Here is a 57,671-nt window from a genome sequence, read left to right on the forward strand (position 1 = left end):
GAAAAAACGCGGGCGCCACGGGACGGGGCAATCGGATTCACGCCCATCATGTCCCATCGCGGTCAGCTGCTCGGTGGCCTTCATCAGGACCGATCTGGCGGTGATCGGAAGAACCCGGCGCGCGAAGCGAAAAGCAGGGCGGCACGACCGGGGCCAAGTTCGGCCCCAGCAGACAGCGCCACAGAGGACCCCGAGCGACTCGGCCGAAAACCGGAGCGTTGCAGGGTCTCGTAGCCCTGCATGCCAGCACCATGACGATGATTACCGCCCCGAATACCCATGAGATCAGCAGCGACTGGAAGCCGGAAAGTAGAGTACACGGATGGTCAGGTGGCAGGAGCGGAATGATTGCCGGAGTAGCAGGCAGGGCAGGACAAAAAGCGCGGCAGCGAAGCCGAGTCGCCTGCAGCGCGTCTGTTGACGCGGTGTCCACGGAGGGTGACTCCCGAGAGCCACCGAAGCCGACTGTTATGCCTAGGGAGGTGAATACGCGTCTTGCGCCAGCAGTTCGCGATCGAAGAGGCTCCTGCCGGATGTGGAAGGGAACCGTGCCCGTCCCGCCTGCAGCCGAAAACGAATGGTGAAACAAAGGGGTGTTGCGAAGCGCGGATTTTCGTCGGGCGTACCCAGGGCGACCACGTTCCGTCCGACATGAAGACAAATAGATGTAATCGAAGATCTGCAGGGATTCCTGAATGTCGTGGGTGACCATGATCGAAGTCGCGACCAGCGCATCGTTGAGCTTGCGACTCGGTGTCCGAATGACTCACGAGCGAGATCGGATCCGAGACCGGCCAAAGGGTTCAGGACATGATCGGCAGCGCGATCAAGGGCAATCGCCAGTGACAGAGACAACCCGCCTGGCCATGACGCCAGAAGAGTTCAGGCGCGTGCAGCGCACCCGCGTGGCGCAGCGGGGGGCCCCCACACGCCGACCGGAATGAGCTTGAGCAGCACCACTGTCGCGACTCAGATCTTCGGGAGGTCGGGTGCTCGCGCATCTGATAGGCGAGTTGTCGAACACCGAGAATCGTGAATAGGGCACCGAACTGAAAACAGCATCCCATGAGCCCGTGCGCGGGCGTAGAGTTTACGGCGTCGCATAACTCGGGTACCGACCGACCGTCGATAAGGCCGTCGCCGCGCTGGGCTTGAGCGGCCGCCGATCAGCCGGGAGCAGGGTCGTCTTGCCGCCCAACCGAAAACCACCATGATCGGCGACGACCCTTCCCGCGCCGGGATATCATGCGCATGATGATGCCCTTGAGGACGTCGATCGTCCGTAGCGAATCACAAGATCATTGATCTCGACAAGTTATCGTCAGACCACTCTGCATCATGAGACGAAAAAAAGGCCGATTATAACGAGATAGCCAGAGGCGAGCAGAGTGAATTGCTGGCGCGGTGCCAATGGTGGTAACAAGACGTGTTAGGCTATCCCGAACACGACCGCCGCTCTCAATTCCCATGACGGAAATCTTACTGCCCGAAAAAACTCCCTAAAGTTGATCGTTGATCGAGAACCGTGATCTGCGACACCTTGAGTTTTCGCTGAGTTCGCTCTTCGCAGTGGTCACCAGCCATTCTCGTCCGATTGCCTGCAGCTGCTTAGCCAGTGCGCAGACAGCGGAGCTGGCCCTTGGTCGACTCGGACTGCGAAGGTGCCGCATCGTCCGAGAGGGTTATTTTTTTGGCTGCACGCCTCGATACTCAGCGCCAATTTGACTCACACCCCTCTTTTTTCTTGATCCTCCTATTTGTCACGCACCCCCCGCATACGCACTAGTCGTTCTATCGGGCCCCCCCCACAAGCTTTGAGCGACACGGTTTACATTTTCTACCCATTGTCGCACAGTCGCCTTATATTTTGCAAGATTCTACCACCCACCCTCACTTGGACACCCCGCCTTTTTCCTGCTGACACTTCTTGTAGCTGGCAACCCCCCCCCCAGCCGTGCAAAACACCCCGAGCGACCTGCAGAATTTGGTTATCAAAGCGGCACGATTCCTGGACACGAATGTTCCTTTTGACGACCTAGACGACAAAAGAGCCAGGGCGAGGGAGCTCCCAGTGATCGGGCACAGATAGGAAATCACGAGAGCTGCGCGTGCAGCTGCGCCAGTATGCCGACCTGCCTTTCGCGGTGCTGATCGAAGGCGAGTCGGGCAGCGGCAAGGAGATAATCGCCTCTGCCTGTCTGCACTACGATACTCGCCGCCGCGAGAAACCGTTTCTGGCGCTGAATTGCGCTGCCATCTCGCCAAACCTGGTTGAAGCGACGCTCTTTGGCTACGCTCGCGGCGCGTTTACCGGCGCAGTCGCCACCAAGGCGGGCTACTTTGAAGACGCGACCGACGGCACGCTGTTCCTTGACGAGATCGGCGAACTGGCCCTCGAACTCCAGGCCAAGCTGCTGCGGGTACTCGAAAACGGCGAGTATCAGCGGGTCGGCGAAACCCAGCAGCGCTTCAGCCAGGCACGTATCATTGCCGCCACCAACCGCGACCTGCGCAAGGAGGTGCGCGCCGGCAATTTTCGGGCCGATCTTTATCACCGCCTGTCGGTGTGCGCGATCGTTGCTCCGCCCTTACGCGAGATGGGCGACGACAAGCTGCTCCTGCTCGAGCACTTCCGGCAACTGTACGCGGCACAGACGCGGCAGCTGCCATTCACGCTCTCTGCCGAGGCAAGACTTCTTTGGCTCGACTACGCTTTTCCAGGCAACGTCCGCGAATGCGCAATATCGTCATTCGTTTGGTCAGCAAGCAGTCGGGGCAGATCGTCGACGTCGCCGCGCTGGAAGCCGAGCTTGACGTCCCCGACGAGCCGCTGGCCGCTTCGGCCAACATCGCTCCGGGCAGCGATGAGGCCGCTGGCGAGGCCATCGTCGCGGCGGCAACACAGCGTTTGCGGCAACGCGAACCGTTCAGCCTCGATGGGCTGCTCAACGCCACCGAGCGCGGCTATATCGAGGCCGCGCTGAAGCTCGCGCATGGCAATGTCAGCCAGGCCGCGCGCCTGCTCGGCATCCATCGCACGACACTCTACAACCGCATGGAATCGTCGGCGCGGGAACTCTGATGTATCTTGAGCATTTCGGTCTGCATCAACCCCCCTTTCGCATCACGCCACATACCGAGTTCTTTTTCTCTGGCGGCAAGCGCGGCGCGACGCTCGAGGCGCTGATCTACGCGATTACGCACGATGAGGGGATCGTCAAGGTCAGCGGCGAGGTCGGTAGCGGCAAGACCATGCTCTGTCGGATGTTGCTCGAGAAGCTGCCGGACAACGTCGAGACGATCTATCTGGCCAATCCGATGCTCTCGCGCGAAGAAATCCTCTTCGCCATCGCCGACGAGCTTGGCATCCCGCCAGCGGAAGGGCGCAGCCATCTGCTCCTTCGCTCACTGCAGGAACGTCTCCTGGAAATCTATGGCAGCGGGCGCCAGGTGGTGGCCCTGATCGACGAGGCCCATGCCATGCCTCCAGAGGCTCTGGAAGAAATCCGCCTGCTTTCCAACCTCGAGTCCAATCGTCACAAACTCCTGCAAATTGCCCTCTTTGGTCAACCCGAGCTCGATTTCCGCCTGCAGCAGGCAGACATGCGCCAGCTCAATGACCGCATCACGCAAAAACTTCAGGCTGGAACCGCTGCGCCAAAGTGATGTATCCGTCTACCTGCTCTTCCGCCTGCGCGCTGCCGGTTATCGGGGTCCGGATCCGTTCACCAAAGGGGGCCATAGAGCTGATCAGCAAGGCCTCCGAAGGGCTCAGTCGACGCATCAACATTCTTGCCGACAAGGCGCTGCTCGCGGCCTTTTCCGAAGGCGTGCATCAGGTCGATCGACGACAGGTGCGCAGCGCGATTGGCGATGCCGGATTCAGGCGCCTCGGTCGCCGTTTCAACGTCGGCTGGGCCTGGGCAGGGGCCGCAGCAGGCGTCTGTGCCATCGCCTTCCTGGCCTACTCTGCCGGAAAGCAGAGCCTTGGCAGCATTCCTCTCGCGCCAGCGATCGTTACCACTCCGCCGCTCGCCGTGCCGGCGGAGCAGGCCGTAGAGCCGACAGCTGTCGCGCCGACTTCGCCACCGGAGGCGCCTTCCGGCGCAGCGCTCGCGGCGGCGCCTGTCGGAGTTGCCGAGGCGCCGCACGCGCAACCGCCACTGACGCTGGCCGAGCGAAGCGCGGCAAGCAAGGCCTGGCTGGCAAAGACTCCGGATAGCCATTTCTTCATTCAGTTGCTCGTTGTCGATGCCAGCAGCGAGAAAGAAGTACTTGATTTCATTGACAAGCATGCAACGATGCTGGATCTTCGACAGCTTCGGATCTATCGCTCGAATCTGAGCGGCAAAGACCGGCTCGGCGTCATTTACGGCGACTACCCGTCGCGCGAGCTGGCCAACGCGGCGCTGGCCAAGCTTGCCGAGGTCAGCCCGGCGAGCAAGCCCTACGTTCGATCGGTCAGCAGACTACGCTGACCAGCCCCTCGGACGAAGCGACAAACATAGTCACAACACAATAAAAATCATGCACTTGCATCGAAGTTCTGTCGTGGTATCATCAACTCCACTGTTAACCGGAGCAAGCTCGAGCGTGCCTCTGCCAATTCTCGGCGCCATCCTTCTGGCCCTTCTCCTCGGCGCGTGTACGCCAACGACGCTGAGCAGCGGGCCGGCAGCCGCTCACCTGCAGAAAGACAGCGCGCCCAGCACGCCGGGCGCCATTCCCGCCCCGGTGCAACAGAGCCTCTCGCTACCGAGGCCACGGCCGGCTGCCAAGACCGAAACCTACAGCGTGGTGGTGCAACAACGTGCAGGTTCATGACCTGCTCTTTGCCCTGGCCCGCGATGCCAAACTCAACGTCGACATCCATCCCGGCATTGTCGGAGAAGTGACCCTCAACGCCATCGATCAGACCCTTCCGCAGTTGCTCACGCGCATTTCCAAGCAGGTCGATATGCGCTTCGAACTCGATGGCCCGAACCTGGCGGTGATGCCCGACACTCCCTATCTCAAGAACTACAAGGTCGACTACGTCAACATCTCTCGCGATGTGACCGGCACCGTGTCGACCAATACGCAGATCTCGACCAGCGCGCTGGCCACCGGCAGTGGCGGCGCTGCGGGAACGGGCAACACCTCGCGAATTCAGATCGAGAACAAATCGAACAACCGTTTCTGGTCTTCTCTCGAGAAGAACCTGAAAGACCTGCTACATGAGACCGACAAGATTTTCCCGGAAGGAACGACCGAGACGGTGACCGAGCAAAGTGCATCGCAAAGCACAACCGGCACCGGCGGAACAGCGACGGCAACGGGTACTACGGCTCGCCTGACGCAACTCGCACAGAACCTGGCCGGCAGCCCGAACCCGGCGACCTTGCAGAATGCCGGCGCCACGGTCGTCAAGCGCATGACTTTCCGCGAGGCGGCGTCGGTGATCGCCAATCCGGAAACCGGGGTGATCAACGTCAGAGCGACGTCTCGACAACACGAAAGGGTCCAGGAGTTCCTCGATCGGGTGATGGGCAGCGCCCGGCGCCAGGTGCTGATCGAGGCGACGATCATCGAGGTTGGCCTCAGCGATGGCTACCAGCAAGGTATCGAGTGGAGTCGTTTTACCAGTGGTAGCGACTACAGCGTGACCAAACCCGCCTTGACGACCAACGTCGGTAGTGTGGTCACCCCCTACGTCCTCAAGTACCGCAACCTCGACCCCTTGAATCTCCTGTCGACCGTGGAGCTGCTGCGCGCCTTCGGCACCGTCAAGGTACTCTCCAGCCCGAAACTGACCGTGCTCAACAACCAGACCGCAACGCTCAAGGTATCGGAGGATTTCGTCTACTTCAATGTCAAGCAGGACGTCGTTCCGGGCAACACCAACACTAACGCCACGGTGACCACGACGACCACGCCACAGTCGGTGTCGATCGGTTTCTTCATGAGCCTGACGCCACAAATCAGCGACAACGGCACGGTCACCTTGAACGTTCGCCCGTCGATTTCCAGCATTGCCGAGCTGAAGCAGGATCCCAACCCGAGCCTGGCTGCCAACAACATCAAGAACCTCGTGCCGCAGATTCGCATGCGCGAAATCGAGTCGATCATGCGTGTCGAAAGCGGCGACATTGCTGTCCTTGGCGGGCTGATGGAAGACCGCCTGGATAACCGCGCCGGGCGCCTGCCAGGCCTCGGCGACATTCCGTTTATCGGGGAAGTGTTCAATACTCGCAACAACTCGTCTGCCAAGACGGAACTGGTCGTCCTGATCCGCCCGACGGTGATCAAGGATGCCTCGATCGATGGCGACTTCAGCAGCTTCAGAGACGTCCTGCCGGGCAAGGATTTCTTCAAGACCGACCAGGTCTATCGGCCGTTCTCGCTCCCCGAACGCCCTCCGGAGCCACTGCAGTGAGTCTGCTGATGGACGCGCTGCGGCGCGCCGAGGAAGCCAAACGCAAGGCCAGCGCCAACGCTCGGCCAACGGCCACGGTGGCGGGGGAACTGCGCCTCGACCCCCTGCCGCTGGAAACGCCAGCGCCATCCGACGAACAGACGTTCTCGTCGCTTGCCGATGACCTCGATGCAGTCGAAGCCGATCTGGCTTCGCGACGCCCGTCGGCAGCAGCGACAGGACGTGCACCCACGGCGGCACGCTCGGCAGCCGCCTTCGACAGTCAGCAGGCGGACGAGCGGACAGCCGCGAGAAACCTGTTTGCCGTCAAGCAGACACCCAGGTCACGCACCTCGTTATGGCTCTTTCTCGGCCTGCTCGGCGTGGCGACGATCGCCATCGGCGGCTATTTCTGGTGGCAATTGCAGTCCATTTCCGGCGCAGCGCTAGTCGCACCTACGTCCGCCGCGCGACCGCCGGCGTATCCACCAACCCCGGCAATGCAGCAGCAAGCAACACCGCTCGCGCACTCACCGGCCAGCACACTGCAGACGGCTGCAGAAGGGCACGGCGAACAGCCGCCCGCGGCAACGCCCGCCGGCGAAGCGCCCGAGCGATCAACGCCGGCGCAGCGAAAACCGGACGCCTCCTCATCCTCGTCCACAGGGCGCGCACCGAGAGACGGCGGCATGGCTCCGCGCGCAGCGGCGGCGGAGGTTTTCCAACGCAGTTCCGGCCGCAAACAAGCGACGCAGACCCTTGAAAAAGCCTACGACGCCTGGCTTGCGGACCGTCTGGACGACGCGCGCCGGGGCTACGAACAGGTCCTGCGTGGCGACCCCAGAAATGCCGATGCCCTGCTCGGCCTGGCAGCTATTGCCAACCGGCAGGGCCAGCTTGAGCGGGCGCAGGGACTGTTTCTGCAAGTTCTCGAATCCGATCCCGGCAACATGACTGCGCAGGCGGCGCTGATCAACATGCGCGGGCAGAGTGGCGCCAGTCAATCCGAGAGTCGTCTGAAGACCTTGATCGCCCGCCAGCCCGACTCGTCGGCCTTGTTCTTCGCCCTCGGCAACCTCTACGCCGGGCAGAGCCGCTGGAGCGATGCCCAACAGGCCTATTTCCAGGCTTATTCGCTGGAGCCGGGCAATGCCGACCATCTCTTCAACGTCGCCGTCAGTCTCGACCACCTGCGCCAGAAGAAGCTCGCAGCGCAGTACTATCAGATGGCCTTGAGCGCTGCCGAAACCTCACCCAGCGCCTTTGACAAGAATGCCGCAGAGCAGCGCATCCTTGAACTGCAACGATGAACGTGATCGTCTGCGACCATCGCTGCTGCTGAAGTGCCGGTCCAAGCCCTCATGAACGCTGCAGCCACTCCCGTCCATTCCCGGCCGCTAGGCCAGATCCTGCTCGGCAAGGGCATTCTCAGCGAGGACCAGCTGCGTATCGCCCTGCTCGAGCAGATGAAGTCCAACCGGCCGATCGGCAAGCTCCTGGTATCACTCGGCTTCGTCTCCGAGGCGACGCTACGCGACGCGCTTTCGGAAAGTCTGGGCAAGCAGAGCGTCGATCTCTCGAATGCGATCATCGACCCATCGGCGCTGAAATTCGTTCCGCGCGATCTTGCCAAACGCCACCACCTGCTGCCGCTCGACTACGACGCTGAAAACCTGCGGTTGACGGTCGCCATTGCCGACAGCAACGACATCGTCGCGCTGGACAGAATACGTGCGCTGGCCAGCGACGACATCGAAATCGAAACCCTGCTCGCCGGCGAAACCGAAATCGACCGCGCCATCGACCAGTACTACGGTCACGAGTTGTCGATCGACGGCATCCTGCACGAGATCGAGACCGGCGAGATCGACTTCCGTGGACTGCAATCATCGGCCGATGAGTACAGCCAGCCGGTTGTTCGGCTGATCGACTCGATCCTCACCGACGCCGTCAAGCGCGAGTCCTCGGATATCCACTTCGAGCCGGAAGCCAGCTTCCTGCGCATTCGTTACCGCATCGACGGCATGCTGCGGCAGATCCGCTCGCTGCACAAAACCTACTGGCCGGCGATGGCCGTGCGCATCAAGGTCCTCTCGGGCATGAACATCGCCGAAACCCGCGCCCCCCAGGACGGCCGCATTTCGCTCAACCTGCGCGGTCGGCAGATCGACTTTCGCGTTTCCGCACAACCGACGATTCACGGCGAGAACATCGTCCTGCGCATCCTTGACCGGCAAAAAGGCATCGTGCCGCTGGAGGGCCTGGGCCTCGCCGACAAACAGCTCGACCAGCTGAAGCTGATGATCGCCCGGCCCGAAGGAATCGTCTTCGTCACCGGCCCCACCGGCAGCGGCAAGACGACCACGCTCTATTCGGTGCTCAACCACATCAACTCCGAGGGCGTGAACATCATGACCCTGGAAGATCCGGTCGAGTATCCGATGACCATGGTTCGGCAGACTTCGGCCGCCGATTCGGTGAAACTCGATTTCGCCAACGGCATCCGCTCGATGATGCGTCAGGATCCGGACATCATTCTGGTCGGTGAAGTGCGTGACGCAGAAACCGCCGAGATGGCCTTGCGCGCGGCGATGACCGGGCACCAGGTGTATTCGACCCTGCATACCAATTCGGCGATTGGCGCCATCCCCCGCCTGCTCGATATCGGTATCGTCCCGGACATCATGGCCGGGAATATCATCGGCATCATCGCGCAGCGGCTGGTGCGGCGGCTGTGCGTGCACTGCAAGCTCCCCTACCAGGCTGAAGCGCACGAGGCCCGCCTGCTCGGCACCCTGGCCGACGGGCCGCGGCCGGTGGTCTATCGACCGGGCGGTTGCGAGCGCTGCGAATTTCAGGGCTATCGTGGGCGCCTGGCGATCATGGAGCTGCTGCGCATCAACGCCGACATGGACGAGCTGATCGCCAGGCGCAGCACCTTCCGGGAAATGCGCACGCTGGCCAGCCGCCAGGGCTTTGCCACGCTAGCCGACGACGGGCTGCGCCGCGTTCTCGACGGATCGACGGCGCTCGAGGAAGTCGGCCGGGTGGTCGACCTGACTGACCGGATGTAGGATCGGTGCCGCTCTACACCTACAAGGCGGTCAATCCCGATGGGCGGATGCTGCTCGGCCGGATCGACGCCCTCAACCTGGTTGACCTCGAAATGCGTTTGCGGCGCATGGAGCTGGATCTGGTCAGCGGCGAACCGCTCAGCCAGCGCACCTTGTTCGCCAGCGGCGGCGTGCCGCGCCGGGAAATGATTCACTTCTGCTTCCATCTGCAGCAACTGGTGCGTGCTGGCGTGCCGGTCATCGAGGGACTGACCGATCTGCGCGACAGCCTTGAACACGCACGCTTTCGGGAGGTGGTGGCCAGCCTGATCGAGGCCATCGAGGGGGGGCAGACGCTGTCGCAGGCGATGGACGGGCATCGCAGCGTTTTCAACGCCGTCTTCGTCAGCCTGATCCGCGCCGGCGAAACGACCGGTCGCCTGCCGGAAGTCCTGCACAGTCTGAACGAGTCACTGAAATGGGAGGATGAACTCGCCTCGCAAACCAAGAAGATGATCGCCTACCCCGCCTTCGTTGGCGTCATCGTCCTGGCCGCCAGCTTTTTCCTGATGGTGTACATGGTTCCGCAGCTGAAGATGTTTGTGACGAACATGGGACAGGTCCTGCCCACGCAGACCGTCGTCCTTTTCTTCGTCTCCGATCTGATGGTCGACTACTGGTATCTCCTGCTCATACTGCCGGCGATCCTGGCGCTTGGCCTGCGCGCCCTGTTGCACAGCAATCCGCTGGCCCGCTTTCGCTTCGATGGCGTCAAGCTCGCCTTGCCGTTTCTGGGCAACATCCTGCGCAAGATCGCCCTCTCCCGCTTCGCCAACACCTTCGCGCTGCTGTATGCCTCCGGCATCCCGATTCTCGAGTCCATCCGTACGACGCAGGACGTCGTCGGCAACCTGGTCATTCGCCGCGGCCTGGAACGTGTCGAACAGCTGATCGGCGAGGGGCAGAACGTGACCGCTGCTTTTCACGCCACCGGTTTCTTCCCGCCGCTGGTCATCCGCATGCTGCGCGTCGGCGAGAACACCGGCGCGCTCGACGACGCCCTGATGAACGTCAGCTACTTCTATAATCGCGACGTCAAGGAATCGGTGGCGCGCATGCAGCAGCTGATCGAACCACTGCTTACCGTCGTCATGGGTGCGCTGCTCGGCTGGATCATGCTCTCCGTTCTCGGGCCGGTCTACGACGTGATCAGCAAGATTCAGGTATAGCACGATGGCTGCCAGTCGCCTCCTCTACCTCAGCACCCATCACTTGTCGGCCTTCGCCTGGCAATCGGGAGAGTTGACCGACGAGCGCTCGTTCGACGCCAGCGAAAGCGGGCAGGCGGCGTTCGCCGACTACCTGGCGGCCAACTCGAGCAGTGTCTTCGCGCTCCTGGCCAACGTCTCGGAAGAGGGTTTTCATATCGAGACCATTCCCTTTCTGCGCGGCAATGATCGCCAGGCGATCATCGCGCGCAAGCTCGGGCAGCTGTTCTTCAATGCCAAGCTGCAGACGGCGCTTTCGCTCGGGCACCAGAAGTCGCGCCGCAAGGACGAACGCATCATGCTTGCCGCCCTGACCAGGCCAGAGGTTTTTGCCCCCTGGCTCGACGCCCTGGCGAGCGCCGAACTGCCCCTCGCCGGCGTTTATTCGCTGCCACTTCTGGCACCGCTGCTCCTGCGCAAGCTCGGCATCCCAGCGCAACCGTGCCTCTTGCTGACCATCCAGGACCAGAGCCTTCGACAGAGTTACCTGGACAACGGCGAACTGCATTTCAGCCGCCTGACGCCGTTGCACAACAGCAGTATTGGCGGCATTGCGCAGACCTTCTCGAGCGAAGCCCTGAAACTGCAGCAATATCTGGTCGGTCAGCGCCTGATCGGTCGCCGGCAGCCGATCACGGCCTACCTCCTGGCGCACGCCAGCGCGCGCAAGGCCATTGCCAGCAGTTGTGTCGATAGCGAAGCCCTGTCCTTCGTCATCCTCGACATCGAAGACAGCGCACGCAAGTGCAAACTCAAGACGATACCCACCGAAACCCGCTGTGAGCCGCTTTTCCTGCACCTGCTGGCCACAGATCCTCCACGCGCACAGTTTGCCAACGATGATCAGCGACACGACTACCATCTGTGGCTGCTTCGCTCGATCGTGCGCCGAGTCGGCACGTTTGCCTTGCTGAGCTGTCTGCTGCTCGCCGGCAAGCAGCTTTTCGACGCCGCGCAGATCAGGAACGAGGTCGAGGTTCTCACCTCCGAGACCGGGCTCACTCGCCAGCGTTATGCCGACATAGTCAAGACTTTTCCAGCGATTCCAACCAGCAACGAAAACCTGCGTCGGGTCATCAACCGCTACGTCGAGCTGGAAAGGAACAGCGCGTCACCAACGACCATGTTCCGCGAGATCAGCCGCGCGCTGGGCAGCGCGGAGTGGGTCGACCTCGAGGCCATCGACTGGCAAGCCGGGACTGTGCAACGGCCGCCAGCGCCCGGCGGCAATGTCCCGTCCGGCGAGGTGCAGCCCGTCGATCAGGAGACGGCCATTATCCACGGCACCCTGCGTCTTGGTGAAGGCAGCAACCCGCGGCAGGTGCTGGCTGTTTTCAATCGTCTCGTCGCCGCCCTCAGGGGCAACCGGCAACTGCAGGTTGAGGTCTTGCAGCAGCCCTTCGACGTCGAGTCGGGAAAGTCGCTCAAAGGTGGCGACGCGGCACTGGAAGGCAAGGAGTCGCGATCATTCAAGGTGCAGATCCGGCGGACGAGCGGCTCATGAAGATTGTGCGCACTGATTTTCGCAAGCTGCAGGCGAGCGCCTTCGCTGGCATCCTGATGGTCGCCGCCGGCGGGCTCGCCCTCTACGTCTCGTTCGACGCCAGGAAAAGCGCCGAGCAGGCCAGGGCCCACATCGCTGCGCAGTTCGCCGAAGCCGACGGGAAGCTGAAGCAGGTCCGTGACGAAGAAAGCGAGGTCAAGCAGAAATCGATCGTCTTCAACACGCTGCGCGAGCGTGGCATCATTGGCAACGAGCAGCGCCTCGACTGGGTGGAGCTGCTCAAGGATATTCGCGACAAGCATCGTCTGATCGATCTGCGCTACGAGATCGCGCCGCAACGCATGCTTGACGGCCAGGTCGGAAATGATTTCGTGGTCTTTGCCAGCAGCATGAGGCTGGAATTGAAGCTGTTGCATGAAGAAGACCTTACCCGCCTCCTCGACGACTTGCAGCGGCAGGCGAAGGCGCTGATCAGGGTGAAGAGCTGTCGGATCGAGCGGCTGCCGGCGACGGGCGACGAGCGTGGTGGTGGCCGGGCAAATCTGATGGCTGATTGTGAAATCGAGTGGCTGACCTTGCGTGACGTGCGCAGCAAGTGAGCTGGAGACGAGCAGTAATGGACCAGAAAGGCACGGAAACAGCCAATGACCGAGTTCCTCCGATCCGCTAGGCTTGCCGCGCCGGCCGTTTGCGCCGCGCTGCTCCTCGTCGCGACCTGCCCGCAAGCTGGGGCCGACGAGGAAGCGCTCGGTCGCCTGTTCTTTACCCCGGAGCGCCGCCAGCAACTTGATCGCCAGCGCGAAATGAACCTCCTCGACCAACAGCAACTCCCCGCCGACCCGACGCTGACCATCGACGGCGTCGTCACGCGCAGCAGTGGTCGGCGTACGGCGTGGGTAAACGGCCACCCGCAGCATGAAAACGAATGGTTGAACGACCTGACGGTTACGCCGCGGCACGGCGACCCCGGCAAGGTGCTGCTCGAGCTCAGCGATTCGCCAGCGGCGAGAGCCCGTGTCGGACAGACCGTCAACCGTAACTCGGGCGTGGCCAGCGATCTGCTCAACGGCGGCCGGATCAGCATTCACTCAACGGCAACCGGGGCGAAGTAGGCAATGTTCCGGGCTGCGCGAGAATTCTGCCTGGCGATCGTGGCCAGTCGTGCCGGCCGATGAAGCAGCTGCGCAACGACCGCCACCGACTGCCGCTCCGGCCGCAGCAGAGCGGTATCGCGCTGATGGCCATGTTGACCCTGTTGACGCTGCTCGGGCTGTACGTATTCGTCGGGCAACTCAGTACCACCCAGTTCCTGACGGCGCGGGCACTGGGGGCGGCAGACGCGCTGGCCCAGGGCCGCGACGCGCTCATCGCTGACGCCATCGCACAGCCGTCGATAAGCGAAGCCGGCTACTTGCGATTGCCTGACCTGGGTGTCGACGGCTTCGGCGTCGCAGCCGAGGGCGGAGCTTCGGCGAACTTTGCCGGCAACGGCCAGGATCGCTCGGTGATCGGCAAACTTCCCTGGAAGACGCTGACCAGCGGGCCGCTTCGCAGCCAGGGTGAGTGCCTCTGGTATGTGGTCGCGGGGCGCTTCCAGAGGGTTGTCAAGACGGCGGTGTTCAACTGGGACACGCAGGGCCAGATCGACGTGATCGACGGCAACGGGGCGGTCGTGGCAAGCAATCTCGCAGCGCTGGTCGTCGCTCCCGGACGCTCACTGGGTGGCCAGGCGCGGGATCTGGCTGACGCCGTTTACAGCCAGTGTGGCGGCAACTACGACGCGCGCAATTATCTGGACACTTTCGACAACACCAATGCACTCAGCGGAGAGGTCAACTACTTCACCGGCAGCACCAACAATAGAGTCGCCTCGGGCAACAACAACAAACGCTTCGTGATGGCCGAGACCGACTTCTACAACGACCGTCTCGTGTTCATTACCGCAGCCGACGTCTTCGATCCGCTGATCAGGCGCCGTGATTTTTCTGGCGAGATTACCAGCTGGCTCGACAATGCAGCTTTCCAGGCCCACTTGCAGGCGATCGCGGTCACCGGCAGCAAGGGAACCGACAACCTGCTCTGTAATCAGGCTCCCAATCCGCCCTTCTGTACAAACTGGAAGGAAATGCTGTTTCTGACGCAACTCCCGACGCCGGCGCCGATCAGCATCGACGGAGCGACGTCTGGAAACTGTAGCCGCGTTCTCATCTTCGCCGGCCGCAAAGGGGCTGGCCAGAGTCGCAACGACGGTGTCGAAAGGGCCAACAAGGACAACTACCTCGAGAACCCCAACCTCGCCTCATTCAATGTCCCGACGGCTGCCGCCGCCAACTTCAGCGGGGTGTCGGTCTTCGACTATCGCACGCCGGCGACCGACGTCGTGCGCTGCCTGCCATGAACCACTGCCCTTCTCCGCTGGCACGACACGACGGCTTCACGCTGGCCGAGCTGGCCGTTGTGCTGGTCATCGTCGCGCTGCTGATCGGCGGCCTACTGATCCCCCTGTCGACGCAGATCGATATTCGCAATGTTGCTGACACCAGGAGGGCACTGACCGAGATCCGCGAGGCGATGCTGGGCTATCTGGTCGTCAATGGCCGCTTGCCGTGCCCGGCGTCGGCGACCCTGGTCAGCGGCGCGGTCGGTGCCGGGCTTGAAGGGGCGTGGGGTCCGGGAGGCGGTGGCCTTCCTCCCGGCTGCGCCAATCTCGCGGGAGTTGTTCCGTGGGCGACCCTGGGAGTGCCGGAGACCGATGCCTGGGGACGGCGCTACACCTACCGGGTGACCCGCGCCTTTACCAAGACCGTCCCCACCGCCGATTTCACCGAGTGCTTTCCGCCGCCGCCTTCGCCACCCCTAAGCGCGGCCTTTGCGCTCTGCTCGCCGGGCGACCTGACGGTGTTCGCAAACGTCGCCGCTGGCGCCAGAATCGCGACCGACGTCCCCGCCGTCATTGTCTCGCACGGCAAGAACGGCAACGGGGCATACACGGTCCTGGGAACGCAAATGGCGGCCGGTGCCGACGCCGATGAAGTGGACAACCAGTTGACCGGCGGCGGGATCAACACCGCCAACCGCGATTTCGTGTACAAGACCGCGACCGATGCCTTTGACGACGAGGTCGCGTGGATTCCCACGGGGGTGCTTTTCAGCCGCATGATCAGGGCCGGAAAGTTGCCCTAGCGGCTTACCGATGACGCAGGAGCGTCTCGCCTCGGCATTGCATTGACGCATTGACCCTCCCCGTCGATTTGGGGTTCAATAGGCCTATGCCTGCGTTCTACCTTCAGCGAACTGCGCAATGATGGCCGCCCGGACCTTCATCGACCGCCTGCGCAACGCCGGCATCTGCGCGGACGACTCCGAAGAGCTGCGTCTGCAGAAGTCGCTGCTCTTCTTCGCGACCGGCCTGATCAGCCTGGCGTCGATGGTCTGGCTGTCGATCTACTGGCAACTCGGGCCGCGTTTCTCGTCGAACCTTCCCTTTGCCCTGCAGTTGCTGCTCGTTGGGAATCTGCTGATATACCTGAAGACTCTGAACTTCAATGCCTTCCGTCTGATCCAGTTGTCTCTGTTCCTGTTTACCCCCTTCGTGGCGCAGTGGACTATCGGCAGCTTCATCACCGCCAGTGGTATCAGCCTGTGGGCTTTGCTGGCACCGATCGGCGCCGTGCTGTTCATCGGCCCGCGTGAGTCGGGGGCGTGGTTTTTCGCCTACGTCTTTCTGACCACGCTTTCCGGAGCTTTCGATTACTACCTGGCCGACTCGGCGAGCGCTCCGCCATACGAGGTGCCAGCGGCGACGACGGCATTCTTCTTCGCCCTCAACTTCACAGCCGTATCGAGCATCGTTTACCTGCTGCTGCGCTACTCGGACAGCGAAAAGCACCGCGCACAGCAACACCTGCAGGAAACGCACCGTTTACTGCAAGTCGAGCAGGAGCGTTCGGAGCGACTGCTGCTCAACATCCTGCCAGCGCCCATCGCCGAACGTCTGAAAAATAGCAGCCAGCCGATTGCCGACGGCTTTGCCGAGGTCTCGGTCATGTTCGCCGATATCGTGAACTTCACCAGGGTCGCCGAAGGAATGGCGCCGCAGCAGGTTTTCGCCATGCTCAACAAGATTTTCTCGTGCTTCGACGAGCTGGCCGAAAAGTATGGGTTGGAAAAGATCAAGACCATCGGCGACGCGTACATGGTGGCCGGCGGCCTCAATGATGCGCGCAGCGACTTCTCCGGTGCTTTGGCCGAGATGGCGCTGGAGATGTGTCGGCTGCTGCACGACGATCTCCAGCTCAACGAGATGCGCCTCGAATTGCGCATTGGTATTGGCACCGGGCCGGTGGTGGCCGGAGTGGTCGGCAAGAAGAAGTTCATCTACGATCTGTGGGGCGACACCGTCAACATTGCCAGTCGGGTCACCAGCGAAGGCGCTCCCGGCGTGGTCCAGGTCGATGAGCGAACCTACCGGCGCTTGCAGCAGCGTTTCGAGTTTCATCAGGCGCAGACGATTTACCTGAAAGGCAAGGGAAACATGGTCGTCCACCGGCTGATCGGCCACCGGACCGGCAGCACTGTCGCGGCGCCACGCGCATAGACCGCCCTCCCCGGGAGACCGCTAGGACGGGCCGGCGCCCAGGTCCGTGGCAGCGGTGGCCTGGCCGCAGCGGCGCAACTCGAAGCACACCCTGCCGGGCTCGTTGCAGGCCAGACGCAATTCGTGGCCGCAGCTCTCGGCCTGGCGCGCCGCGTGATAGAGGCCGATGCCCAGGCCGTTCTCCGACGCCAGCGGCGCGCGCAGCAGGTCGGCAAGGACCTCCTCCCGGATCGCGCTGCCCGTATCACAGACGCTGAGCACCGAGGCGTCAGAGGCGAGCGCGATGTGTATCCGCAGCTCACTTTCCGTTTGCCGTTTGAGCAAGGCGTTCTGCAGCAGATTGTCGGCGACGCTGTCGAACAAGGCCGTTGGCACAAGCACCTCCGGGTCGAGTTCGGCGGCGGCGAAGCTGATGGCCAGACCGGCGTAGCGTTGTTGCTGGATTTTCCACCACATGGCCGCCGGTAGCGCCCCGCCGGCCTCGCTCTGCGGCTTCTGAAGCTTGGCCAGGGTTTGTTGCAGGCGTTGCGTGATCTGCGGCAACTGGCGCTCCAGCAGCAGTTCGAGACGCCTGCCATCCTGACCGTTGGCGGTCTGCGCCAGGTAACACAGATTGTTCAGCGATTGCAGCAGGTTCTTGACGTCGTGCGTCAGGCGGGCGCCGGTTTCGTGGATCGCGCGCAGGTAGCTGACCTGCTGCAGCTCGCGCGCGCGCAGTTTGGCGATATAGTGCTCGTTGGCCAGTTGGGCCAGAAGGTGAAAGTGCCAGACCAGTGCCGGGCTGAGCTTGTGACGGGTGTGCAGGGTCAGGCGTAGCGGTTGCCCGAAGAACTCGTGGCAAAAATTCGACGGGCAGCCAAAGGTGCCGGAGCGTGCCTCGGCGACCCAGGTGCCGCCTTCGACCCACGGCAGATCAAGCATCTCGTTGAGCGCTTGTGAGAGAAACCGCTCCGGGTCGCTTTCACTGCCGGCCAGCGTCGTCAAGCGGTGCAGCCAATTCTCGAACGGCAGCCCGATCGTCAGCAGGTAGCGCGAGAAGAAAACATCGATGCCGGTGAAACCGGGGCGCGTGTTCCACGTCCAGCCGATGAGCAGGAGGAGCAGGGCAATCGACGTCAAGGTGTTGAATACGGCTTCGAAATAGCCCAACTGGCGGAGCAGCATGAAGGCCAGGCTGCCAAGTACCAGAACGGCAATGAGCAGAAAGATGAACAGGCTGTAGAACAGGTCGACCATCGCGCCGCCCGGCCGGTCACTATCCTTCGACAGCGGCAGCAGGGTCATCAGGAGCAGGAACAGCGGCATTCCCCAGGCAAATTCACGATCCAGAGAAGGCCCGATCAGCGCCGCATTCGGGACCACGCGCGGTACCAGCCAGAAGAGCAGCGCGGCGAGCAGGTAGGCAAAAGCGATCAGGTAGAAGATTCGTGTCGGCCGATGATCGATGAACATCACGCGTCCGCCGACCAGAGCCGCCAGGATGACCACCCAGACGATCAGCAGCCACCAACCATAGAAGACGATGCCGCCGCCAAGGAGCAGGGCAATCACCGCCAGAGCGCTGACATCGAGCCTTCGCTCGGCGTAAATGAAGGGCTGCCAGAGAATGAACAGGCCAACATGCACCAGCCAGCAGAGCGTTCCGAACGCCCTGTCGGCGTCGGCCAGAAGCGCCAGATGCAAGAGGCCGAGCAAGGCGATGAGCAGCCAGCGCTGGCGCTGGCGCAACGCCCCGGCCAGGCGCTGGAGCTGGTTCATGAACCGTTCCAGACGGCGATGCGCGGCGTGCCGGGAACGTCCTTCATCAGTCCGACTCCGGACACAAGTGTCGAAAACCCGACAGTTCGGACGACTTTCGTGGCTGGAAAAGCCGATTCCGGCTGGCATGAAACATGCTTGTTACCCCATATCACTTTTGATACACACGGGAGAACGAGATGAACCAGCTGCAACCGCGACAGGCGGGTTTTACTTTGGTAGAGATTGCCATTGTACTCGTCATCATCGGCCTGCTGCTCGGCGGGGTACTGAAAGGCCAGGAGCTGATCAACAGCGCCAAGGTAAAGAACATGATCGGTGACTTCCGCACCGTTTCCAGCCTGGCGTATGGCTATCAGGACCGTTTCAAGTCGTTCCCGGGCGACCAGACTCAAGCGCAGCTGAACCTGGCGTTTCCTGCGCCACTGGCACCGACTGCCTGCACCCCGGCGGCCAACGGCTTGTGCGCCCAGAACAACGGACGCGTCGACGGATCATGGAACGCTGGTGGCGCCGGCACCGGCGTCGCCACCGACGAAAGCTCGGTATTCTGGCAGCATGTCCGCCTGGCCAATCTGGCCACCGGGAGCACGAACCTCGCCGCGGTCGAATACCGGCCGCGCAATGCCGATGGTGGTTTCATCGGTGTCGAAAGCGGGATTGACGCTGCCGGCGCTGCGGCACCGTACATAGCCAATATGCGCGGAGCGTTCTTCATCTGCTCCGCCGGCATCCTCGGTCGCTATGTCAAGCAGATCGACTCGACCATGGACGACGGCAATACCGCCGGTGGCTCGGTGCAGGCCGTCGCCGACGGCGCTGCCCGCGGTACCGCCGCCGTGGCAACGAACTTGATCGTCGACGGCAGCCAGTACACCGTCTGCGCCGCCTACTGAGCCTTTCATTCGCGCCGTCGTAGGCGGCGCGGGCGAGGACGAGGACAAGAAAGGAAAAGCCCGCCAGCAGCGCGGGCCTTCTTGCCTTCTACCCCTGCAACAAGCGCTCCTCGGCAGCGCTCAAGGCGCCTGACGTGCCGCGCAGGACGACCACGTCGCCAGCGCCGAAGCGGGTTTCCGGCGACGGCTCGAGGGCCCTGATCTTGCGTCGACGGACGGCCGTCACTTCCACGCCGAGTTCCTGCAAGGCCAGTTCGCCAAGAGTCCGGCCAATGGCATGCGCGCCTTCGCCGAGGAGAATCGAGTGCAGGCGCGCTTCGTCGCTATCGTGCGCCTCTTCTTCGAAATCACTCTCGCCGTGAAAAAATCCACGCAGCGTCTTGTAGTGACCGATCCGTGTCTGGCGAAAATGTTCGAGAACCTGCGCGTGCGGCACGCCGAGATGGCGTAATGCGTGCGAGGCGAGCACCATGCTCGTTTCCAGCGTTTCCGGGACGACCTCGGCAGCGCCCGCATGCAGCAGGACGTCGAGATCCTTCTCGTCGAGCGTACGAACGACAATCGGCAAGTCGGGATTGATCTGACGAGCGTGCTCAAGGACGCGCTCCGCAGCCCGTGCGTCGGCAAAGGAAATGATCATTACGCTGGCCCGTCCAACGCCGGCAGCGGCCAGTGTTTCACGCCGGGCAGCGTCGCCGTAGATGACGTTTTCGCCGGCTGCCGTCGCCTCACGGATGCGTTCCGGATCGAGGTCGAGAGCGAGGTAGTTGACGTCTTCCTGCTCCATGAAACGGGCCAGATACTGCCCGGTTCTGCCGTAGCCGCAGATCACCACGTGCTTGTCCGTATTCATCGTTCTTGCCGCCAGCTGCGTCATTTGCATGGAGCGCATCAGCCACTCGCTGGCAGCAAAGCGCAGCACGATCTGGTTGCTGTACTGGACGATCAGTGGCGCCAGCAGCATCGACAGGACCAACGCCGCCAGCACCGCCTGCAGGACCATCGCCGGCAGCAGCTGCAGGTGGCGCATTTCCGAGAGCAGGACGAAACCGAACTCGCCGCCAGCACAAAGCCACAGCCCGGTACGCATGGCGCCGCCGAAAGTCGAGCCGAAGAGGCGCGAGAGACCGAGCACCAGGGCAAACTTGACGGCCAGCAGAGCGCCCAGCACGCCGAGCACCAGCGGCGCGTTGGCCAGCACCAGCGGGATGTCGAGCATCATGCCGATGGTCACGAAGAACAGTCCCATCAGAACGTCTCGGAACGGTTTGATGTCCTCTTCGACGTGATGCCGGTACTGGGTTTCCGAGATCAGGATACCGGCCACGAAAGCGCCCAGCGCGAGCGACAGTCCGGCCACCTCGGTCAGGTAGGCGAGTCCCAGGGTAATCAACAAGACATTGAGCATGAACAGTTCCGCCGACTTGCCGCGGGCGACGATGAAGAACCACTTGCTCATCAAGCGCTGCCCGAAAAACAGCACCAGCGAGAGCACGACGACGGCCTTGAGCATGGCCAGGCCCATCATCGTCGCCATCCGCTCGGGCGACTCGGAAAACGACGGAATCAGGATCAGCAGCGGCACCACGGCGATGTCCTGGAAGAGCAGGACGCCCATCACCTCGCGGCCATGCGCCTTGTCGAGCTCGAGACGCTCGGTCAGCAGCTTGGTCAGCACCGCCGTAGACGACATGGCCAGCGCGCCGCCGAGAGCGACGCCTTCCTGCCAGCTCAGCTTCAGCGCAGTGACGATGGCGGTGACCACGGCAATGGTCACCATTACCTGCAGCAGGCCAAGACCGAAGACGATGCGCTTCATCGCGTACAGCTTGGGCAGCGAGAATTCCAGTCCGATCGAGAACATCAGAAAGACGACACCGAACTCCGCCAGATGCTGCATGCCGCTGACGCCGCCGACCAGGTCGAGCGCATGCGGGCCGATCACCGTGCCGACAAGCAGGTAGCCGAGAACCGGCGGCAGGTTGGCGGAACGAAAGACGATCACCGAGACCACCGAGGCGCCGAGCAGCATCACAATTGTGGGTAGCGTGTCCATCTGTCCCTTATGTCGTCGAGTTCACTTTTTCAGCCCGCGCGTACTGCTGGCGGGCGATGGGAGCGCCTGGGGCTTCTGTTATACTCGCCGGATGATAACCGCTGTCTTGCGATGAACCAAACCCTGCCATCAGCGAAGGCGCTCGACCTTGCCCGCCAGGTTCTGCGCATTGAAGCCGACGCCGTTATGGCCCTGGCCGGGCGCATCGACGGAGCCTTCGTGCAGGCGCTGGCACTCATCCTCAATTGCCGCGGCCGGGTCATCGTCAGCGGCATGGGGAAATCCGGTCATGTCGGGCGCAAGATCGCCTCGACGCTGTCAAGCACCGGGACGCCCGCGTATTTCGTTCATCCTGCCGAGGCCAGTCACGGTGACCTGGGGATGATCACCCGTGACGACGCGCTGATCGCGATTTCGAATTCCGGCGAAAGCGCCGAGCTGCTGATGATCGTGCCCATCATCAAGCGCCTCGGCGCCAAGCTGATCAGCATCACCGGCAACCGGCACTCGGCGCTGGCCGTCGAGGCCGATGTGCATCTCGACGCAGCGGTCGCGCTGGAAGCCTGCCCGCTCAATCTGGCGCCGACCGCGAGCACCACCGCCGTTCTCGCCCTCGGCGACGCACTGGCGGTGGCCTTGCTCGATTCACGCGGCTTCGGCGCCGAAGACTTTGCCCGTTCCCACCCCGGCGGCAGCCTCGGCCGTCGCTTGCTGACGCACGTTCGCGACGTCATGCGCACCGGGACGGCGCTTGCCGAAGTCGCTTCCGCGACCAGCGTTCCCGATGCGATTCTGGAAATTTCGCGCGGCGGCATCGGCATGACGGCAGTGGTCACGCCCGAGCGACGGGTGATCGGAGTGGTCACCGATGGCGACTTGCGGCGCGCGTTTGCCAGGGGCGTCGATTTGCGCTCGCTCTCGGTGGCCGACATCATGGGCCGGAAGCCGCACTCGATCGGTCCGGACCACCTCGCCGTCGAAGCGGTTCAGATGATGGAGCAGTACAAGATCAATCAGCTGCCGGTCGTCGACGAAGACGGCATTCTGCTCGGCGCCCTGAACATGCACGACCTCTTCCAGGCGAAGGTCATCTGATGGACTTTGACGCCGTCGCCCTGACCCCGCCGCTGCGGCCGTTTCTGTCATCGTCCTTTCCTGCGGAGTGCGGGCAATGAGACAGTGGAGCAGCGCAGCCCTGCCCATCGGAATCTTGTTGATTCTGGCAGCGCTGACTTTCTGGCTGCGCTATGTAACCGAATTCACCGAAAAGCCGGCCAATGGCAAGCTTCGTCATGATCCTGACTACATCGTCAGCGGCGCGACCTTGCGCAAGATTGGCCACACGGGCAACCTCGAATACACGCTGATTGCCGACGAGATTCGTCACTATCCCGACGACGACACCACCGCCATGGACAGACCAAAGCTGGTTTACCTGAATCCGACCAGACCGCCGGTCACCATCAGCGCCGTCCACGGTCACCTGGGCCCGAAGGGCGAACGGGTGGATCTCAGCGAACAGGTGGAAGTGCGCCGTGCTGGCAGCGGGAAGAACGCACCGTTGCTCGTCGAGACCTCCGAATTGACGGTGCTTACCAACGAGGAAAAAGCGTTTACCAAGAGCCCGGTGCTGATCACGCAGGGCAGCTCATGGGTGCAGGGGATCGGTATGCAGGTTGATAACAGGTTGCAGACATATTTGCTGGAATCCAGCGTCACCGGGCAATTCGAAAGCCGTTCGGCCAAGAAAAAGAAAGCACAGCCATGAAGAAGACATTCCGCCTCGCCTGCGCGAGCTGCCTCCTGGCCATCGTGTCGATGCCGGCACAGGCCGAACGCGCGGACCGTGAGAAACCGGTTCAGCTCGAAGCCGACCGCATGAGCATCGACGACCTCAACAAGGTGCAGGTCCTCGAAGGCAACGTGATTCTGATCCAGGGCACCCTGCAGATTCTCGCCAATCGCCTGGTGGTCACCCAGGATGCCGATGGTTTCCAGAAGGGTACGGCCACCGGAGGGGCCAACGGGCTTGCCCGTTTCAAGCAGAAACGCGACGGCAAAGACGATTACGTCGAAGGCGAGGCCGAGCGGATCGACTACGACGCACGCGCCGAAAAAAGCGAATTCTTCAATCGCGCCTGGGTCAAGAGCGGGCTCGATGAAGTCAGGGGTGCCTACATCTCCTATGACGCACTCAATGAGAAATATCTGGTGACCACCGGCAGCGGCGCAAGCAAGAGCGCCACTGGCGCCGCTCAGGCACGGGTACGGGCAATCATCCAGCCACGCAGCAAGAACGAGAACCCTGCAACGCCGAAGGGCGACCCGCTGACCCTCAAGCCTGCGCAAAGCGGCAAATAAGGCGCCCAGAACTCACTGACAGCACTCAGCGCAGCTACGCAGCGCAACAGAAACCGCATCAAAGGACCCCATGGTACCCCACAAAAAACCCACAAACTTCGCAAATACAGTCACTTACTAAAATTGTTGCGGCGCACCAAAAACACTTGACAAGTTCCGTCGAAGGTCTATAATTCAGTCCATGGTGCAGTGCAGCAAACGATCCGGATGCCCATCCAGGCAGGATCACTGAGTTAGTCAGTTAGTCATTGCACGTGTTGTGCCCCCATCTTTTTTAGGAGATTGACCATGTTTACGAAACCCGAGCAATTCGCCGCAGCCAACAAGGCTTCCGTTGACGCCATGCTGACTCTTGCCAACACCGCCCTGGCGAGCGCCGAGCGCATCGCTGCGCTGAACCTGAATACCGCCCGCTCGATGCTGGAAGACGGCGTTTCCAACGCCAAGGCGATGCTCGGCGCCAAGAACGCACAGGAGTTGTTCTCGGTGCAGGCTTCGCTGGCCCAGCCCAATCTCGAGAAGGCCGTCGCCTACACGCGTAGCGTCTATGAAATCTCGGCGCAATCGAAGGAAGAAGTCTCCAAGCTTCTCGAAGCGCAGTTTGCGGATTTCCAGAAGCAGGTCTTCGCCTTGCTCGAGCAAGCCGCCAAGAATTCACCGGTCGGCTCTGAAGTTGCCGTTTCCGCCGTCAAGTCGGCGATTGCTTCGGCGACGTCCGCTTTCGACAGCATGAACAAGGCTGCCAAGCAGGTTGCCGATATCGCCGAATCGAACGTTGCCGCAGCGACCAACGCGACGGTCAAGGCCGTTGGCGCCACCGCCGCAGCCGCCAAGAAATAGGTCTGACAGCATCCTGAGTATCGGGCTCGCAGTGACTGTCTGAGCAGCAAGCGTGCACAGAGCCCCCGACATTCCTCGGGGGCTTCTTTTTAGACGCTGCGCAACTGGCATCCTGGCTTGGCCTGAACCGTAGTGCCCACGGCGGGAGCAGAGAAAGCGTGTCGCTGCGTCTCCGTCACGCGTCTCATCACTGCCATACATAGAGGTAAACCCATATGAACACCATCGATCTCGAAAAACTCGCCGAAAGCCAGAAAGCCAACGCACAGGTCATGATGACCCTGGTGCGCACGGCCTTTCACGGCATGGAGCAGCTTTCTGCCCTCAACCTGGCCGCCAGCCGCGAGCTGTTCAACAACAGTGCCAGCGGTGCGCAGCAGTTGATGGAACTCAAGGACCCGGCGCAATTGAGCAGTGTCGCCGGTTCGATGGCCCAGCCCAACGTAGACAAGCTTCTCGAGTACTCGCGCGGCCTCTACGATCTGGCCGCCAACATGCAGCGCGAGATCACTTCGGTGATGGAGCAGCAGTACAGCAGCATGTCGCAGCAAGCGGCCGGCCTGGTCGGCAAGGGTGGCGTCGCCACCCCGATCGCTGGCGACGTCTTCGGCGCGGCCATGCAGCAGATGATGAACGCTTCGAGCACCGCCTTTGAAAACATCTCGCAGATGGCCAAGCAGATGACCGACATCGTCGACACCAATGTCAAGGCCGCCAGTAGCGCGACCGCCAAGGCCGCCGCAGCGCTGACCCCGAAGAAGTAAGCAACGGCGCCGCCGTTCGGCGCTGCCCAGGCCCCGGCTGCGGCCGGGGTTTCTCGTTTACCGGCAGCCCCTGGTCAGCGGCCGGCGCGGCTTATGGCCGCCAGCGCCAGTCGATGCCGCGCCGTTCGACCTCCAGGCGAATGCGCGTCATTGCCTGATCGACCAGCGCGTGTTCGCCCTCGACTCCCAATTCGAGGTGCCGCCTTTGTCCGTCAGGCGCAATCGACGGCAGGCTGAACAGCCGCAGCGTCGGGAAGTCGGCGACGATGCCTTCCATCAGATCGAGCAGCGCGCTCTCGTAGGCGTTGGCGCCGGTCAACAGGAACGCCTGCTCAACGGTCGCATGGCAATCGAAAAGATCGCTATAAAAGGTTTCGAGCGCCCATTCGACCATCGGATGCGCCATCTGCGGGAACCCGGGAACGAAGTGATGATCGCGGATGCGAAAGCCCGGAATGCGGTTGAAAGGGTTCGGAATGATATCCACACCGCGCGGAAAAGTACCGAGCAGCAGGCGAACGTCGTTGGTCTGGTCTCCGAAACGGGCGCGAATTTCGCGTTCCGCGTCGGGGTGCAGAACCAGATCGACGCCCAGCGCGTCCGCCGCCGCCTGCCGGGTCTGGTCGTCGGGCGTGTTGCCGATGCCGCCAAAGCTGAACACCACGTCTCCGGCAGCCAGGCTGCGGCGCAGCGTCGCCGCAATACGTGCGCGCGAGTCACCCAGGTATTCGACCCACGCCAGGCGCAAACCACGCGCGGCGAGCAACTCGGCCACTTTCGCAAAGTGTTGGTCGGCACGCTTTCCCGACAGGATCTCGTCGCCAATGATGATCGCCGCGAAGCTCCTCATTTCATCGCCTCGATCTTCGGCTGCTCGTCGATCACCGCCACCAGCGCACCCTGCCGCAGGCCCCGCAGCGCTTCGAGACAGAAGTGCGAATAGGCCAGCGCTGCCAGCGTCGGCGTGAGCAGGCCGAGTAGCGGGATATGCGCCAGCAGCGCCAGAGTGACGCCGAGCACCAGCAGCGGGATGCTGTGCCGCCGCCTAAGCTCACGCCATTCCTGATCGGTGGCATGGACGGTGAGCGCGTCGAAGGCAAAGGTGCGCCGCGTCAGCCAGGCCATCCACAGAATCGGCAGCACCAGTCCCAGTCCCGGCACCAGCCATAGCGGCAGCGTCAGAAGCATGCCAACGATGTACAGCATGAGCGCCGCAATGCTGTTCCACGCTCCCGCGACCACACTGTCCTTGCCGACCCGTGCCAGCTCGGGGTAGTCCGCCAGGGCGACATGATTGAGCAGCAGCGGCATGACGAAGATCGCCGCCAGCAACATGGCGGTAATGAATGCCGCCGCAAGAATCAGCAGCCAGCCGCCGAGCACCGCGCCGAGCTTGGCCAGCCAGACGGCGCCCCAGCCAGCCAGCCAGGTCATCGGCGGCTGCTCGACGAGGGTGGCAATCAGGCTTTCCAGCGCAAACACCATCAGCGCTATCCAGATGACCAGCGCCACCGCTGCCGGCCCGAAGAACAACAGCCAGACGCGTCCACGCCCAAGCGTTCGCAAGCTGCGCCCCAGCGCAAGAACAATTTCAGTCACTTAATCACTCTCCATCTCTGACGGTCTGATCGCCGTTGGGCGATCACTGGATCCCCTCCCACATCTTCTGCAGGCGCTTGCTCGACACCGGCACCGGTGTGCGTAGCGCCTGCGCAAAGAGATGCACGCGCAACTCCTCGAGCAACCAGCGGAACTGCTCGACCTGTGGGTCGCTGACCCCCTGCTTGGCGAGCACCGTGGCGCGTCGTTGATAGTTGGTCCACAGCGGCAGGTATTCGGCCAGCAGCCGGCTGTCGCGAGCCGCGCCATGGGCGCCGCCCGTCTTCAGTTTGTCGAGGCGCACGGAAATCGCCTGCAGGTAGCGTGGAAATTGTTGCAGACGTTCGAAAGGCGTGTTGACGATGAAGCGCTTGCCGATCAGGCGCGCCAGCTGTCCCTCGATGTCATGCACCGTACTGCCGTAGGCCTTGAACACCGGCAGCTTCTTGTGCAGGGCCAGCCAGTCGCCGAGAATCTGGCCGACCAGTCGGCAGACCTCCTGCGCCAGCAAGCCCACCCGCTGTTTGGCTTCCAGGCAGCGGACGTTGAAACTCTCGGCGTCGGTCGGCCACGGGTCGTTCAGACAGGCGCGTGTGAAAGTCAGTTCCAGCAACTGCCGGCGCAGCTCGTCGAGCGTCCCCAGCGCCATGAACTGCATGGCCATCTGCGTCAGTCCGGGCAAGTTCTTCTCGAGGTACTTGATCTGCTCGCGAAACTGCAGCATGAACAGTCGCAGCAGCCCGCTCGCATGCGCCTGCAGCGCCTCCTCGGGGGAATCGAAAACGCATACCGAGACGCTGTCGCCGTCGTCGGTCAATCCAGGGTAGCCGAAAACCGTCTGGCCGCCACCGACCTCGACTTCGATCAGCTCGGCCAACTCACCGAAACTCCAGTCGGTCATTCCCGAAAACTCGGCCGGCTGATCATGCAACTCGGCGAACTCCTGCTTCGCCTCGCGTCCCCATTCGCTGCGCAGTTCGGTCAAACTACGGCTGACGCCAAGTTGTCGGCCGTTTTCGTCGACCAGTCGAAAATTGAAGCTGAGATGTGGCGGCACCGCGTCGGGGCGAAAGGCATCGGGAGTGAGGTCCCAGCCGCGCGCGTTGAGTCCGCGGCTTTGCAGGATGAAGCTGACCAGGGCGCCGACCAGCGGCTTGTCCGCCGGCGGCACCTGGTCGACGAACTCGCTGGCGAAATCAGGCACCGGCACCAGCTTGGCGCGAATCCGCTGCGGCAGCGTTTTCACCAGCTGCTGCACCTTCTCCTTGAGCAGTCCAGGCACCAGCCACTCGCAGCGCGCGGCAGGAATCTGATTCAGTTGCGCCAGCGGCAGGGTCAGCGTGACGCCGTCGCGCGCACTGCCGGGTTCGAAATGGTAGGCCAGCGGGTAGTCGACGCTGCCCAGTTGCAGTTGATGCGGAAAGGCCTCGCTGGTGATGCCGGCGGCCTCGTGGCGCATCAAGTCCTCGCGCACCAGGTGCAGCAGTCGCGGCTGCCCGCGCTCGGCGCCGCGCCGCCACTTGTCGAAGCTGGCGCCGCTGTAGATACCCTCGGGAACGATCTGGTCGTAGAAGGCAAAGATCAGTTCGTCGTCGACCAGCACGTCGGGGCGGCGCGACTTGTGCTCCAGCGTCTCGATGTCGAGCACCAGTTGCTGGTTGTTGTTGAAGAAGTCCCAGCGCCGCGCGAACTCCTCGCTGACCTCGCCGGCGACCAGGGCCTGGCGGATGAACAGCTCGCGTGCCGCAGGCGGGTTCAGCGGTCCGAAATTCACCCGGCGGCGCGGGTCGACGACGATCCCGTAAAGCGTGATGCGCTCGAAAGCGACGACCTGCATCGCCTTCTTTTCCCAGTGCGGGTCGAAATGGCTGCGCTTGAGCAGATGCGCACCGACCAGCTCCAGCCACCCGGGTTCGATACGCGCGACGCAGCGCGCGAACAGGCGCGTCGTTTCGCTGATCTCGGCGGCGACGATCCACTTGCCGGCCTTCTTTTGCAAAGCCGAGCCGGGATGGATCAGCATCTTGATGCCGCGCGCGCCAAGGTAATGCGCAGAATCCTCGGACTTGCAGCCGATGTTGCCGAGCAGCCCGGCGAGCAGCGCGCGGTGCACTGCGTCGTAACTCGCCGGGACCTGGTTCACGCGCCATCCGTACTCGGCCGCGGCGCTATGCAGCTGCGCATGAATGTCGCGCCACTCGCGCATGCGCAGTGCGGAGAGGAAGTTATCGTGGCAGGTTTGCACCAGCTTGCGCTGCGACTTGCGGTGCTCGACCTCGGCCTGGTACCAGTCCCACAGTTTCAGCCACGAGAGGAACTCGGATTTGGGGTCGGCGAACTTCTGGTGCGCGGTATCGGCGCTGCCCTGCCTGTCCTGTGGGCGCTCACGCGGATCCTGGACACTCAGCGCGGCAGCGATGACCAGCACTTCGCGCAGACAGCCTTCGTCGCGAGCGGCGACGATCATCCGCCCCAGGCGCGGGTCGAGCGGCATCCCGGCCAGCTCCTGGCCGGTGGCGGTCAGCGCGTTGTCGGCGGTCACCGCGCCGAGTTCGAGCAACAGCTGGTAACCGTCGCCGATGGCCTTGCGCGGCGGCGCTTCGAGAAAGGGAAAATCCTCGATATCGCCAAGACGCAGCGCTTTCATGCGCAGGATCACCCCGGCCAGCGACGAACGCAGTATTTCCGGTTCCGAATATTCCGGACGCAGCGCGAAGTCCTGTTCTTCGTAAAGGCGGATGCACACCCCGGCCGCGACCCGCCCGCAGCGCCCGGCGCGCTGGTTCGCCGAGGCCTGCGCGATCTTCTCGATCTGCAGTTGCTCGACCTTGTTGCGGTACGAATAGCGCTTGATGCGCGCCAGGCCGCTATCGACGACGTAGCGGATTCCCGGCACGGTCAATGAGGTTTCGGCGACGTTGGTCGCCAGCACGATGCGTCGTCCCACGTGCGGCTTGAAGATCCGTCCCTGCTCTTCTGCCGACAGGCGCGCGAAGAGCGGCAGGATTTCGGTATGCGGCGGGTGATGCTTGCGCAGCGCCTCGGCGGCCTCGCGAATCTCGCGTTCGCCCGGCAGGAAGACCAGCACATCGCCCGGACCGGCGCGATCGAGCTCGTTACAGGCGTCGACAATCGCCTCACAGAGGTCACGCTGGTCGTCGCCACGTTCGCTGCGTCCGCTAGCTGCGCCACCGGCTTCGTTACCGTCGTCTTTCTGCAGAGGTCGATAGCGCAACTCCACCGGATGCAATCGGCCCGAGACCTCGATCACCGGAGCGTCGTCGAAGTGCCGCGCAAAGCGCTGCGCGTCGATCGTCGCCGAAGTGATGATCAGCTTCAGATCGCGGCGTTTGGGCAACAACTGCTTGAGGTAGCCGAGCAGAAAGTCGATGTTCAGACTGCGCTCGTGCGCCTCGTCGATAATCAGCGTGTCGTACTGCTCGAGCCAGGAATCGCCCTGCGTCTCGGCGAGCAGAATGCCGTCGGTCATCAGCTTGATCAGGGCATCGGGCGTGGTCCGGTCACTGAAGCGGATCTTGTAGCCGACCAGCCGTCCGACCTCGCTCTGCAGCTCCTGGGCAATCCGCGCCGCCGTCGACCGCGCGGCGATTCGGCGCGGTTGCGTGTGACCGATCAGGCCGGTGGTGCCACGACCGATTTCCAGGCAGATTTTGGGAATCTGCGTCGTCTTCCCGGATCCCGTTTCGCCGCAGACGATCAGCACCTGGTGCCCGGCAATCAGCGCCGCTATCTCGGCGCGCCGCCCATTGACCGGCAGATCGTCGGCAAAGACCGGTATCGGCAGGCGCGCGCGCCGCTCGGCCACCGCCGCACGAGATTTCTCGACCAGGGTGTCGCGCTCGGCCAGCAGCGCGTCACGCTTGGCGCCGAAGCCATGCCGCAGGTCCCGCGTCAGGGCGCGCAGTCGACGCTGGTCGAGCGCCAGGCAGTCGGCGAAAGGGTCCTGCGGAGGGGTTGGGGCAGCGGCGCTTGTGGCGGTCATCGGTCAGGGAAAGCGGGTGCAGGCGGGGCAGTCAAGGGGTTTGGTGCTCGTGGGAGTCCCGAGCAGCAAACAAGGCAGCGATCGTCGGCTCGCGCATCGTCCGTAAGGGACGCCATTTTACCCCACTGCGGTGCACGGGCCGTGTACTGCTTGCTGCGCGCCCTGGTTGAGCAGTCGCGTGCCGACGACAAATCCGGGACCCCGGGGCTGCCATTCCGCGCTATCGTAACAGCTGCAGTTTCCAACGGGAGAAGCTCAATGCCAGTGCAAACTCTCACGCCAAACAACGATTGGCTGGCGGACATCCTCGTCCCTGCGAGCACGCCGTGGATCGAGATGAGGCCCGGAATGGCATCGGCAAAGCCGCGCTGGACGGAGCCCGCGACGCGGCGCATGAACGATGCGGCAGTCGCCAGCCAGTAGGGCCATGCGCAGCTTCTTTGCCATCGCTGGCGATCCTGCCTCGGACGGTGTTGCGCCTGGCGGCGATGAAAATGGCGGCACTGCCTGTCCTCGTTCCCTGCGCGCGCGCTGACAACTGTGCCCATACTCGCGTCTGCCGATCGCCGCCTCCGTCGGCTCGAAGACCCACGAATCATCGCGCTGTCACTGCTTGGCGCGCTCCTTGTCGGAGTGGCAGACTACCTCACCGGTTACGAGATATCGATGTCGCTCTTCTACCTGGGGCCGGTGGCGCTGGCCACCTGGTACGGTGGACGCCGCGCCGGCATCGGCATTGCGTCGATCAGCTGCGTGCTCTGGTACGGCACTCAGCTGGCCAGCGGCTTTCCGTATTCGCATCCGCTGATCCCGGTCTGGAACGCGCTCATCCGTTTCGGTTTCTTCTTCGTCACCAGTTCGCTGCTCATCGCGCTGCGTGGCAGCCTCGTCGAGCAACGCCACCTGGCGCGGACCGACGTTCTGACCGGCCTGTGCAGCAGGCGGGCGTTCGAGGATCGGCTCGACCACGAGCTGGCGATGGCGCAGCGGCGCAGCACGCCGCTCACGCTGGCGTACCTGGACCTCGACGATTTCAAGGCCGTCAACGACAGCTTGGGTCATGCCGAAGGCGATCGGCTTCTGCGCACGACCGGGCAGGCGGTGAAGAAAGCGCTGCGCAAGACCGATATCGCGGCACGCCTGGGTGGCGACGAGTTCGCCCTGCTCTTGCCGGGAAGCAACGGGCACGGCGCGCAGCGGATCGTAGAGCATCTTGGCCGCGAGCTGCGTGAGGCGTTTTCGGCCAGCGCCCTGGAGATCACGTGCAGCATCGGCGTGGTCAGCTTTCTGGAGCCAGGCGTGTCGGCAACCGACGCCCTGGCCGCCGCCGATGCCCTGATGTACGAAGTCAAGCGTCAGGGCAAGGCGGCGGTGGCTTTTCGTGTCGTCGGCGGCGCACCTCTGCAGGGTCTTCGCGACGACGGAGCTTCGACCGGTGGCGCTTGACGCCGCGCCCTCAGCGACCTGCCGACGGCGGCACCCGCGGTCGATCGATCGCCCCGCGAGGCGGCATGAGAACCGGCTCTAGCATTTTGCTTCCATGCCTGCTGTGGTGCTCGTCTGTCCTTGCCGAGCCAGCGCCATGGTATCTCTGGCGCAGCAAGCTTGATGGTCAGGTATTCTGCGCCCAGACGCTTCCCGGCGCCGGTTGGGAACGGGCCGGCGGGCCGTACCGGGATGCGCGCTGCGAGAAGTCGGGAATGCCCGGCCGATAGTTGTATCGCGCATCATACGGTCGAACTTTTCCCTGCCCGAGGAAGTCAGGAAACCTGACGTGGTCCGGGACCGACCCGCCGCGATTGTCGATTAACGAGATGACTGGATTTAGAGCATGGGAAAGAAAAAGAGCGGCCTGGTCTTTGCGTACCTTCTGGATGGAGGGTCCGGAACACCGATGAACTGGGATCGAATCGGCGGTTGGGAACCGGGCCAGGGCATTCTGTGGCTGCATCTCGATTACGCTGACGAAGGGGCAAAGCAATGGCTGGTCGAGGAAAGCGGACTCGACGAAGTGTCCTGTGCCGCCTTGATGGCCGAGGAAACCCGCCCACGTGTCGTGTCATCCGGAAATGCTCTGCTCCTGATCCTGCGCGGCGTGAACTTCAACCCCGGCGCCGATCTCGAAGACATGGTCGCCATCCGCATGTGGTTCGACGAGCATCGCATTATCAGCATGCGGCATCGGCGGGTAATGGCCATGGACGACATCAACAAGAGTATCCAGGCCGGCAAGGGCCCGGACTCGATCAGCGACTTTCTGATCATGGCAGCCAGCAAGCTCACCGATCGCATGGCCGACGTGATCAGCGACATCGATGACAGCGTCGATGAGCTGGAAGACGCGGTATTGACCGAGGAGACCAAGGGACTGCGCCCCAAGCTCGCCCACCTCCGCCGACAGACGATCAGCATGAGGCGCTACATATCGCCGCAGCGCGACGTGCTCGCTCGCTTGCAGAACGAACGGGTGCCCTGGCTGGACGATGCCGACCGGGTGCGCGTCCGCGAACTCGCCGAACGTACGGCACGCTTCGTCGATGACCTCGATTCGGCCCGTGACCGGGCGGCAATTACCCAGGAAGAGCTGAACAATCATCTCTCGGAGAAAATGAACAAGACGATGTACGTGCTGTCGATCGTCGCCGCCATCTTTCTTCCGCTGGGCCTGTTTACGGGACTTCTGGGAATCAACGTTGGCGGCATTCCGGGGACCGAGAATGACTCGGCATTTGTACTCGTCAGCGGCATGCTGGTCGCCTTTGCCGTCGCGCAATACCTCGTCTTCAAGAAAATGAAGTGGATCTGATCGGCAAGGCAACGGCCCTGCGCGGTAGGCCCGGTGCTTGAAAGCGGATGTACTTGCGGGGCGGTGCGCGCTCCGATTCACGGCCACCAGCAAGAAGCGCGTGCCGGCCATTCTTCTTCGCGATGCCGCAAGGCCTTCAGCGGTGCGTCGTCGGCTTACGCGGCGCTGTCCGACGGCAGCACGCTGACCTGGGAAAGCGACGCAGGGCAGCTTGCCCGATAGCGCGGAAAAAGTGGTTCGGGCCTGGCGTTCTGCGGCGTCGGCGGCTCGACCCTGTGCGCCGGCAATGCCGTTTGATTCAGAACCAGCAGCGCGCAGACGCTGTCAGACGAGCGCTACAGGCGCCGCAGCGCCGCCGACACGCAGGCGCCCAACACGGCAAGCGCGTCCAGTCGCCTGTCGCCGCCGACCTGATCTGAATTCCACCCGCAAGCCACCCTGCACAAGGAGATCCACGTGCACCTCAACGCACTGCTTCCACGCCACCCGGTTCCTGCCCTCAACGTTCCGCTGACCTCCGGCGGACGTTTCGTGCTCGGCGCGTCGCCGGCCGAGCACTTCGATCTGCTGGTTTTCTATCGCGGGCTGCATTGCCCGATCTGTGCCAAATACCTGCTCGAGCTCGAGCGCCTGGCGCCCGAATTCTCGTCGCGTGGCGTGCAGATCGTCGCGGTGAGCAGTGACGGCGAGGAACGTGGCCGGCAAATGGCCGAGAAAGTGGCTGCCCGGGGCGTGCAATTTGCCTATGGCCTGAGCCTGCGCAGCGCGCGCCAGTGGGGCCTGTACATCAGCACCTCGCGCGGCCAGACGTCGATCGGGATCGACGAACCCGGGCTGTTCAGCGAACCCGCCGTCTTCCTGGTTCGCCCGGACGGAACGCTGTACTACGGAGCGGTTCAGACGATGCCCTTCGCGCGTCCGCAGTTCCAGGATCTGCTCGGCGCCGTCGACTTTGCGATCAGCAAGGATTACCCGGCGCGTGGCGAATACACCGGCGAAGTCTAGGAAGTCGGGGAGGACTCGTCGCTAACCGGCGCCGGAGAGTCGCCGGAGCACCTCTTGGCGCGGGAAAAGAACGACCAGCGCGTCTACCGACGGCGTTTGCTCCTGGCCGGTAAGCAGCACCCGCAGGGGCATCGCCAGCTTCGGCATTTTCAGGCCGTGGGCGGCGACGCTCTGCTTAATCAAGGCGCCGATCGCCGCCGCTTCCCAGGCGATGTCCGGCAGTCCGGCGACGAAGTCGGCCAGCGCCGGCAACGCTTCCGGCGTCAGATGCTTGGCCCGGAGTTCTGCTTTCGGCGCAATGTCGACGTAGAACACTTCAGCCGCGTCGGCCAGCTCGTTGAGGTTGGCGACACGCTCCTGGTACAGGGTAACGATCGCTGGCAGCGAAGGCGTCGCGCTGACCGTCACGCCACGCGCCTGCAGACGCGGCAGCACCAGGGCCGCCAGTCGCGCTGCATCGGCGCGCTTGAGATAGTGCGCGTTGAGCCAGTTGAGTTTCTCGGTGTTGAACTGCGCCGCCGACGGCGTGATGTGGTCGAGGTCGAACCACGCGCAGAACTGCGCCATCGAGAAGATTTCTTCATCGCCGTGCGACCAGCCCAGGCGCGCCAGATAGTTGAGCACGGCTTCCGGCAGGTAGCCTTCGTCGTCGTACTGCATGACGCTGACCGCACCGTGGCGCTTGGACAGTTTTTGCCCATCGTCGCCAAGGATCATCGACAGGTGTGCGTACTGTGGCACCTGCACGCCCAGCGCCCGCAGGATGTTGATCTGCCGCGGAGTGTTATTGACGTGGTCGTCGCCGCGAATGACGTGCGTGATGCCCATATCGAAGTCATCGACGACGACACAGAAGTTGTACGTCGGCGTGCCATCGGCACGGGCGATGACCAGATCGTCGAGTTCGGCGTTGGCGATTTCGATACGCCCCTTGACCAGGTCGTCCCAGGCGACGACGCCGTCGCCCGGATTGCGGAAACGCACGGCCGGCGATACGCCAGCCGGTGGCGGCGGCAGGACCTTCCCCGGCTCGGGCCGCCAGGCACCGTTGTAACGCGCCTTCAGCCCTTGCGCGCGCTGCTCCTCGCGCAGGCGATCGAGTTCCTCGGGCGCCATGTAGCAATGGTAGGCCGTGCCGGCGGCGAGCATCTCTTCGATCACGGCCTGGTAGCGGGCCATCCGCTGCGTCTGATAGAACGGCCCTTCGTCGTGTTTGAGGCCGAGCCAGTTCATGCCGTCAAGAATCGCCTGCACGGCTTCCGGTGTCGAACGCGCCAGGTCGGTATCCTCGATACGCAGGATGAAACTGCCGCCATGGCGGCGGGCAAAGGCCCACGAGAAGAGCGCGGTGCGCGCGCCGCCAATGTGCAGGAAACCGGTCGGGGAAGGAGCAAAGCGGGTACGGATCATGATGACGGGTCGCAGTCTGGCAAAGCGCCCATTCTAGACCAGACGCCGGTAGCGAATCCCTTGTCGCTCCGCTTTCAGCTGCTTCCCGCCCGCAAAGCACGCTCGACCCAGGCCGGATCGGCGCCTCCCTTCACGGCCGCAGCGTCGCCGACGGGCAGGCTTTCAGCCGCGCCTTCCCCCGTCGTGAAAGCGAATGAAATTCCGCCCGGCCTGCTTCGCCTCATACATTGCCGCATCGGCCCACTGCAGGATCTCGTCGCGGCTGGCTTGATGACCGATGAACAGAGCGACGCCAATGCTCGCCGAGCACTGGTGGGTAATCGTTGTTTCGGCCTTCGCGTCGGACTTGATGGTCAGTCGATACTCTTCCAGCAGGGCAAGACGAATTTTCTCCGCGATGGTGGCGGCTTTGTCCACCGCCTCGGCCCTGTCCGCAGCCAGCTCGCTGATCATCACCACGAACTCGTCGCCACCAAAGCGGGCGACCGTGTCCACCTCGCGGACACAGCTCTTCAGCCGCGCCGCCGCCTCGACCAGGAGGATATCGCCGACGACGTGCCCATGGGCATCGTTCAGGGGCTTGAAGTTGTCCAGGTCGACGAACATCACCGCGCCGTGGCAGGGTATCCGCGAACTTGCGGCCATGGTCTGGTCCAGACGGTCGTCGAGCAGGCGCCGGTTGGGCAGCGCCGTCAGCGGATCATGAAACGCCAGTTGGCGCACCCTCTCCTCGGCATACTTGCGTTCAGTGATTTCCCTGCTGACGCCGAAATAGCCGACGATCGCGCCGCGCGCGTCGCGTTCGGGGGTGGACAGGACCTCCAGCCAGATCAGCTTGCCGTCCCGGCAGCGCTGCGGCAGTTCGAAGCGGCTGATCCTGGTTCTTACGCCGTTCCGCTCGGCTTCCGCGCGCACCGCTTGCTTGGCCTTGAGAATGGCGATTCCCTCGGCGGTCAACACCTCGGTCACGTGCCGCCCGATCACCTCCTCGGCCTTGTAGCCGCGCAAGCGTTCATCCGCCGGGCTGATATAGGTGAAGCGATGATCGCGGTCCTGTCGCCAGACAATGTCGGAAATATTCTCGGTCAGCAGGCGGAAATGCGCTTCGCTGGTACGCAGCCGCTCGGCAGCGAGATTTCGCTCGATGGCGATGCTGGCCAGACGGGCGGACTGCTCGATCAGCTCGACATGCGCAGCGCTCGGGCTGTGCGCGTGCCGATGATAGAGGGCGAAGGTGCCGAGAACCTTGCCAGACGATGAACGAATCGGTTCCGACCAGCACGAGCCAAGTCCGGCCTTGGCCGCCAGCTCCCGCGCACGCTCCCAGTAGCGATGACTGGCGATGTCTTCGACGATGACCCGCTGACCGGTGAACGCGGCCGTTCCGCAGGAACCGGCTCCGGCGCGGATTTTCATGCCGTTGACGGCAGCGTTGAAGGCCTCGGGCAAGCTCGGCGCCGCGCCGGTGGTGAGGCGCATGCCTTCCTTGTCCACCAGGAGAATGCTGCACAGCATTCCCGGATTGAGCTCCTCGACGCCCTGCGCCAGCGCTTCGAGAAGGCCGCGCAACAGCTCGCCTTCGGCCAGCAGTTGCAGAATACGGCTGCGAAACTGCTCGTATTGCTCGGCCCGTTTGAGGGCGGTGATGTCGGTATGGGTGATCACCACGCCGCTCTCGACGTCGGTCCCCAGAGGCATCACGGCCATCGAGAACCAGCGCCGTTCCTCCGCCGAGTGGCAGGCATATTCGAGGCTGAAGGAGGGCAAACGGCGCTCAAGAACCGACTCGATCCCGCGCCGGGCCTTGCTTGCTTCGTCGGCCTGGCCCTCAGCGTCGAGGTCGCAAAAAGCGAGGTAATTCCCGCCGACGTCGGTATTCGCCGGCAGCTGCCCGGACTTTCCGCTGTTTTCCCATGAAAACCGCCGCCAGCGCTTGTTGACCGCTCGGATGACGCCACGACGGTCGAGGACAACGATTTCGGCAGCCATGGAATTAAGGATGACGTTCTTGAAGGCTTCGCTTTCCTGTAGTGCTTTCTCCCGACTTCCCAGGGTTTTCAGGAGGGCATTGAAGCCGGCAATCAGTTCGCCGACTTCGTCCTCGCGGCTGATTGGCAGCAACGGCGGGGGCCGCTGAGTCTCCGACAGGCTGGACAGCATTTTCGCAGCCGAAAGCATCGGGGCAAGCTCGCGGCCCAGTATCCACCAGGTCGCGGCGGCGGCCAGCATGGAGAGGAGTAATGCAGCCAGGAACATGCGCTGCTGCATGCCGTGAATCGGCGCAAAGGCCTCGGCGGTCGGAAGCACGGCTACCATCTCCCAACCGGAAACGGGAATTCGCTTGGCCGAGGTGAGGACTTCGGAGCCGCCGCTGGTGACAGCGACGGCGGGGCCCTCGAAACCTGCGACCAGGCGATCGACGGTCGGATCGACGCCTGGCGGCGGCAGGTGGCCGATGACGTGGTCCCTGTCGGTAGCGGTGATGATCTGCCGGTCATGCGGCGCAACGAGAAGGTAACCACCCGTCCTGCCGTAGCGGCTGTCGGTAAAACGGTCGAGGAAACTCGCCAGGGCCAGATTGACGACCCCACTCACGGCGCCAATGACTTTGCCGCCGGGTTCTCGAATGGGAACGGTCATGCCAAAAACGGGCACCGGTAGCTGCTTTCCCATCACCGGCCGGCTGATGGTCGATTTTCCCTCCAGCAGCGCAGCGGCGACGCTGTCGATGTCCATGTAATTTAGACTCAGCCGCCCTGACGGGGGAGGAAATTCGGCAACAGCCGTACCGTCGAGTCGATGTGCAATGATCCCGCCGTTGAACGGCTCGTCGTCCGGAATCAGGCTCTGCGCCAGGAGCGCCGGCAAGGCCGTGCTATCGGCCAGCATCGCCGGAGTGACTCGGCTGGCAATTCTGGCCAGAAACGCCAGGCGATCGCCCAATTCGTGATTCAGCTCGTCGGCGAGCAGGGAAACCGTCGACAACTGCTGGTCACCCAATACGCGCTCCATGTCCTTGAGCAGCATCCGACTGCTGTAAAAAGCCAGTGACCAGATGCTGACCAGAAAAATGGCCAGCGTAAACAGAGTGATTCTCGTCTTGAGCGAGCTCCGTTGAAGGCGAGTCCAGTTCATTCAGTTTGCACGCAGTCGATAATCCTGCGGAAGTCAAGATGCTGAAGCTTAATATATTTTCTCAGAGTATGGTTTCTCGCACGCGACAACGCCCATTGCCGGTACCGGCCTGCGGCCGATAGCGGCTGCAGCGCCTTCTTGCATGCGCGTAACGGGGCAGCGGAAACGTGCCGGCCACATTGGCGCGCGGAACCACCTTGACCAGCGACTGCCCAACCGGCATCGGTCACCTTGGCCCGCTGGAACGCTAGCGCGATAATTTAACAAGCGTGCTTGGCGCACAATTGGCGACTGAATTCCGTGCGACGCGGAAAGCGCCAGCGCTTGACAGGGCTGACACCCGAACAGATACTGCCCTGCCGGCGACGACACTGCCGTCGAGTTTGCCGCCTTTGGGGTTTCAAGCTTTTTGTGCCCGTCAGGAGAGAACGCATGAAACGTAATCTGTTTGCCGCTCTTGTGGCCACACTCATTCTCGGCACTGGTATTGGCGTTTTCCACCAGCGCAGTGTCAATATCGGCGATGCCCATGCGCAAGGCGCGCCGGCAGGCCTGCTTGCCGCAGCTTCCGCGCAAGCGCTTCCGGAAGCGTCGATCATCGATCAGGATGCTCCGTATCACGAAGCCTGCGCCCGCGAAGGACTCAGTGAATCGGAATGCGTCGGACGGCTGATCTGGTTCAAGGCCACTGCCGGCAACGACCGCTTCCATACCTATACCTTTCAGCAGCGCATTGGCGTCCTGGTCGACTGGTTCCGCGTCTTGCGTGCCGACCAGCGCGACGATCGTTTCTGGGCCTGGGGAATCATCAACGACCCCTCGTGCTGCAAGCCGGGCGACCCCGACTGCCCGGCCAAGTCAGCCGCGGAAACCTACGGCTTCGACTGGTGCCCTGGCGACGACGTGCTCCTGAAGTACGTCGGCAAGCCCGGCTACATCGACCCGGCCTGCGGCCTCAAGGACGCGGCCCTCGACCCGGACGACCCGCACAGCCAGGGCGGCAAGGTCGACCAGCGGCACTCGGCCTGCGATCTCAAGTTCGGCACCTCGACCGGTGCGCTGGGGATTCGCAAGTTTCCCAACCCGCGCTTCGACGCCGCGAAGTGGCAGGCTTTGAACGGCGAGTCAGGCAGCTGGTCGGGCTTTGACAGCCCGCTCATCGCCAAGACCGGAATCGAATCGGACCAGCGGGTGAGCCGACTTGCCGACGGCTCGGTGGAGCCACCCTTCCTGATCGGCACCTCCTGCGGCTCCTGCCATATCGCCTTCGACCCGCTCAACCCGCCCGCCGACCCGGCACATCCCAGGTGGGAGAACATCAAGGGACTGATCGGCAATCAATACACGCGGATGTCCGAACTGCTCGGCTCGGGTCTGCCGATGAGCAGCCTGGAGTACCAGATGTTCGCGCACGCCCGTCCCGGCGTCACCGACACTTCGGCGATTTCGCACGATCAGGTCAACAATCCGGGGACCATCAACGCGCTGATCAATGTCGCCCAGCGGCCGGTATTCAAGGGCGAGGTGGTGACCAAATGGCGCAAGGCGGCAAGCTGCGGAAGCGAGAGCGACGAGAGCAAGTGCTGGTGCGAGCCGGGTCGCGACGGCAAGTGCTGGCAGCGCAGCACGCGCAACGACGACGTCACGCCGGTCAACCTGGGCGGCAAGAAAGTCGTCCTGCCCGGCGTCCATCACATCCTCAAGGGCGGCGAGGATTCGACCGGTGCGCTGGAGGCGATCCAGCGCGTGTACTTCAACATTGGCTCGTGTTCCGAGCAGTGCTGGGTCAACCACCTCGCCGACATGCGCGAGGTGGATCCGGAGCAACGTGGTTTCGGGCAGACGCCATTCGACATCGGCCAGTGCCGGCGCGATTGCCCGAACTTCCGGGCCGTCGAGGACCGGCTGCAGAACGTGCTCGACTTCTTTGCCTCGGCCGAGTCGGACCAGACCGACCTCTACGCAGCGCTGGCCAACGTTCGCCAGGCGGGAACAAGTAGCGTGGCTTACAGCCGTGCCGATCTGGTCCGCGACCTGGAAACCGAATTCGGTGCCGGCGCCGTGGGCCGCGGCCAGCTCGTTTTCGCCGAAAACTGCGCGCGCTGCCATTCGAGCATTCCCGAGAGCGAAGGTGGCTCGTTCAATAACCGCGATTTCGCCGCCGCCAGCGAAGCGCATCCGCGCAAGATCAGAGCCGATTTCCTGGGTAACGATCAGGCGACACCGGTGACTGAAGTCGGCACTTTCCGTTGCCGCTCGCTGCACTCCAACCACAAAGCCGGCAACCTGTACATGGAATCCGCATCGGAGACGTTGCGCGAGCGCCCGGTGGTCGCCGACATTCCGGAACGCGACGAACTCAAGGACGCCGGTCGTGGCTACATGCGCAACGTCTCGCTGGTCAATATCTGGGCGACCGCGCCATTCATGCACAACAACGCCATCGGGCCGGAAATCTGTGGCAAGCCGGCGAACAAGGCCAACGATTTCCACCGCGCACGCTATGTCGACAGTGGCGGCCAGCTGCTCGCACAACAGCCCGATTGCCTGCGCTACGATCCCAGCGTCGAGGGCCGTTTCGACCTCTACAAGCTGTCGATGTTCGAACTTCTCCACCCGAAGGAGAGAGGCAAAAAACGGACGCTGACCAACGCCGACCTGCTCATCGATGTCGGCATCCGACCACTCGACGGCAAGACCGAGAAGCCGCTGTTCGGTTTCGGGCAGGTGAAGATCCCGGCCGGCACCAGCGCCGGTTTCCTCAACGGCCTGATGCACAAACAGCTGATCGGCGACCTGTTCCTCGCCAAGCGCCACCCGGACCGGCTCGAAGCGGCTGGCAAGGCGAGCCTTCTGCCGACGCTGCAGACGATCGCCGACGAGATCATCAAGAATCCGTCGCGCTTCGTCGACATCCTGCGCGAGCAACGCGATTTCATCAGTGCCAATTACCAGACGTGCACCGAGGAGATCGAGAATCAGGGTCACCGCTTCGGCGAGGACCTTTCCGAGGCCGACAAGAAAGCGCTCACCGCTTTCCTCGCCACGCTGTAAGGAAACGGGAGATCACATCATGCGACTGCCGCACACCTTGACCCCGGGCCGCCTGGACTCGCTGCCTGGCGGAGTACGTTTCGGTCGGATTGCTCGTATCGCCCTCGCCGCGCTCACCGCCCTCGGGGTGGCGTCGTGCAGCAAGCCCGAACCCCCGGAGATTACTTTCGCGCCCTACGCCAAGAGCTACCAAACGAAAATGAGCCTGGCGCAGGTGGACTACAAGTTCCCGATTCCGCCGGCCGAACTGGCCAAGATCACGCCCGACTACCTGGCGACGCTCGACGAGGAGCAGATCGATCAGATCTACGCCCGCCTGACGGCCGGCCCGATCCCGGATGGTGCTTTCGAGGGCCGCATTCTGCTGCCGCGCGGAAGCAGCGGCAAGTTCCGGCTTTCCGAGCTCGTCGGCGGCTTCGGGGGAACCGTCCTGCACCTCAAGGGGCTGGTCGTCGAGGAAATCGGCGAAGTGCTCTGGCGCGGCAAGGTTTTCTTCCGCGACGAGGGCGTGCTGCGCAACCGCATCGAGGACCTGTCGCTGCTCAAGAAGGTCGGCCTGGTCGAAGGCGAGCCGAAGAAAATGAACTACGCGGGCAAGGAGACCTGGCTGCTCTTCCCGGCCAAGCTTTACTGCGGCCAGAGCCTGCTCGACTCGCGGCGTGAATCGATCATCATCGACTACTTCTTTAGCGACGAAATCGCCGGTTACCAGGAAAACCCCGACTATCTCGCCGGCCGGCGAGGCCTCAAGGTGCGCGACGAGATCCGCATGATCCGTCCCGGCTTCTACCTTGGCCGCGCCTATCTGGACCGTGGTTTCGCGCTCAACTTCACGCTCTACGACAAGGACACCGACGACAAGGCGCGGGCAAATTTCGTTGCTACCGGCAAGGTGCAGGAAGACTGCTGGCCGGGAACGCAGCAACGCAGCGTCATCGCTGCTGCACCGCCCAAGCCCGGCAAGCCCTGAGCAAGGCGCGCCCGGGGCATGGAGGCTGACGATGCGCTTGTCCGCAACCTCGCTGGCGATCCTGCTCGGCCTCGCTGCGGGGTCCGCAGCAATCTGCGCCATGCCGGTGCGGGCGACTGAAGCGCTGCCGCTGCCGGTGGTCGATCCGGCCGATCCCGGCGAGCATCTGCCCAGCCACGGGCGTTCGCTCTTCGAGCAGATGTTTGCCGTGCGGCGCGGTGTTGCGGCAGAGATCGAAGTGCCGTTTCCTTTCGAGGCTCTGCTCGCGCGCATCGACGCCCAGCTCCAGCGCGATCCGGCCAGCCCACTGCCACCGGCCAAGCGCGTCCTGATTCCGCTGGGCCGCTCGCTGCAGCGGACAGCCGCCGCCCCCGACTACTTCGCCTCTCCCCGCGTGGTGGTCGCCGTCGACAGCCCGCCGATAGCGGGCGATGTGCCGCTGCTCAAGGATCGCCTTTACCTTGGCTACCAGGAAAAGTCGGCGGTCGTCGAAATCATCAGCTACAACGAGGCTGCCGGCCGCTTCGAGTTCCTGTTGCTCAAGGATTACCGTGCCGGCGGCAAGCCGCGTCTGGCCTACGCCAACCGGACGATCTGCTTCGCCTGCCACCAGAACGGCGCGCCGATCTTTTCGCGCGCTCTATGGGACGAGACCAACGCCAACGCCAAGGTCGCCGCAGCGCTGCTGGCCAGCGGCCAGAGCTTCTATGGCATTCCCCCCGAGCGCGGCATCGACGTTCCCTACGCCATCGACAACGCCAGTGAGCGCGCCAACGGCTTTGCCCTCACCCAGCGCCTGTGGCGCGAGGGCTGCGGCGGCAATAGCGCCGAGGCGCAAGGCTGCCGTGCGGGTCTGTTTACGGCCGCCTTGCGGCACGCCCTCGCCGGCGGTCAGACGTGGACGCCCGATGCCCGTTTCGAGCGCTCGGTCGACCAGCCGCTGCGCGCGCAGGCGCGGCGCCGCTGGCCGGGCGGACTGGCCAGCGGCAATCCCGACATTCCCAACCGCAACCCCCTGCAGGGGACGAGCACTTGGCCTGCAGACGCGGCCGCTCGCGTGGCTTTGTCGGAGGTGCAGGCGCGCTTCGATCCACTCCTGCCGCGTCCGCCCGGGGCGCTCTGGCGGCCCGACGCTGCGGACGCGCTGCGGCAGCTGGTGGCCGGCCTGGCGGAGTTCGTCTCCGACCCTGACCGGCGGCAATTGGCGAGTGCGCTGGAGCGGCTGACACCACCCACTCCATCGGCTCCACCGGCGGCACAGCGCCTCAGCGTTCCCTGCCGGATCGACACCCGAGTCGCTTCGCGCTGGTCGCTGCGCTGCTCCGCGGTGGATGGCACCCTGCTCGCCGGAACGCTGTCGGTGCACGCCGGGAGGCCGAGTGGCGGCCGGCTGGCAAGGCTGGCGCTGCCCGGCGGCAGCGCCCTGAACGATGTGGAACTGACCCTCGTCACGGCGGCGAACGCAGCCGGCGCAACCTTGGCACCACGCGTAGACGGGCTGCCGGCGAGAAACGCCGCCGCCAACGTGATCCACTCGATCGCCATTCGCCGCAGCGAAGCCACCTTGGCTAGCGGCACGGGCGCCACGCCTGGCGGCGATGGGCTGGTCGACGGCGAAGCGACGCTGGAAATCCGCGACGATTTCGCCATCGTGCAACAGGCCATCGACCGCCTCGCCGCCGGTCCGCAAGCCGCGACTCTTTTCGGACCCGATCCCTTCCCGCGCCGGCCGCTTTTTTCGGCGCTGTTCGCCGAATTCGGCGCGCCGGCCGCGGCGCCCTGCTGCGCGGCCGCCGAGCACCTGCCGCCAGCGCAGCTGGAGGTCGCCGCCGTCGCGCCGGGACAGGCGCCGGGCAGCAGCGGTGACCCGCTCCTGCGTGGCTTTCAACCCTACTGCGCCGCCTGCCACCAGAGCGCCGAAACCTTTCCGCCGAATTTTCTCCACGGATCTCCGGCGGAAGTCGGCGCCAGCCTCCGCCACTGCGCCCAACGCCTCTACGTCCGCCTGGCAATGGCCGACCTGGCGCCGGCGCAGCGCGCCAAGACGCCAATGCCACCGGAAAGCATGTTGCCGGCTTTTGCCAGCGACACCCAGGCATGGCGCAGCAGCCCGGTGCGCGCCGCCATGCTCGCTCAGGTGGCGCAATGGTTACGCGCCGAGACGGGTCGCCCACCGCAACTCGCAACCCTGCTGGCTGGCGGCTACGAGGCTCTACGTCCGTGCCTGCCAGCGCACTGAGAACGAGAAAAAGGGGAACACAGCATGAACGAACCGCAAGCAGCCGCAAGAAGCCCCTGGAAGCGACGCTTCATCATTCTCTTCATCGTCACCGTCGTCTTGCCGCTGCTGGTCGTCATCTGGTTGGTCCAGCGCTTTGCCGGTGACGTGGCGGTGGATTATGCCAGCCCGGCCGAACACTTCAAGTACGGGTCCACCGGTGGCGAGCACGAGATGGGCTTCCCCTACTGGATCTGGCGTGCGCTGCCCAATGTCTGCCCGCAATACCTGCCCGGCAAGGGCTACCAGTCGCTGGGAATGGTTTTCGAGAAGAACGCCGACGGCAGCGACCGCGACCTGCCGATCGGCACCTCGCAGCGCCGCTACCAGGGAATCGACCGTGTCTTCGTCAACTGTGCCGTCTGCCACACGAGCACCGTGCGCACGGCAGCCGACCAGCCGCCGACGATCGTCCTCGGCATGCCGGCAGCGACCTTCAACATGAAGGGCTTCGAGGAGTTCTTCTTCCGCTGCGCCGCCGACCCGAAGTTCGCCAAGGAATTCATCCTGCCGGAGATTGAACGCCAGGGCGGGCAACTCGACCTGCTCGACCGCTACATCGTCTATCCGGTGGCCATCGCCATCATGCGCGACCGCGTGCTGGCGCTCGCCGGGCGCTTCGACTGGGTCTTCAAGCAGCGCGAGTGGGGGCCCGGACGCGTCGACACCTTCAACTCGGCGAAAGTGATCTTCAACTTCCCGATGGCCCATCTCGACCCCGACGAGTTCGACGCGCCAGCCGATTTTCCCTCGCTGTGGCGGCAACGCCAGCGCAAAGAGCCGCACGAGATGCAGCTCCACTGGGACGGCAACAACACCACCGTCGAGGAGCGCAACAAGAGCGCCGCCTTTGGCACCGGCACGACGCCGCCGACCATCGACCTGGAACGTATCGGCCGCGTCGAGGACTGGATTCTCGATGTCTCACCGCCCAGCTTCAGCCAGTTCTTCCCGGTCGACGCCGAACTGGCGTTGCGCGGCGCGCCGATATACAAGGCCTACTGCGCCCGCTGCCACGGTGCGTCGGGCAGCGACTTCAGCGGCGAGCTGGTCGGCAAGGTGACGCCGCTGGCCGAGATCGGCACCGACCGGCGACGCCTCGATTCCTACTCCTACACGCTGGCGGTGAACCAGGCGACGCTCTACGCCGGCTACCCGTGGCGGTTCACCCACTTCCGCAAGACCTTTGGCTACGCCAACATGCCGCTCGACGGCATCTGGCTGCGCGCGCCCTACCTGCACAACGGCTCGGTGCCCAGCCTGCGCGACCTGCTCGAACCCGCTGCGGCGCGCCCCGCGACTTTCTATCGCGGCAACGACGTCTATGACCCGGTCAAGGTCGGCTTCGTCTCGGACCAGGCGCAGCGCAACGGTCAGCCGTTCTTCCTTCTCGACACCGCGGTCCCCGGCAACGGCAACGGCGGCCACGAGGGCAAGGCCTACGGGACCGAGCTGAGTGCCGACGAAAAGACCGCGCTGGTCGAATTCATGAAGACCTTCTGAGGAGCCCACGATGAGCATGCGATCCTGCAGAACCTGGTTCCGCGCCATCGGCGTGGTGATCATTGTCGCCGTGGTCATTGGCGGGTGGATCGCCTGGGACCGTGGCTTCCGCGAACACCCGCAACCTGACTGGGTGAGCGCCGATTTCGAGACACGCTTCAAGTACGGATCGATCGGCGCCGAGCACGACGCCGGCATCCCCTACTGGATCTTCTACGTCCTGCCGCGCGTCTTTCCCGAAAAGCTGACGCAGGACGGCAAGGTGCTTCCCGGTGGCTACGCCTCGCTCGGAGTTCCCTGGGAAGAGGGCCAGGAACTGCCGGCCGGCTTCAGCAAGAAAACCATCGGTTTTCCACGCGTGGCGAACAACTGCGCCGTCTGCCACACGACCAGCTACCGGGAGTCGCCCGACTCCACGCCGGTTTTCGTCGTCGGCGGACCGGCGCACACCACCAACGTCGAAGGCTTTTTCCGCTATCTGATCGACTGCGCCAAGGACCCGCGCTTCAACGCCGACATCCTGATGGCCGAAATCAATCGCGTCACCGATCTCGACATCATCGACCAGGTCCTCTACCGCTTCTTCGTCATCCCGATCACCAGGAAGCGCCTGCTCGAACGCGAGCAACAGTTCGCCTGGATCTACCGCCCCGACTTCCCTGACTGGGGACGTGGCCGAGACGACGCGATGAACCTCACCAAGTACTTCATGATCGGCGCCCCGATGGACGACACCTTCGGCCCCACCGACATGCCCTCGGTGTGGAACCTCAAGAAGTACGTCTGGGAGAACGGCCAGCGCATGAACTACGCCGGCGACAGCAGCGACGCCTATTCGGTGATCATGGACTCGGCCCTCGGCCTGCTTGGCGCCGCACCGGCGAACAAGGCCGATTTCGTCGCCCAGGTGCAATGGCTGCACAGCTACCTCTCCGAACTGCCGCCACCGAAATACCCCTTCGCCATCGACGCCGACAAGGCGGCGGCCGGTAAAGCCGTGTTCGACGCCCACTGCGCCGGTTGCCACGCCAGCGAACTCACCGGGCGGCCGCTACCGCTCGCCGAGGTCGGCACCGACCGTGGCCGCCTCGATTCCTGGAACAGGGACGCGGCGATCAAGGCCAACCAGGTGGTCAAGGAGATGGGACTCGAACGCCGCGGCCTGGTCGAGGAAGACCTGATCGGCTACGTCACCCCCTTTCTCGACGGCATCTGGCTGAAAGCGCCGTACCTGCACAACGGCTCGGTGCCGACGCTGCGCGACCTGTTGGAACCGGCGGCACAGCGGCCGACGGTTTTCTGGCGCGGATACGACGTCTACGACCAGACCAAGGTCGGTTTCGTGACCGATACGCCGGCGGCGCAGCGCGTCGGCACCCGGCTCGACACCCGCAGAAAGGCCGGCAGCAGCCAGGGGCATGAGTTCGGGACAGGCTTGTCAGCGGCCGACAAGGACGCGCTGGTGGAGTACCTGAAGACCTTGTGAGGCGCGGGTTTAATTGCCCCTGGCCGCCTTTGCCGCTGGCGCCGCCTGCCCGGGAATGGTCAGGCGAAGGCGCTTGTCCTTTGCTCCAGTGCTGGTGACGACGCCGGCGTTGGTCCTTGGTATCGCTGCCCGAGGTTGATACAACTGGTAGATCTGCGTGACCAGCTGCACGTAGTTGCGGGTTTCGGGATAAGGCGGGATGGTGTTCTTGTACTGCTGTACGGCGCCTTCGCCGGCGTTGTACGAAGCGAGCACCAGATGTTGCTGATCTGGAAACATGCGCTGAAGGTCACGCAGGTAACGCGCACCCAGACGGATGTTGATTTCCGGGTCGGTCAGCTTCTCTTCGAGGGTCTTCTTCCTGTCGCCGCGCAAGCCATAACGCTCGGCCGTCGCCGGCATGATCTGCATCAGGCCGATGGCGCCCTTGGGGGAGATCGCTTCCGGATTGAAGCCCGACTCCGCAGCCATGACTGCCTTGAGCAAGGCGGATTCGACAGCGAAGTCCTTGCCTGCCGCTTTCAGCAGGGGTTCGAACTTCTTCAGGTTTGGATGCTGAGAAAAATAGCGCGACAGTTCAGGCCTTTCCTCTTCGATGGCCAGCGCTGACGACGGCTGCAGAGCATTGCCGCGTGAAAACAACTTGTAGCGCGAATCGATCTTCTCGGTGGCCAGATGCGCGACGCCCTGCTCGTCGACGTAACCATAGATACTCGCCTGGGCACTTGCGGCGACGAGGCTGAGTGAAAGCGCGAGAAGAAAACGGTTGATCTGCATGCGGTAGCTGAGCCTTTCCCGTGCCAGGTGCACGGGACGTTGGTAGGGTTGGCGCTTTACTTCCCGCCGGCACCTTGACAAGCGATCACGCTGAACACCACTCGGCGGTCGAGCGCATCGCTGGCGTCGTCGCGTCCGGTACCGACCAGCGGCTGGCTGAAGCCCATGCCGACCGCGAGCGTCCTGGTGGCGAGCGCTGGCGAAGCGTCGATCAGCTTGTTGCGCACGAACTCCGCCCGCAACTGGGAAAGCCTCTCGTTGAGTGGCGCGGGACCGGTGCGGCTGGTGTGGCCGGATACTTCGAGACACGCGTCCTTGACGGTACTGCGCTGGGCGATTATACGCAACCACTCTCCGTAAGAGCGCGACAGGGGCGAATCGGTGACGAACGCCGTGCTGCCCGGTCGGAAGAGAAACTTCATGCCCAGGTGCTGGGTCTCAAGCCCGAAATCCACCAATTGCGTGAACGCCTGCTCGGCGGCGGCTTTTGGTCCGAGCCGGCTACGCACCAGGTAGAGTCCATTGAGAACACGCAACTGCAAGCCGGCGGGGCTGGCGGCAGCCGCCTCGTAACGCTCGAGCGCGTCGCGATAGCGCCCGCTGTTGTAGGCCTGAATGGCCTCGCTGACGATGCTCGCGGTCAACAGGCCGTCGAGATAGGCGGGCGGAATCGGATCGCCTGCCTTGCTGCCCTGGCAGGTACGGATGTAACCGTCGATCCGCGGATCCTTGACCCACGCCGGACTGTCGCGGAAGTACGGCGTGGGTGTGGTGTTGACGCCGCGAATCTGTGATCGCGCCACACCCTTGCCGACGATCTTGCCCGTCTTGAGGTCGGCCAGCGCCAGGCAGATGCGAAAGGCCTCACGATCGCCTTCGCTTTTCCCTTCGCTGTTTACCGGCGTGAACGTACCGACCAGCACCAACGGGCTCGCCGCCAGAGTGTCCGCCTGGAAGGGCTGAATATTGAACTGCGGAAAGCGGCTCCTCGCCAGTTCGCCGATGCGTTGCCCCATGGCCACCGTGGCAGTGGATTGCTCGCCGGTTACGCCATCGACCAGCGGATCGATAACCACGTTCACCCGGTTGGCACCCTCGGCGAGTTTGGTAGTGGTAAAAAGGGCGTTGGCTGCCGCCAACACGGCATCGCCGTGCGGCAAGACCTTCATCGCGGCTGCCGGCGCAGCCGCGGGAGCTGCCGTTGCCGATGGCGAAGTCTGCGTTGCCGACGAGTCACCAGGGCGATGCAGTTCGCTGCAAGCGGCGAGCAGCAGCGCCAGCAGGGCCAGGGCAGGCAGCCGGACAGCGGATGGAATGGGCGGCTTCATAATCGACACTCCTTCAGTTCCGAGGGGCTTACGGGGTCACCAAGGTCGCGTCGATCGCGTATCGCCGCGCAGCGTATGCTGAGCGTCGGTGAGCGCGGCTCCTTGATGCTCTGTGTTTGCCGGGGCGCGGCCGTGGCCGGCCGCGCCGTCGCTGCGGCAACGACCTTCCTGGGCTCGGACGGCGCGGCTGAGGGGGCCGTTGCCGATGGCAATGTGCCGGGAGCGGCCAACTCGGCGCTGGCAGGTACGTCCACCGGCGAAGATGACCGGGGAAGCGGCGCCGGCACAACGACGGCCTCACGAGTATTCGACGAAGGTCCAGGCAGGGCATAATGAACAATTGCCGCCGCCAGGGCCACCGCGCAAGCGACCAGAATGAAGGCCATTCGGCGGCCGCCTCGTTCCAGCTCTGCCGGCACCTGCCGAGTCTCGGTGGCGGTGCTTTCCCTATCCTGCCGGATGGTTTCCCGAACCGGGCTCGATGCAACCCCAACGAGCGCTTCGATGGCCACGAGCAGTTGCTGGAAGCCCGCTGCCGACGTCATTTCTCCGTCCCGCTGACGCAGGTCACAAGCCTGAATGCTGCGAAAGCCCATCGGCGGGCGAACGCTTTCGATCAACACCGGTACCAGGCGCGCCAGAGCCAGGCCTTCCTCGGCCTCTTCCTGGACCCAGGGACTCTGTATCGAGTGCGTGGACCACAACACCACCATGCAGCCCATTCCGGTGATGGCATCCTCGATCGTCTGCCGCCAGGTCCTCCCCGGCGGTATTTGGCGATCCCACCAGACCGACCAGCCACGGGCGGTCAGCGCCGCCGCGATCTGGGCTGCCAGCACACGATCCTCTTCGGCGTAACTGAGAAAAACGTCATTCTTCATGAGCAGCCAGTCCTGAAGACGGCAAAACACCCTGCTGCCGATCTACCCCGCCGCGGACGGGGAGATAACGCAGATGAAACGCTGGAAGTGGTGAAGCGAGGACGCGCTGTGCTCACGCTCGGAAAGTCGAACTCCCGCGAGCGGGAATATGCGAGAGACCCTCTCCCATGCCTCCAGTTCCGCAGTAGTATGCGCCGGCGCGGGCTCGCCTGCCGTGCTGATTCCTTCGCATGCCACAGGGCGCCCGCAAAGCGCCGGACTTTCAGGCATCATCGCGAAATACTCCGGAGTAGAAAAATCATGCCCATTTACGAATATGCGTGTTCTGCCTGCGGCAAGGAGTTCGAGAAACTGGTGCGTCACTCCTCGCCGGCCGCGGCGTGCCCGAACTGCCAGAGCAGCGACCTGCGCAAGAAGCTGTCCGCTTTTGCCGCGCTCACCGGCTCGACTGCGAGCGCCAACGACCTGCCCGGCCCTTGCGGAAGCTGTGGCCATCCTGATGGCCCGGGTGCCTGCCGTTTCCAGTAGGCGGGTGCGCCGTCCTTTGCGCTGTCATCGGCCGCTTGCCGCTCGCTCGTCCGAGAAGACTGTACAGCGACGACGACGCGCGTCTGCCTGCGCCGGGTCGTTGCCCCTGGCGAGCACTTTCCATCCCAGGACCGAAGAACCAGAGGAGCAAGTCACCCCGTCATGACTGCAAGCCGAGAGCCTATTGCCGACAAGCATGGACAAGCGCTGAGCGCCCAACGCTTCCAGATGATCAAGGATATCGCCGATGAACTGGCTGCCGGCGACGTTGTTTTTCCGACCAGCTTCGACGCCGCTTTCCGCCTGCGCCGGGAATTGCAGAATCCCGATCTGCCGATTACGCGCATCAGCAGCATCGTCAGCCTCGAGCCCCTGGTGGCCACCAGACTGCTGCAGCTGGCCAATTCGGCCCTCTACCAGGCCCACGGCGCGCCGGCTCTCGATCTCAAGGCGGCGATCACCCGCGTGGGCGTCGACCTGGTGCGCACCACGGCTCTGGCCATCGCCATGCGCCAGCTCATGCGCTCCAAGGACATCGCGATTTTCAGCGACCTCACCGTCGCCCTCTGGAATCACACCCTGAAAACCGCCGCGGCGACGCGCATTCTTGCCCGCACCCAGACGCGCATCAACCAGGACGAGGCCCTCCTGGCCGGCCTGGTCCACGATCTCGGTGCTTTCTACATGCTCTACCGGGCGGTCCAGTACCCGGAGTTGTGCGCGCGCCCCGACAGCATGCGCTTCCTGATCATGCAGTGGCATGAAGGCATCGGCGTCTCGCTGCTCGGCGCCCTCGGCATGCCCGAGGAAATCGTCAACGCGACGATCGATCACGATCAGCCACGGCCAGCGCTGACAGCGTCGACGGCGATACAGACGCTGGCCGACATCGTTTATGTCGGCAACATCCTGGCCGGCACTCATTTCGAGTGGCTGCATCAGGACGTCGACCCGAACGCCGGCGAAACGGCAGCCTTCCGCGAGCGCTATGCCGACCTGCTGCCGGCGATCGAAGCCGACGCTCAGGAGATGCAGACCATCTTTGCCTAGCCGTTGGTCGAGGGTGGCGATAGGGGACGTACGCGAAGATTGGGCGAGATCTTGCGGCACAATACCGTCCACGAACAACGGACGCCAAGGAAAGGCCAAGGCAATGCGCAGCATCGGAAATTTTCTCTGGTTCATCTTTGGAGGCCTGGTCATGGGCCTCGCCTGGTGGCTGGCAGGCCTGATCGCCCTGCTGACCATCGTCGGCATCCCGTGGGCCAGGGCGAGCTTCGTGATCGGTCAATTCTCGTTCTTTCCATTCGGCAGGGAAGCGATCAGTCGACACGAGCTCAATCAGCAAGAGGACATCGGCACCGGTGTGCTGGGGCTGGTCGGCAACGTCATCTGGTTTGTCTTTGCCGGGCTATGGCTGGCAATTGGCCACCTCACCGCTGCGCTGGCGTGCGTGCTGACGATCATCGGCATCCCGTTCGCCATTCAGCACCTGAAGCTTGCCGGCATTGCGCTCGCGCCGATCGGCAAGACGATCGTCACCATTGAAGTCGCGCAAGCCGCCCGAACGAGCAATGCGCAAGGGGCAGTGGTCCAGCTTCGTCGTGAGGCGTGAAGCGGGCCGAATAGCAGGCCAGGAGGTTTCCCTGACCCACTGAAATCTGTCGCTCGGCGATGCGACGCCCGGGATGGGAAGCGGCCTTGACCACCAATCACGGCCTTTAGGCGCCGCGCCCTAGTTTCTCGTCGCCATCACGCTCATACTCTTTTCTTTCCCGATCATCGAAAGGAACGACCGTGACCGTTTGCCCGATTGCCATCGTCGCTGGTTGCCAGAAGTGCCCAGCCTTCAAGATCTGCCCGCTGAAGAGCGTACTCGGCGACCAACCGAGCGCCAGCGAGCAGGACGCCAAGAGCCGCGCCGCCACCGCGCAGACCAAGGACGGCAAGAAGTAGCCGCGACCTGCCCTGTATCGCGCCACGCGCCATGGCGGGATAGAATTCAGCCATGACAACGAACGAAAGCCAGGAAGAAGGCGAAGCCAAGCTGCCCGGCGTGGTGAACTCGCCGCGCCTGTGGATCAACAACGGCTGGACCGCCCGCGTCATCAAGAACGAGGACGGCGACGGATGGGCCGTGGAGATGTTCAAGGACGGCGAATCCGAGCCCGCCCTGGTCGGGCCATGGACCATGGGCCGCGACAAGAGGAATCCCAAGCCGCTCGACGGCGCGGCGTTCCACACCCTGGTGAAGACGGCAGCGGAAGTGCTGCGCCGCCACGAACAGCAGCTGCATGCGCTGCACCACAAGAGCATCACGGTCGACGCGCCGTCCGGGCGGATCACGGTGACGCTGGACATCGTTCCCGACGAGTACGATCCACATGCCCTGCTCGGCGCCAGCGACGATTTCGGCGAACAACTGGCGCAGGTGCGCGTGCCGCCGAGCTTCAAGCTCAGCATGGGCAGCGCCAGCGCCTGGATCGACAATGGCTTTCGCCGTCCGGACCGCTGAGGTCCTGCCGGTCCGCCGAGGCTCAGGAGGCAGGCAATGACCGTCAAACTCGTCGGCTTGATCAAACAGCTCGACCCGGCCGCTTTCGAAGACTACCGCAGCCGGGTAGGCGCGACGGTGACGAGCTTCAGGGGCCAGGTCATTTATCGGGGGAAGCTGGCGCACGCGTTCTGGAACGAACTCGATAGCGACAATTTCGACGCCTTTGTCGAGCTTGAGTTTCCAACGCTGGAAGATGCGACGCAGTGGGCAGCCAGTGCCGACTACCAGGAGCTGCTTGCCGTCCGCAGTCGGGCGATGAGGCTGACCCTGTTTGCCGTCACTTAGGCGTGCACCGGTGCGCCCTGGCAGACGGCCCCCGGCGGGCCAGACTGGCAACCATACGCCGCCCCTTCGGAGCCCCGTCGCGATGTCCGTCGCGCGAAGGAACGCCAGGACGATCGCTGGCAAGCCTGCCGACCAGATCGAGGAGGCCGCTTGCTCAGACTGATGCACACCGCCGACTGGCAGATCGGCAAGCTCTTCGGCCAGTTCGAGCCCGACCAGGCGGCACTGCTCGCCGACGCGCGCTTCAGGGCTGTCGAGCGCCTGGCGGCGCTGGCCGGCGAGCAGGCCCTTGATCTCGTCGTGGTCGCCGGCGACGTTTTCGACGCGCAGGGCGTTGCCGACCGGACCATCCACCGCCTGTTCAACGCCCTGGCCGGTTTTTCGGGTCGCTGGGTAGTGCTGCCAGGGAACCACGACGCCGCGCTCGCGGAATCGGTGTGGACGCGCGCCGCACGCCTGCAGGCGATTCCCGGCAACGTCTCGCTGTGCCTGGCGCCCGAGCCCCTGCTTCTGGAAGCGCTCGGCGTCGCCATCCTGCCGGCGCCGCTGACCCAGCGCAACACCTTCAACGATCTCAGCGAATGGTTTGCCAGTGCCGTGACCCCGCCGGGGATGCTGCGCATCGGCCTGGCGCACGGCAGCGTCCAGGGAATCCTCGCCGACAGCATCGACTCGCCCAACCCGATTGCCGCCGGGCGTGCCGAGCAGGCGGGCCTCGACTACCTGGCGCTTGGCGACTGGCACGGCACGCGCCAGGTGGACGCGCGAACCTGGTACAGCGGCACGCCGGAAAGCGATCGTTTCCGGGCCAACCAGTCTGGCCAGGCGCTGCTCGTCGAACTGGCCGCAGCGCGCGCACTGCCGGTGGTGACGCCGCTCAGCGTCGGACGACATCGCTGGCGATCCGATGCCCTGGTGCTGCAGGTGAACAGCGACGTCGACCTGGCGCTGCACCGTATTGGCGAGTTTTCCCCCGACGACGTCGTGCACCTCAGCGTCTCCGGGCAGACCGATCTGGCCGGCCACCGCCGCTTGCGCGAAGCGATCGGACAAGCCGAGGGCCGCGTTCTTGCTCTGCTCGCCGACTTCTCCGCGCTGCGCCTCGAAATGACCGCCGACGACATCGACGCCCTGCGCGCCGACGGCTATCTCGGCGAGGTCATTGACGAGCTGCGCGCACGGCAACAGGGAAGCGGCGCGGAGGTCGCCCGCGAAGCGCTGACGCTGCTCGCCGGAATCCTTGACCAGCGACAACGAAAAGGCGCAAGGGAAATCGACGCGGGGACCCCAGCGGTCAGCACGGAGAGCAGCGCAAGCGCCGCGGACGCCACGCCTGACGGAGCCTCGTGAAGCTCACCCGCATACGCATCGAGCAGTTCCGGCAGTTCCGGCAGGCACTGGAAATACGCGCCCTCGACGCCGGCATCAACCTGTTCACCGGCGCCAACGAAGCGGGGAAGAGCACGGTCGTTGCGGCGCTGCGCGCCGCCTTCTTCGAACGCCATCGCTCGAGCAGCGTCGATGACTTCCGCCCCTGGGGCGATTCTTCGGCAACGCCGAGCGTCGAGCTCGACTTCTCCATCGGCAACCAGGACTACCGCCTGAGCAAGAGCTTTCTCGGCAAGAAGCGCTGTGAACTGCAGGTCGGCAGCCAGCGCCTGGACGGCGCCGACGCCGAAGACCATCTCGCCGACCTGCTCGGCTTTCGCTACGCCGGGCGCGGCGCCAGCGCCGCCGAGCACTGGGGTATCCCCGGCCTGTTGTGGATCGAGCAGGGCGAAGCACAGGAGGTCCGGGAGTCGGTGACCCACGCCACCGACCATCTGCGCAGCGCCTTGAACGAGTCGCTCGGCGAGGTCGCCAGCAGTGGCGGCGACGAAGTGATCGCCAGCGTCGAAAGCGCGCGCAACGAGCTGCTTACCCCGGCGACCGGCGCGCCACGTGGCGCCTACGCCGCAGCCATCAAGCACGAAACGGCGCTGGCGAGCGAGCTCGAGGCGATCACCGCCGAGATCGCCAGCTACCGTCAGAAGGTCGATACGCTCAGCTCGCTGCGCCGCGAACACCTCCTCGACGAACAGGAAAAGCCGTGGCTGCACTTCCGCCAGGAGCAGCAGGCGGCGAGCGAAAAACTTGCTGCCATCGCGCGCATAGAAGAAACACACGCCGCCGAGAAGCTGCGCGCGGGCCAGATCGAAGATCGGATCAAGCTGCTCCGCGATCAGCTCGAGAGCTTTGCCGGCCAGAAACAAGCGGCCGAGACGCGCGCGGCAACGCTCGAAAAAGCCCGCCAGGAGCAGTCGGCAAGCGCCTCGCTGGTCGCGCGGTGGTCGGCGAAGCGCGTCGAGGCGAGCGCCGCTTACCAGGCGGCGCGCGAAGTTCTGCGCCTGGCGCGCCAGGAAGATACGCGCCGCAGCCTGACACGCCAGCTCGACGAGATCGGGCAGAAAGCGGCCAGCGCCGCGGCCGCGCTGGCCAAGGCCGAGGATGAACAGGCGACGCTGCTGGAACGGCAACGCCTGGCCGCCGCCGCGGAGATCAAGCTCACCGACCTCGAAACGCTGCGCGAGCAGCA

General features: G+C 63.7%; 46 protein-coding genes and 1 pseudogene (1 of these 47 running past the window's edge). 37 read left to right on the top strand and 10 right to left on the bottom strand.

The window, feature by feature from the left end; translation table 11 throughout:
- Positions 1 to 2,099 precede the first annotated feature (2,099 nt).
- The 14 genes and pseudogenes from QZ613_RS16635 to QZ613_RS16700 all read left to right on the top strand — a co-directional run.
- Positions 2,100 to 3,067: pseudogene (locus tag QZ613_RS16635) on the top strand (sigma-54 dependent transcriptional regulator); the annotation flags it as partial.
- 14 nt (positions 3,068 to 3,081) lie between these two features.
- The gene (locus QZ613_RS16640) at positions 3,082 to 3,666 is read left to right on the top strand and encodes an AAA family ATPase (RefSeq protein WP_291983306.1); all 585 of its coding nucleotides are present in this window, start codon (positions 3,082 to 3,084) and stop codon (positions 3,664 to 3,666) included.
- A complete protein-coding gene (locus QZ613_RS16645) occupies positions 3,666 to 4,478 on the top strand; it encodes a hypothetical protein (protein ID WP_291983307.1) in 813 nt (270 codons plus the stop codon). The genes QZ613_RS16640 and QZ613_RS16645 overlap by 1 nt, the downstream gene beginning before the upstream one ends.
- Positions 4,479 to 4,593: 115 nt before the next feature.
- Positions 4,594 to 4,824 carry a hypothetical protein gene (locus tag QZ613_RS16650; protein ID WP_291983308.1) on the top strand — a complete coding sequence of 77 codons (231 nt, stop codon included), beginning with the start codon at positions 4,594 to 4,596 and terminating at the stop codon, positions 4,822 to 4,824.
- Complete coding sequence (gene mshL, locus QZ613_RS16655) at positions 4,811 to 6,415, top strand: pilus (MSHA type) biogenesis protein MshL (protein ID WP_291983309.1); 1,605 nt, start codon at positions 4,811 to 4,813, stop codon at positions 6,413 to 6,415. Before QZ613_RS16650 ends, mshL begins: the two co-directional genes overlap by 14 nt.
- A complete protein-coding gene (locus QZ613_RS16660; RefSeq protein WP_291862759.1) occupies positions 6,412 to 7,704 on the top strand; it encodes a tetratricopeptide repeat protein in 1,293 nt (430 codons plus the stop codon). Before mshL ends, QZ613_RS16660 begins: the two co-directional genes overlap by 4 nt.
- Positions 7,705 to 7,755: 51 nt before the next feature.
- Positions 7,756 to 9,468: a type II/IV secretion system protein gene (locus QZ613_RS16665; protein WP_043569661.1), complete on the top strand. Its 1,713-nt coding sequence runs from the start codon at positions 7,756 to 7,758 to the stop codon at positions 9,466 to 9,468.
- A 5-nt stretch (positions 9,469 to 9,473) separates the two neighbouring features.
- Positions 9,474 to 10,676, top strand: a complete 1,203-nt coding sequence (locus QZ613_RS16670; protein ID WP_043569663.1) for a type II secretion system F family protein — start codon at positions 9,474 to 9,476, stop codon at positions 10,674 to 10,676.
- Between the two features lie 4 nt (positions 10,677 to 10,680).
- The gene (locus tag QZ613_RS16675) at positions 10,681 to 12,219 is read left to right on the top strand and encodes a hypothetical protein (protein ID WP_291862755.1); all 1,539 of its coding nucleotides are present in this window, start codon (positions 10,681 to 10,683) and stop codon (positions 12,217 to 12,219) included.
- Positions 12,216 to 12,818 carry a hypothetical protein gene (locus QZ613_RS16680; protein WP_291901948.1) on the top strand — a complete coding sequence of 201 codons (603 nt, stop codon included), beginning with the start codon at positions 12,216 to 12,218 and terminating at the stop codon, positions 12,816 to 12,818. The genes QZ613_RS16675 and QZ613_RS16680 overlap by 4 nt, the downstream gene beginning before the upstream one ends.
- 45 nt (positions 12,819 to 12,863) lie before the next feature.
- Complete coding sequence (locus tag QZ613_RS16685) at positions 12,864 to 13,331, top strand: hypothetical protein (RefSeq protein ID WP_291862749.1); 468 nt, start codon at positions 12,864 to 12,866, stop codon at positions 13,329 to 13,331.
- A gap of 59 nt (positions 13,332 to 13,390) precedes the next feature.
- The gene (locus QZ613_RS16690) at positions 13,391 to 14,617 is read left to right on the top strand and encodes a hypothetical protein (RefSeq protein WP_291862747.1); all 1,227 of its coding nucleotides are present in this window, start codon (positions 13,391 to 13,393) and stop codon (positions 14,615 to 14,617) included.
- Positions 14,614 to 15,402, top strand: a complete 789-nt coding sequence (locus QZ613_RS16695) for a prepilin-type N-terminal cleavage/methylation domain-containing protein (RefSeq protein ID WP_291901951.1) — start codon at positions 14,614 to 14,616, stop codon at positions 15,400 to 15,402. Before QZ613_RS16690 ends, QZ613_RS16695 begins: the two co-directional genes overlap by 4 nt.
- Positions 15,403 to 15,520: 118 nt before the next feature.
- Positions 15,521 to 16,816, top strand: coding sequence for an adenylate/guanylate cyclase domain-containing protein (locus QZ613_RS16700; protein ID WP_291862742.1), 1,296 nt, complete (start codon positions 15,521 to 15,523; stop codon positions 16,814 to 16,816).
- A 21-nt stretch (positions 16,817 to 16,837) separates the two neighbouring features.
- Here QZ613_RS16700 and QZ613_RS16705 read toward each other — a convergent pair whose 3' ends face one another.
- Entirely contained in the window at positions 16,838 to 18,574 is a 1,737-nt protein-coding gene (locus QZ613_RS16705; RefSeq protein ID WP_291862740.1) for an ATP-binding protein, read from the bottom strand.
- 179 nt (positions 18,575 to 18,753) lie between these two features.
- Here QZ613_RS16705 and QZ613_RS16710 point away from each other — a divergent pair, with 179 nt between their 5' ends.
- On the top strand, positions 18,754 to 19,470 hold the full coding sequence (locus tag QZ613_RS16710; protein WP_043569673.1) for a prepilin-type N-terminal cleavage/methylation domain-containing protein: 717 nt from the start codon (positions 18,754 to 18,756) through the stop codon (positions 19,468 to 19,470).
- Between the two features lie 88 nt (positions 19,471 to 19,558).
- Here QZ613_RS16710 and QZ613_RS16715 read toward each other — a convergent pair whose 3' ends face one another.
- The gene (locus QZ613_RS16715; protein ID WP_043569675.1) at positions 19,559 to 21,526 is read right to left on the bottom strand and encodes a monovalent cation:proton antiporter family protein; all 1,968 of its coding nucleotides are present in this window, start codon (positions 21,524 to 21,526) and stop codon (positions 19,559 to 19,561) included.
- A 111-nt stretch (positions 21,527 to 21,637) separates the two neighbouring features.
- Between QZ613_RS16715 and QZ613_RS16720 the strand changes: the two genes are divergently transcribed.
- The 5 genes from QZ613_RS16720 (at position 21,638) to QZ613_RS16740 (ending at position 25,491) form a co-directional block, all read left to right on the top strand.
- A complete protein-coding gene (locus QZ613_RS16720; protein WP_043569677.1) occupies positions 21,638 to 22,621 on the top strand; it encodes a KpsF/GutQ family sugar-phosphate isomerase in 984 nt (327 codons plus the stop codon).
- A gap of 76 nt (positions 22,622 to 22,697) precedes the next feature.
- Positions 22,698 to 23,294: an LPS export ABC transporter periplasmic protein LptC gene (lptC, locus tag QZ613_RS16725; RefSeq protein WP_043569679.1), complete on the top strand. Its 597-nt coding sequence runs from the start codon at positions 22,698 to 22,700 to the stop codon at positions 23,292 to 23,294.
- The gene (gene lptA / locus QZ613_RS16730) at positions 23,291 to 23,887 is read left to right on the top strand and encodes a lipopolysaccharide transport periplasmic protein LptA (RefSeq protein ID WP_043569681.1); all 597 of its coding nucleotides are present in this window, start codon (positions 23,291 to 23,293) and stop codon (positions 23,885 to 23,887) included. Before lptC ends, lptA begins: the two co-directional genes overlap by 4 nt.
- A gap of 288 nt (positions 23,888 to 24,175) precedes the next feature.
- Positions 24,176 to 24,727, top strand: a complete 552-nt coding sequence (locus tag QZ613_RS16735; RefSeq protein ID WP_291862730.1) for a phasin family protein — start codon at positions 24,176 to 24,178, stop codon at positions 24,725 to 24,727.
- A gap of 215 nt (positions 24,728 to 24,942) precedes the next feature.
- Positions 24,943 to 25,491 (top strand): phasin family protein, encoded by a 549-nt coding sequence (locus tag QZ613_RS16740; protein WP_043569687.1) that lies wholly within the window; start codon positions 24,943 to 24,945, stop codon positions 25,489 to 25,491.
- 91 nt (positions 25,492 to 25,582) lie between these two features.
- Here the strand turns inward: QZ613_RS16740 and QZ613_RS16745 are convergent, their stop codons facing one another.
- Genes QZ613_RS16745 through hrpA form a run of 3 tightly spaced genes read right to left on the bottom strand, consistent with a single transcriptional unit; the run spans position 25,583 to position 31,093 of the window.
- Positions 25,583 to 26,341 (bottom strand): molybdopterin-binding protein, encoded by a 759-nt coding sequence (locus QZ613_RS16745; protein WP_043569689.1) that lies wholly within the window; start codon positions 26,339 to 26,341, stop codon positions 25,583 to 25,585.
- A complete protein-coding gene (locus tag QZ613_RS16750) occupies positions 26,338 to 27,090 on the bottom strand; it encodes an EI24 domain-containing protein (protein WP_043569690.1) in 753 nt (250 codons plus the stop codon). The genes QZ613_RS16745 and QZ613_RS16750 overlap by 4 nt, the downstream gene beginning before the upstream one ends.
- Before the next feature lie 43 nt (positions 27,091 to 27,133).
- The gene (gene hrpA, locus QZ613_RS16755; protein WP_291862721.1) at positions 27,134 to 31,093 is read right to left on the bottom strand and encodes an ATP-dependent RNA helicase HrpA; all 3,960 of its coding nucleotides are present in this window, start codon (positions 31,091 to 31,093) and stop codon (positions 27,134 to 27,136) included.
- Positions 31,094 to 31,633: 540 nt separating this feature from the next.
- Between hrpA and QZ613_RS16760 the strand changes: the two genes are divergently transcribed.
- From QZ613_RS16760 to QZ613_RS16775, 4 genes are all read left to right on the top strand, one after another.
- The gene (locus tag QZ613_RS16760; RefSeq protein WP_291983310.1) at positions 31,634 to 32,539 is read left to right on the top strand and encodes a diguanylate cyclase; all 906 of its coding nucleotides are present in this window, start codon (positions 31,634 to 31,636) and stop codon (positions 32,537 to 32,539) included.
- Positions 32,540 to 32,604: 65 nt separating this feature from the next.
- Complete coding sequence (locus QZ613_RS16765; RefSeq protein ID WP_291862715.1) at positions 32,605 to 32,808, top strand: hypothetical protein; 204 nt, start codon at positions 32,605 to 32,607, stop codon at positions 32,806 to 32,808.
- A gap of 116 nt (positions 32,809 to 32,924) precedes the next feature.
- A complete protein-coding gene (locus QZ613_RS16770) occupies positions 32,925 to 33,899 on the top strand; it encodes a zinc transporter ZntB (RefSeq protein ID WP_043569693.1) in 975 nt (324 codons plus the stop codon).
- 456 nt (positions 33,900 to 34,355) lie between these two features.
- Positions 34,356 to 34,904, top strand: a complete 549-nt coding sequence (locus QZ613_RS16775; RefSeq protein WP_043569695.1) for a peroxiredoxin-like family protein — start codon at positions 34,356 to 34,358, stop codon at positions 34,902 to 34,904.
- A gap of 21 nt (positions 34,905 to 34,925) precedes the next feature.
- Here QZ613_RS16775 and gltX read toward each other — a convergent pair whose 3' ends face one another.
- Both gltX and QZ613_RS16785 read right to left on the bottom strand, forming a co-directional pair.
- Entirely contained in the window at positions 34,926 to 36,314 is a 1,389-nt protein-coding gene (gene gltX, locus QZ613_RS16780) for a glutamate--tRNA ligase (RefSeq protein ID WP_043569697.1), read from the bottom strand.
- Positions 36,315 to 36,476: 162 nt separating this feature from the next.
- Positions 36,477 to 39,449, bottom strand: coding sequence for a diguanylate cyclase (locus QZ613_RS16785; RefSeq protein WP_291983311.1), 2,973 nt, complete (start codon positions 39,447 to 39,449; stop codon positions 36,477 to 36,479).
- 432 nt (positions 39,450 to 39,881) lie between these two features.
- Between QZ613_RS16785 and QZ613_RS16790 the strand changes: the two genes are divergently transcribed.
- Genes QZ613_RS16790 through QZ613_RS16810 form a run of 5 tightly spaced genes read left to right on the top strand, consistent with a single transcriptional unit; the run spans position 39,882 to position 48,740 of the window.
- Positions 39,882 to 42,503 (top strand): hypothetical protein, encoded by a 2,622-nt coding sequence (locus tag QZ613_RS16790; RefSeq protein WP_043569700.1) that lies wholly within the window; start codon positions 39,882 to 39,884, stop codon positions 42,501 to 42,503.
- Between the two features lie 19 nt (positions 42,504 to 42,522).
- Positions 42,523 to 43,473, top strand: coding sequence for a hypothetical protein (locus QZ613_RS16795; RefSeq protein WP_043569702.1), 951 nt, complete (start codon positions 42,523 to 42,525; stop codon positions 43,471 to 43,473).
- A 31-nt stretch (positions 43,474 to 43,504) separates the two neighbouring features.
- Complete coding sequence (locus tag QZ613_RS16800; RefSeq protein ID WP_291983312.1) at positions 43,505 to 45,712, top strand: hypothetical protein; 2,208 nt, start codon at positions 43,505 to 43,507, stop codon at positions 45,710 to 45,712.
- A 24-nt stretch (positions 45,713 to 45,736) separates the two neighbouring features.
- Positions 45,737 to 47,254 carry a cytochrome c gene (locus QZ613_RS16805; protein WP_291983313.1) on the top strand — a complete coding sequence of 506 codons (1,518 nt, stop codon included), beginning with the start codon at positions 45,737 to 45,739 and terminating at the stop codon, positions 47,252 to 47,254.
- A gap of 10 nt (positions 47,255 to 47,264) precedes the next feature.
- Positions 47,265 to 48,740: a c-type cytochrome gene (locus tag QZ613_RS16810; RefSeq protein WP_043569711.1), complete on the top strand. Its 1,476-nt coding sequence runs from the start codon at positions 47,265 to 47,267 to the stop codon at positions 48,738 to 48,740.
- A 9-nt stretch (positions 48,741 to 48,749) separates the two neighbouring features.
- Here the strand turns inward: QZ613_RS16810 and QZ613_RS16815 are convergent, their stop codons facing one another.
- Genes QZ613_RS16815 through QZ613_RS16825 form a run of 3 tightly spaced genes read right to left on the bottom strand, consistent with a single transcriptional unit; the run spans position 48,750 to position 51,726 of the window.
- Positions 48,750 to 49,517: a lytic transglycosylase domain-containing protein gene (locus tag QZ613_RS16815; protein WP_043569713.1), complete on the bottom strand. Its 768-nt coding sequence runs from the start codon at positions 49,515 to 49,517 to the stop codon at positions 48,750 to 48,752.
- A 56-nt stretch (positions 49,518 to 49,573) separates the two neighbouring features.
- Complete coding sequence (locus tag QZ613_RS16820) at positions 49,574 to 50,845, bottom strand: OmpA family protein (protein WP_043569716.1); 1,272 nt, start codon at positions 50,843 to 50,845, stop codon at positions 49,574 to 49,576.
- Entirely contained in the window at positions 50,842 to 51,726 is an 885-nt protein-coding gene (locus tag QZ613_RS16825) for a toll/interleukin-1 receptor domain-containing protein (protein WP_291983314.1), read from the bottom strand. The genes QZ613_RS16820 and QZ613_RS16825 overlap by 4 nt, the downstream gene beginning before the upstream one ends.
- A gap of 300 nt (positions 51,727 to 52,026) precedes the next feature.
- Between QZ613_RS16825 and QZ613_RS16830 the strand changes: the two genes are divergently transcribed.
- The 8 genes from QZ613_RS16830 to QZ613_RS16865 all read left to right on the top strand — a co-directional run.
- Positions 52,027 to 52,254: a zinc ribbon domain-containing protein gene (locus QZ613_RS16830; protein ID WP_291864551.1), complete on the top strand. Its 228-nt coding sequence runs from the start codon at positions 52,027 to 52,029 to the stop codon at positions 52,252 to 52,254.
- Positions 52,255 to 52,416: 162 nt separating this feature from the next.
- Complete coding sequence (locus QZ613_RS16835; RefSeq protein ID WP_043569721.1) at positions 52,417 to 53,304, top strand: HDOD domain-containing protein; 888 nt, start codon at positions 52,417 to 52,419, stop codon at positions 53,302 to 53,304.
- A 103-nt stretch (positions 53,305 to 53,407) separates the two neighbouring features.
- Positions 53,408 to 53,869, top strand: coding sequence for a YccF domain-containing protein (locus QZ613_RS16840; protein WP_043569725.1), 462 nt, complete (start codon positions 53,408 to 53,410; stop codon positions 53,867 to 53,869).
- Between the two features lie 182 nt (positions 53,870 to 54,051).
- Entirely contained in the window at positions 54,052 to 54,210 is a 159-nt protein-coding gene (locus QZ613_RS16845; protein WP_291864555.1) for a hypothetical protein, read from the top strand.
- A gap of 52 nt (positions 54,211 to 54,262) precedes the next feature.
- On the top strand, positions 54,263 to 54,769 hold the full coding sequence (locus tag QZ613_RS16850) for a hypothetical protein (RefSeq protein WP_043569728.1): 507 nt from the start codon (positions 54,263 to 54,265) through the stop codon (positions 54,767 to 54,769).
- Between the two features lie 36 nt (positions 54,770 to 54,805).
- Positions 54,806 to 55,096, top strand: a complete 291-nt coding sequence (locus tag QZ613_RS16855; RefSeq protein ID WP_043569730.1) for a DUF1330 domain-containing protein — start codon at positions 54,806 to 54,808, stop codon at positions 55,094 to 55,096.
- Positions 55,097 to 55,246: 150 nt separating this feature from the next.
- Positions 55,247 to 56,446 carry a DNA repair exonuclease gene (locus QZ613_RS16860; protein WP_291864560.1) on the top strand — a complete coding sequence of 400 codons (1,200 nt, stop codon included), beginning with the start codon at positions 55,247 to 55,249 and terminating at the stop codon, positions 56,444 to 56,446.
- Positions 56,443 to 57,671 carry the 5' portion of an AAA family ATPase gene (locus QZ613_RS16865; RefSeq protein ID WP_043569732.1) on the top strand. 1,426 nt of this gene lie beyond the right edge of the window, so only the first 1,229 of its 2,655 coding nucleotides appear in the window; its start codon is at positions 56,443 to 56,445; its stop codon lies off the right edge, out of view. The genes QZ613_RS16860 and QZ613_RS16865 overlap by 4 nt, the downstream gene beginning before the upstream one ends.

It is taken from the genome of Candidatus Accumulibacter sp. ACC005 (genome assembly GCF_907163215.1).
GTDB classification, from domain to species: domain Bacteria; phylum Pseudomonadota; class Gammaproteobacteria; order Burkholderiales; family Rhodocyclaceae; genus Accumulibacter; species Accumulibacter regalis.

Coding starts and splice junctions, on each gene's coding strand:
- QZ613_RS16640 (WP_291983306.1), top strand. CDS start 3,082: ATGTATCTTGAGCATTTCGGTCTGCATCAACCCCCCTTTCGCATCACG.
- QZ613_RS16645 (WP_291983307.1), top strand. CDS start 3,666: ATGTATCCGTCTACCTGCTCTTCCGCCTGCGCGCTGCCGGTTATCGGG.
- QZ613_RS16665 (WP_043569661.1), top strand. CDS start 7,756: ATGAACGCTGCAGCCACTCCCGTCCATTCCCGGCCGCTAGGCCAGATC.
- QZ613_RS16675 (WP_291862755.1), top strand. CDS start 10,681: ATGGCTGCCAGTCGCCTCCTCTACCTCAGCACCCATCACTTGTCGGCC.
- QZ613_RS16680 (WP_291901948.1), top strand. CDS start 12,216: ATGAAGATTGTGCGCACTGATTTTCGCAAGCTGCAGGCGAGCGCCTTC.
- QZ613_RS16685 (WP_291862749.1), top strand. CDS start 12,864: ATGACCGAGTTCCTCCGATCCGCTAGGCTTGCCGCGCCGGCCGTTTGC.
- QZ613_RS16690 (WP_291862747.1), top strand. CDS start 13,391: ATGAAGCAGCTGCGCAACGACCGCCACCGACTGCCGCTCCGGCCGCAG.
- QZ613_RS16695 (WP_291901951.1), top strand. CDS start 14,614: ATGAACCACTGCCCTTCTCCGCTGGCACGACACGACGGCTTCACGCTG.
- QZ613_RS16700 (WP_291862742.1), top strand. CDS start 15,521: ATGATGGCCGCCCGGACCTTCATCGACCGCCTGCGCAACGCCGGCATC.
- QZ613_RS16705 (WP_291862740.1), bottom strand. CDS start 18,574: ATGAACCAGCTCCAGCGCCTGGCCGGGGCGTTGCGCCAGCGCCAGCGC.
- QZ613_RS16710 (WP_043569673.1), top strand. CDS start 18,754: ATGAACCAGCTGCAACCGCGACAGGCGGGTTTTACTTTGGTAGAGATT.
- QZ613_RS16715 (WP_043569675.1), bottom strand. CDS start 21,526: ATGGACACGCTACCCACAATTGTGATGCTGCTCGGCGCCTCGGTGGTC.
- QZ613_RS16720 (WP_043569677.1), top strand. CDS start 21,638: ATGAACCAAACCCTGCCATCAGCGAAGGCGCTCGACCTTGCCCGCCAG.
- lptC (WP_043569679.1), top strand. CDS start 22,698: ATGAGACAGTGGAGCAGCGCAGCCCTGCCCATCGGAATCTTGTTGATT.
- lptA (WP_043569681.1), top strand. CDS start 23,291: ATGAAGAAGACATTCCGCCTCGCCTGCGCGAGCTGCCTCCTGGCCATC.
- QZ613_RS16735 (WP_291862730.1), top strand. CDS start 24,176: ATGTTTACGAAACCCGAGCAATTCGCCGCAGCCAACAAGGCTTCCGTT.
- QZ613_RS16740 (WP_043569687.1), top strand. CDS start 24,943: ATGAACACCATCGATCTCGAAAAACTCGCCGAAAGCCAGAAAGCCAAC.
- QZ613_RS16745 (WP_043569689.1), bottom strand. CDS start 26,341: ATGAGGAGCTTCGCGGCGATCATCATTGGCGACGAGATCCTGTCGGGA.
- hrpA (WP_291862721.1), bottom strand. CDS start 31,093: ATGACCGCCACAAGCGCCGCTGCCCCAACCCCTCCGCAGGACCCTTTC.
- QZ613_RS16765 (WP_291862715.1), top strand. CDS start 32,605: ATGAGAACCGGCTCTAGCATTTTGCTTCCATGCCTGCTGTGGTGCTCG.
- QZ613_RS16770 (WP_043569693.1), top strand. CDS start 32,925: ATGGGAAAGAAAAAGAGCGGCCTGGTCTTTGCGTACCTTCTGGATGGA.
- gltX (WP_043569697.1), bottom strand. CDS start 36,314: ATGATCCGTACCCGCTTTGCTCCTTCCCCGACCGGTTTCCTGCACATT.
- QZ613_RS16785 (WP_291983311.1), bottom strand. CDS start 39,449: ATGAACTGGACTCGCCTTCAACGGAGCTCGCTCAAGACGAGAATCACT.
- QZ613_RS16790 (WP_043569700.1), top strand. CDS start 39,882: ATGAAACGTAATCTGTTTGCCGCTCTTGTGGCCACACTCATTCTCGGC.
- QZ613_RS16795 (WP_043569702.1), top strand. CDS start 42,523: ATGCGACTGCCGCACACCTTGACCCCGGGCCGCCTGGACTCGCTGCCT.
- QZ613_RS16800 (WP_291983312.1), top strand. CDS start 43,505: ATGCGCTTGTCCGCAACCTCGCTGGCGATCCTGCTCGGCCTCGCTGCG.
- QZ613_RS16805 (WP_291983313.1), top strand. CDS start 45,737: ATGAACGAACCGCAAGCAGCCGCAAGAAGCCCCTGGAAGCGACGCTTC.
- QZ613_RS16810 (WP_043569711.1), top strand. CDS start 47,265: ATGAGCATGCGATCCTGCAGAACCTGGTTCCGCGCCATCGGCGTGGTG.
- QZ613_RS16815 (WP_043569713.1), bottom strand. CDS start 49,517: ATGCAGATCAACCGTTTTCTTCTCGCGCTTTCACTCAGCCTCGTCGCC.
- QZ613_RS16820 (WP_043569716.1), bottom strand. CDS start 50,845: ATGAAGCCGCCCATTCCATCCGCTGTCCGGCTGCCTGCCCTGGCCCTG.
- QZ613_RS16825 (WP_291983314.1), bottom strand. CDS start 51,726: ATGAAGAATGACGTTTTTCTCAGTTACGCCGAAGAGGATCGTGTGCTG.
- QZ613_RS16830 (WP_291864551.1), top strand. CDS start 52,027: ATGCCCATTTACGAATATGCGTGTTCTGCCTGCGGCAAGGAGTTCGAG.
- QZ613_RS16835 (WP_043569721.1), top strand. CDS start 52,417: ATGACTGCAAGCCGAGAGCCTATTGCCGACAAGCATGGACAAGCGCTG.
- QZ613_RS16840 (WP_043569725.1), top strand. CDS start 53,408: ATGCGCAGCATCGGAAATTTTCTCTGGTTCATCTTTGGAGGCCTGGTC.
- QZ613_RS16850 (WP_043569728.1), top strand. CDS start 54,263: ATGACAACGAACGAAAGCCAGGAAGAAGGCGAAGCCAAGCTGCCCGGC.
- QZ613_RS16855 (WP_043569730.1), top strand. CDS start 54,806: ATGACCGTCAAACTCGTCGGCTTGATCAAACAGCTCGACCCGGCCGCT.